This window comes from Janthinobacterium sp. GW821-FHT03C08 (assembly GCF_059420905.1).
This window is the reverse complement of record NZ_JBWKUP010000004.1, coordinates 166,269-221,140: the sequence shown is the minus strand read 5'-3', so window position 1 is coordinate 221,140 and position 54,872 is coordinate 166,269. Positions and strand designations below refer to the sequence as shown.

The 54,872-nt window shown below is 64.5% G+C and carries 56 protein-coding genes and 1 riboswitch (2 of these 57 cut by a window edge); of the genes, 20 read left to right on the top strand and 36 right to left on the bottom strand.

From position 1 onward, the window contains the following. From AC07VL_RS07340 to AC07VL_RS07285, 12 genes are all read right to left on the bottom strand, one after another. Positions 1-1,228 carry the 5' portion of a DegQ family serine endoprotease gene (locus AC07VL_RS07340; protein WP_494805249.1) on the bottom strand. It extends 269 nt beyond the left edge of the window, so 1,228 of the gene's 1,497 nt are visible here — the first part of the coding sequence; its start codon is at positions 1,226-1,228; its stop codon lies beyond the left edge, outside the window. A 251-nt stretch (positions 1,229-1,479) separates the two neighbouring features. After that, positions 1,480-1,806 carry an RseA family anti-sigma factor gene (locus tag AC07VL_RS07335; RefSeq protein WP_494805248.1) on the bottom strand — a complete coding sequence of 109 codons (327 nt, stop codon included), beginning with the start codon at positions 1,804-1,806 and terminating at the stop codon, positions 1,480-1,482. 72 nt (positions 1,807-1,878) lie between these two features. Next, positions 1,879-2,502 (bottom strand): RNA polymerase sigma factor RpoE, encoded by a 624-nt coding sequence (gene rpoE, locus AC07VL_RS07330; RefSeq protein ID WP_494805247.1) that lies wholly within the window; start codon positions 2,500-2,502, stop codon positions 1,879-1,881. A 66-nt stretch (positions 2,503-2,568) separates the two neighbouring features. Beyond that, entirely contained in the window at positions 2,569-3,063 is a 495-nt protein-coding gene (locus tag AC07VL_RS07325) for a hypothetical protein (protein WP_494805246.1), read from the bottom strand. A 120-nt stretch (positions 3,064-3,183) separates the two neighbouring features. Then, positions 3,184-4,434: a beta-ketoacyl-ACP synthase II gene (gene fabF / locus AC07VL_RS07320; protein WP_494805245.1), complete on the bottom strand. Its 1,251-nt coding sequence runs from the start codon at positions 4,432-4,434 to the stop codon at positions 3,184-3,186. Between the two features lie 29 nt (positions 4,435-4,463). Further along, entirely contained in the window at positions 4,464-4,703 is a 240-nt protein-coding gene (gene acpP, locus AC07VL_RS07315) for an acyl carrier protein (protein WP_008449912.1), read from the bottom strand. 178 nt (positions 4,704-4,881) lie between these two features. Further along, positions 4,882-5,625, bottom strand: a complete 744-nt coding sequence (gene fabG, locus AC07VL_RS07310) for a 3-oxoacyl-ACP reductase FabG (RefSeq protein WP_494805244.1) — start codon at positions 5,623-5,625, stop codon at positions 4,882-4,884. Positions 5,626-5,678: 53 nt separating this feature from the next. After that, the gene (fabD, locus tag AC07VL_RS07305; RefSeq protein WP_070223879.1) at positions 5,679-6,620 is read right to left on the bottom strand and encodes an ACP S-malonyltransferase; all 942 of its coding nucleotides are present in this window, start codon (positions 6,618-6,620) and stop codon (positions 5,679-5,681) included. A 31-nt stretch (positions 6,621-6,651) separates the two neighbouring features. Further along, positions 6,652-7,650: a beta-ketoacyl-ACP synthase III gene (locus tag AC07VL_RS07300; protein ID WP_494805243.1), complete on the bottom strand. Its 999-nt coding sequence runs from the start codon at positions 7,648-7,650 to the stop codon at positions 6,652-6,654. A 15-nt stretch (positions 7,651-7,665) separates the two neighbouring features. Next, complete coding sequence (gene plsX / locus AC07VL_RS07295) at positions 7,666-8,733, bottom strand: phosphate acyltransferase PlsX (protein WP_290604232.1); 1,068 nt, start codon at positions 8,731-8,733, stop codon at positions 7,666-7,668. A gap of 207 nt (positions 8,734-8,940) precedes the next feature. Continuing rightward, entirely contained in the window at positions 8,941-9,123 is a 183-nt protein-coding gene (gene rpmF, locus AC07VL_RS07290; RefSeq protein ID WP_034749653.1) for a 50S ribosomal protein L32, read from the bottom strand. Between the two features lie 321 nt (positions 9,124-9,444). Then, entirely contained in the window at positions 9,445-9,942 is a 498-nt protein-coding gene (locus AC07VL_RS07285) for a YceD family protein (protein ID WP_290604235.1), read from the bottom strand. Positions 9,943-10,175: 233 nt separating this feature from the next. On the opposite strand from AC07VL_RS07285, the gene AC07VL_RS07280 reads away from it, so the two are divergent. Both AC07VL_RS07280 and AC07VL_RS07275 read left to right on the top strand, forming a co-directional pair. Further along, a complete protein-coding gene (locus AC07VL_RS07280; protein ID WP_494805242.1) occupies positions 10,176-10,784 on the top strand; it encodes a Maf-like protein in 609 nt (202 codons plus the stop codon). A gap of 20 nt (positions 10,785-10,804) precedes the next feature. Then, positions 10,805-11,554 carry an SAM-dependent methyltransferase gene (locus tag AC07VL_RS07275; protein ID WP_494805241.1) on the top strand — a complete coding sequence of 250 codons (750 nt, stop codon included), beginning with the start codon at positions 10,805-10,807 and terminating at the stop codon, positions 11,552-11,554. A gap of 78 nt (positions 11,555-11,632) precedes the next feature. Here the strand turns inward: AC07VL_RS07275 and AC07VL_RS07270 are convergent, their stop codons facing one another. Beyond that, positions 11,633-12,550 (bottom strand): 23S rRNA (adenine(2030)-N(6))-methyltransferase RlmJ, encoded by a 918-nt coding sequence (locus AC07VL_RS07270; protein ID WP_086147479.1) that lies wholly within the window; start codon positions 12,548-12,550, stop codon positions 11,633-11,635. A gap of 275 nt (positions 12,551-12,825) precedes the next feature. Between AC07VL_RS07270 and AC07VL_RS07265 the strand changes: the two genes are divergently transcribed. Continuing rightward, positions 12,826-13,254 (top strand): thioredoxin family protein, encoded by a 429-nt coding sequence (locus AC07VL_RS07265; RefSeq protein ID WP_494805240.1) that lies wholly within the window; start codon positions 12,826-12,828, stop codon positions 13,252-13,254. 6 nt (positions 13,255-13,260) lie between these two features. Here the strand turns inward: AC07VL_RS07265 and AC07VL_RS07260 are convergent, their stop codons facing one another. Next, complete coding sequence (locus AC07VL_RS07260) at positions 13,261-15,534, bottom strand: xanthine dehydrogenase family protein molybdopterin-binding subunit (RefSeq protein WP_494805239.1); 2,274 nt, start codon at positions 15,532-15,534, stop codon at positions 13,261-13,263. A gap of 18 nt (positions 15,535-15,552) precedes the next feature. Continuing rightward, positions 15,553-18,669 (bottom strand): EAL domain-containing protein, encoded by a 3,117-nt coding sequence (locus AC07VL_RS07255; protein ID WP_494805238.1) that lies wholly within the window; start codon positions 18,667-18,669, stop codon positions 15,553-15,555. A 264-nt stretch (positions 18,670-18,933) separates the two neighbouring features. Between AC07VL_RS07255 and AC07VL_RS07250 the strand changes: the two genes are divergently transcribed. After that, positions 18,934-19,440: a DUF1993 domain-containing protein gene (locus AC07VL_RS07250; RefSeq protein WP_034779265.1), complete on the top strand. Its 507-nt coding sequence runs from the start codon at positions 18,934-18,936 to the stop codon at positions 19,438-19,440. 156 nt (positions 19,441-19,596) lie between these two features. On the opposite strand, the gene AC07VL_RS07245 is transcribed toward AC07VL_RS07250, so the two are convergent. Together AC07VL_RS07245 and AC07VL_RS07240 are read right to left on the bottom strand one after the other, a co-directional pair. Next, entirely contained in the window at positions 19,597-19,791 is a 195-nt protein-coding gene (locus AC07VL_RS07245) for a DUF1289 domain-containing protein (RefSeq protein WP_494805237.1), read from the bottom strand. Further along, the gene (locus AC07VL_RS07240; protein WP_494805236.1) at positions 19,791-20,363 is read right to left on the bottom strand and encodes a DUF1415 domain-containing protein; all 573 of its coding nucleotides are present in this window, start codon (positions 20,361-20,363) and stop codon (positions 19,791-19,793) included. The genes AC07VL_RS07245 and AC07VL_RS07240 overlap by 1 nt, the downstream gene beginning before the upstream one ends. Positions 20,364-20,690: 327 nt before the next feature. Between AC07VL_RS07240 and AC07VL_RS07235 the strand changes: the two genes are divergently transcribed. The 5 genes from AC07VL_RS07235 to AC07VL_RS07215 all read left to right on the top strand — a co-directional run bounded on the left by AC07VL_RS07235 (position 20,691) and on the right by AC07VL_RS07215 (position 25,741). After that, the gene (locus AC07VL_RS07235) at positions 20,691-22,103 is read left to right on the top strand and encodes a transglycosylase SLT domain-containing protein (RefSeq protein ID WP_494805235.1); all 1,413 of its coding nucleotides are present in this window, start codon (positions 20,691-20,693) and stop codon (positions 22,101-22,103) included. Between the two features lie 160 nt (positions 22,104-22,263). Further along, a complete protein-coding gene (gene fabI / locus AC07VL_RS07230; protein ID WP_494805234.1) occupies positions 22,264-23,052 on the top strand; it encodes an enoyl-ACP reductase FabI in 789 nt (262 codons plus the stop codon). A 72-nt stretch (positions 23,053-23,124) separates the two neighbouring features. Beyond that, the gene (locus tag AC07VL_RS07225) at positions 23,125-23,403 is read left to right on the top strand and encodes a hypothetical protein (RefSeq protein WP_494805233.1); all 279 of its coding nucleotides are present in this window, start codon (positions 23,125-23,127) and stop codon (positions 23,401-23,403) included. 2 nt (positions 23,404-23,405) lie between these two features. Beyond that, entirely contained in the window at positions 23,406-23,927 is a 522-nt protein-coding gene (locus AC07VL_RS07220) for a helix-turn-helix transcriptional regulator (protein WP_494805232.1), read from the top strand. 407 nt (positions 23,928-24,334) lie between these two features. Further along, positions 24,335-25,741, top strand: a complete 1,407-nt coding sequence (locus AC07VL_RS07215) for a DEAD/DEAH box helicase (RefSeq protein ID WP_071322891.1) — start codon at positions 24,335-24,337, stop codon at positions 25,739-25,741. A gap of 88 nt (positions 25,742-25,829) precedes the next feature. On the opposite strand, the gene AC07VL_RS07210 is transcribed toward AC07VL_RS07215, so the two are convergent. From AC07VL_RS07210 to AC07VL_RS07195, 4 genes are all read right to left on the bottom strand, one after another. Then, on the bottom strand, positions 25,830-26,288 hold the full coding sequence (locus AC07VL_RS07210; protein WP_076567113.1) for an acyl-CoA thioesterase: 459 nt from the start codon (positions 26,286-26,288) through the stop codon (positions 25,830-25,832). Positions 26,289-26,375: 87 nt separating this feature from the next. Further along, positions 26,376-26,744: a hypothetical protein gene (locus tag AC07VL_RS07205; protein WP_494805231.1), complete on the bottom strand. Its 369-nt coding sequence runs from the start codon at positions 26,742-26,744 to the stop codon at positions 26,376-26,378. Between the two features lie 129 nt (positions 26,745-26,873). Beyond that, on the bottom strand, positions 26,874-27,011 hold the full coding sequence (locus tag AC07VL_RS07200) for a hypothetical protein (RefSeq protein WP_290604265.1): 138 nt from the start codon (positions 27,009-27,011) through the stop codon (positions 26,874-26,876). Positions 27,012-27,225: 214 nt separating this feature from the next. Continuing rightward, positions 27,226-27,399, bottom strand: coding sequence for a hypothetical protein (locus AC07VL_RS07195; protein WP_494805230.1), 174 nt, complete (start codon positions 27,397-27,399; stop codon positions 27,226-27,228). Between the two features lie 329 nt (positions 27,400-27,728). Between AC07VL_RS07195 and pepA the strand changes: the two genes are divergently transcribed. Further along, on the top strand, positions 27,729-28,562 hold the full coding sequence (gene pepA, locus AC07VL_RS07190; RefSeq protein WP_494805229.1) for a flocculation-associated PEP-CTERM protein PepA: 834 nt from the start codon (positions 27,729-27,731) through the stop codon (positions 28,560-28,562). 79 nt (positions 28,563-28,641) lie between these two features. Here the strand turns inward: pepA and AC07VL_RS07185 are convergent, their stop codons facing one another. From AC07VL_RS07185 to AC07VL_RS07165, 5 genes are all read right to left on the bottom strand, one after another. Continuing rightward, positions 28,642-29,751, bottom strand: coding sequence for a nitroreductase family protein (locus AC07VL_RS07185; protein ID WP_494805228.1), 1,110 nt, complete (start codon positions 29,749-29,751; stop codon positions 28,642-28,644). Next, positions 29,752-30,621 (bottom strand): ThiF family adenylyltransferase, encoded by an 870-nt coding sequence (locus tag AC07VL_RS07180; protein ID WP_494805227.1) that lies wholly within the window; start codon positions 30,619-30,621, stop codon positions 29,752-29,754. It lies immediately after the preceding gene. Positions 30,622-30,710: 89 nt separating this feature from the next. Continuing rightward, the gene (locus AC07VL_RS07175) at positions 30,711-32,276 is read right to left on the bottom strand and encodes a methyl-accepting chemotaxis protein (RefSeq protein WP_494805226.1); all 1,566 of its coding nucleotides are present in this window, start codon (positions 32,274-32,276) and stop codon (positions 30,711-30,713) included. A gap of 130 nt (positions 32,277-32,406) precedes the next feature. Further along, positions 32,407-32,604, bottom strand: coding sequence for a hypothetical protein (locus AC07VL_RS07170; RefSeq protein WP_152259580.1), 198 nt, complete (start codon positions 32,602-32,604; stop codon positions 32,407-32,409). Positions 32,605-32,699: 95 nt separating this feature from the next. Beyond that, complete coding sequence (locus tag AC07VL_RS07165) at positions 32,700-35,543, bottom strand: M16 family metallopeptidase (RefSeq protein WP_494805225.1); 2,844 nt, start codon at positions 35,541-35,543, stop codon at positions 32,700-32,702. A gap of 182 nt (positions 35,544-35,725) precedes the next feature. Continuing rightward, positions 35,726-35,876, top strand: a riboswitch (FMN riboswitch). A gap of 94 nt (positions 35,877-35,970) precedes the next feature. Between AC07VL_RS07165 and ribB the strand changes: the two genes are divergently transcribed. Then, entirely contained in the window at positions 35,971-36,618 is a 648-nt protein-coding gene (gene ribB, locus AC07VL_RS07160) for a 3,4-dihydroxy-2-butanone-4-phosphate synthase (RefSeq protein ID WP_494805224.1), read from the top strand. Between the two features lie 4 nt (positions 36,619-36,622). Here the strand turns inward: ribB and AC07VL_RS07155 are convergent, their stop codons facing one another. After that, positions 36,623-37,993 carry an MFS transporter gene (locus AC07VL_RS07155; protein WP_494805223.1) on the bottom strand — a complete coding sequence of 457 codons (1,371 nt, stop codon included), beginning with the start codon at positions 37,991-37,993 and terminating at the stop codon, positions 36,623-36,625. A 119-nt stretch (positions 37,994-38,112) separates the two neighbouring features. Between AC07VL_RS07155 and AC07VL_RS07150 the strand changes: the two genes are divergently transcribed. From AC07VL_RS07150 to AC07VL_RS07125, 6 genes are all read left to right on the top strand, one after another. Beyond that, positions 38,113-38,988, top strand: a complete 876-nt coding sequence (locus AC07VL_RS07150) for a LysR family transcriptional regulator (RefSeq protein ID WP_494805222.1) — start codon at positions 38,113-38,115, stop codon at positions 38,986-38,988. 124 nt (positions 38,989-39,112) lie between these two features. Next, a complete protein-coding gene (locus tag AC07VL_RS07145; protein ID WP_230540550.1) occupies positions 39,113-39,436 on the top strand; it encodes a hypothetical protein in 324 nt (107 codons plus the stop codon). 64 nt (positions 39,437-39,500) lie between these two features. Continuing rightward, positions 39,501-40,316 (top strand): MlaE family ABC transporter permease, encoded by an 816-nt coding sequence (locus tag AC07VL_RS07140; RefSeq protein WP_494805353.1) that lies wholly within the window; start codon positions 39,501-39,503, stop codon positions 40,314-40,316. 58 nt (positions 40,317-40,374) lie between these two features. Next, the gene (locus AC07VL_RS07135; protein WP_494805221.1) at positions 40,375-41,406 is read left to right on the top strand and encodes an MlaD family protein; all 1,032 of its coding nucleotides are present in this window, start codon (positions 40,375-40,377) and stop codon (positions 41,404-41,406) included. Beyond that, on the top strand, positions 41,403-42,083 hold the full coding sequence (locus tag AC07VL_RS07130; RefSeq protein ID WP_494805220.1) for a hypothetical protein: 681 nt from the start codon (positions 41,403-41,405) through the stop codon (positions 42,081-42,083). The genes AC07VL_RS07135 and AC07VL_RS07130 overlap by 4 nt, the downstream gene beginning before the upstream one ends. A gap of 87 nt (positions 42,084-42,170) precedes the next feature. After that, the gene (locus AC07VL_RS07125; RefSeq protein ID WP_494805219.1) at positions 42,171-43,484 is read left to right on the top strand and encodes an ATP-binding protein; all 1,314 of its coding nucleotides are present in this window, start codon (positions 42,171-42,173) and stop codon (positions 43,482-43,484) included. Here the strand turns inward: AC07VL_RS07125 and nosR are convergent. From nosR to AC07VL_RS07085, 8 genes are all read right to left on the bottom strand, one after another. Continuing rightward, a complete protein-coding gene (gene nosR, locus AC07VL_RS07120; protein ID WP_494805218.1) occupies positions 43,481-44,794 on the bottom strand; it encodes a response regulator c-di-GMP phosphodiesterase, NosR family in 1,314 nt (437 codons plus the stop codon). The two genes, AC07VL_RS07125 and nosR, sit on opposite strands and share 4 nt — an antisense overlap. Positions 44,795-44,808: 14 nt before the next feature. After that, complete coding sequence (locus AC07VL_RS07115) at positions 44,809-46,275, bottom strand: ATP-binding protein (protein ID WP_494805217.1); 1,467 nt, start codon at positions 46,273-46,275, stop codon at positions 44,809-44,811. Continuing rightward, positions 46,272-47,111, bottom strand: coding sequence for an HDOD domain-containing protein (locus AC07VL_RS07110; RefSeq protein ID WP_494805216.1), 840 nt, complete (start codon positions 47,109-47,111; stop codon positions 46,272-46,274). Before AC07VL_RS07110 ends, AC07VL_RS07115 begins: the two co-directional genes overlap by 4 nt. Beyond that, positions 47,108-47,452 carry a hypothetical protein gene (locus AC07VL_RS07105; protein ID WP_494805215.1) on the bottom strand — a complete coding sequence of 115 codons (345 nt, stop codon included), beginning with the start codon at positions 47,450-47,452 and terminating at the stop codon, positions 47,108-47,110. Before AC07VL_RS07105 ends, AC07VL_RS07110 begins: the two co-directional genes overlap by 4 nt. Next, positions 47,449-48,315, bottom strand: coding sequence for a response regulator (locus AC07VL_RS07100; RefSeq protein ID WP_494805214.1), 867 nt, complete (start codon positions 48,313-48,315; stop codon positions 47,449-47,451). Before AC07VL_RS07100 ends, AC07VL_RS07105 begins: the two co-directional genes overlap by 4 nt. Positions 48,316-48,481: 166 nt before the next feature. Further along, positions 48,482-48,955: a hypothetical protein gene (locus AC07VL_RS07095; RefSeq protein WP_494805213.1), complete on the bottom strand. Its 474-nt coding sequence runs from the start codon at positions 48,953-48,955 to the stop codon at positions 48,482-48,484. A gap of 80 nt (positions 48,956-49,035) precedes the next feature. After that, positions 49,036-50,307 (bottom strand): DEAD/DEAH box helicase, encoded by a 1,272-nt coding sequence (locus AC07VL_RS07090; protein ID WP_494805212.1) that lies wholly within the window; start codon positions 50,305-50,307, stop codon positions 49,036-49,038. An 82-nt stretch (positions 50,308-50,389) separates the two neighbouring features. Beyond that, a complete protein-coding gene (locus AC07VL_RS07085; RefSeq protein WP_494805211.1) occupies positions 50,390-51,448 on the bottom strand; it encodes an Lnb N-terminal periplasmic domain-containing protein in 1,059 nt (352 codons plus the stop codon). Positions 51,449-51,697: 249 nt separating this feature from the next. Here AC07VL_RS07085 and AC07VL_RS07080 point away from each other — a divergent pair, with 249 nt between their 5' ends. Beyond that, a complete protein-coding gene (locus AC07VL_RS07080; RefSeq protein WP_494805210.1) occupies positions 51,698-52,336 on the top strand; it encodes a hypothetical protein in 639 nt (212 codons plus the stop codon). 41 nt (positions 52,337-52,377) lie between these two features. Further along, positions 52,378-52,740 carry a glyoxalase superfamily protein gene (locus AC07VL_RS07075; protein ID WP_494805209.1) on the top strand — a complete coding sequence of 121 codons (363 nt, stop codon included), beginning with the start codon at positions 52,378-52,380 and terminating at the stop codon, positions 52,738-52,740. Positions 52,741-52,743: 3 nt separating this feature from the next. Here AC07VL_RS07075 and AC07VL_RS07070 read toward each other — a convergent pair whose 3' ends face one another. Beyond that, positions 52,744-53,913 (bottom strand): mandelate racemase/muconate lactonizing enzyme family protein, encoded by a 1,170-nt coding sequence (locus AC07VL_RS07070; protein WP_494805208.1) that lies wholly within the window; start codon positions 53,911-53,913, stop codon positions 52,744-52,746. A 99-nt stretch (positions 53,914-54,012) separates the two neighbouring features. On the opposite strand from AC07VL_RS07070, the gene AC07VL_RS07065 reads away from it, so the two are divergent. Next, positions 54,013-54,872, top strand: partial view of a LysR family transcriptional regulator gene (locus tag AC07VL_RS07065; protein ID WP_494805207.1) — the 5' portion only. The gene runs 61 nt beyond the window's last position; the window shows 860 of its 921 coding nt (coding positions 1-860); the start codon lies at positions 54,013-54,015; the stop codon falls past the right edge of the window.

Sequence of the window (54,872 nt, the reverse complement as noted above, 5' to 3'; positions counted from 1 at the left end):
GCGCATTGACGGCTTGCGCTTCCGGCTCCCTGGCGCCCTTCTTCGCCGTCTTGTCGCCTTCCAGCTCGACCACGGTGACGGGAATGTCCTGCTGCGCGCCCTTGCGCCAGACGGTGACGGTGGACTTGCCGTTGACGGGGGCGCCGCCGACGAGGCGCGGCAGGTCGGACGAGCGTTCGATGGCCGTGCCGTTGAATTTCAGGATGATGTCGCCCGGCTTGATGCCCGCCTTGTCGGCAGGACCGCCCTCCTCCACCATCGACACTTGCGCACCCTTGGCGTTGGGCAAGCCCAGCGACTGGGCCACGTCCTTGCTCACTTCGCCGATCTGCACGCCGATGCGTCCGCGCACCACCTTGCCCGTCTTCTTCAGCTGCTCGCCCACGCGCATGGCTTCGTCGATGGGGACGGCAAACGAGATGCCGTTGTAGGCGCCGGACAGGGTAGCGATCTGCGAGTTGATGCCGATCACTTCACCGCGCATATTGATCAGCGGGCCGCCCGAGTTGCCGGGATTGACGGCCACGTCGCTCTGGATCAGGGGCAGGTAGTCGCCCGTATCGCGGGACTTGGCGGAAATAATGCCGGCCGTCACCGTGTTTTCCAGGTTGAAGGGCGAACCGATGGCGATCACCCACTCGCCCACGCGGATCTTGTTCGAGTCGCCGATGGTCAGGCGCGGCAGGTTGCCGCCTTCGATTTTCAGCAGGGCCACGTCGGTGCGCGCATCGGCGCCGATCACCTTGGCCTTGAATTCGCGCTTGTCCGTCAGGGTCACGTAGACTTCGTCGGCGCCATCGACCACGTGCGCATTGCTCAGCACGTAACCGTCGGCCGAAATGATGAAGCCGGAACCGACGCCGCGCTGCACTTCCTGTTCTTGCGGCACGGCACGACGGCCGCCGCGCGGCGCCTGCTGGCGTGGCGTCGGCATGGCGCCGCCAAAGAAGCGGCGCAGGAATTCCTGCATTTCCTGCTCGTCCTGGCCGCCGGCACCGGTGCCGCCCATTTTCAGGCGCTCGGTGGTGCGGATATTCACGACGGCGGGGCCGACGGCGTCGACCAGGTCGGAAAAATCAGGCAACTTGACGGCAGGCACGGCCGCCTGCGCTTGCGGCGCCAGGCCCAGCATGGTCGGGGCAAGGAAGACACCAGCCGTACCGAACAATAAGGCGGAAAGCGTCTTCGCTGAAAACGTCTTGCTGGCGGCACACATGTTTTTTTTCATGGAAAGGATCTTTTCGAATATTAAAACGGATCAGGCGATTGCCCACGTGCATGACTCACCCGCATCGCGGAATCTCGGGGACGACACACCCGGCAGCACGCATGGCAAACCATACAACAATATATCGCAAAAGCAAGATATTGCCTGTTCATAGTGTCAATCGTGTAGAAGGCCCCTGTCAAGAGCGGCAGACGGCCGTTAAGCCTCGCGTAAGGTGCCGGCGGCACGCAGGCGCGCGCGGCGTGGCTGGCCTAGCGCTGCACCAGCGGCCCCGCCTCCAGCGGTTCCGGCAGGCCGGGCGGCACGATGGCAGCGGACACGGGCGCCAGCGGCGCATCGCCGCGGGCTGGCGCGGGCTCGGCCGCCAGGCGGCTGGCCAGGCGCGCGTCGAAGCGGGCGCTCAACGCATGGCCGCACTGGTCCGAGCGCAAGGCATCGCCGATGCGGCGATACGCATCCCAGGCTTGCCGGCCCTCTTCCGTGTCGAGGGCGGCAAAGGCCAGTTCAAGCTCACTGGCCGCCAGCTCGCCATCGGCCAGGGCGGAAATCGTCTCGAGCAATCGTGTGTGCGTGTCCATGATAGGCCCTGCCATTTCAAGAGGATCGGTGCGGAAACCGGGCGCAGCCATGCCAACCTCATACTCATCACATTACCAGCGCTTGTCAATCGGCATGTCCAACAAAGGCTTCAATTTCTCCGCGATCACTTCGCGCGCGCGGAAAATGCGGCTGCGCACGGTGCCGATGGGGCATGCCATGATCTCCGATATTTCTTCGTAGCTCAGTCCCTCTATTTCGCGCAACACGATAGCCGTACGCAACTCGATGGGCAGCACATCCATGGCGGCATTGACGGTCGCCGCAATCTGCTTGCTGGCCAGCACCGATTCGGGGGTATTGTTATCGCGCAACTTATTGCCGTCATCGAAGGATTCCGCCTGCTCGGCGTCGGCGTCGCTGGACGTGGCGGCGCGCCGCCCCTGGGTGACGAGGTAATTCTTCGCCGTATTGATGCCGATGCGATACAACCACGTATAGAAGGCGGCGTCGCCGCGGAAATGCCGCAGCGCCCGATACGCCTTGATAAAGGTTTCCTGCACCACATCTTCGGCCTCCGCCGGGTCATGCACCAGGCGCGACACCAGGCGCATCAGGCGGCGCTGGTACTTCGATACCAGCACGTCAAATGCCCGCTTGTCGCCAGCCCGCACCCGCTCGACCAGTAACTGATCATACTCGCGCTCTGTCCTCACGCCCCATGTCCCCGTTGGCATGCAGCGTGGGCGCCCGTATGGATATAGAGTTGGCCCGCTGCAAGAAGTTCAGTGTTCGCCCCACTTTTATTCTTCCTTTCCCCGCGCCGCGAGCGCCCGGCAAGCCACGGCCAGCGGGCGAAACGCGGCACAGCCGCGGCCCCGCTGCGCCAGCACGGCCGTCCGCCGTCCGACATCGTCCGCCAGGCACAGCACCAGCAGCGAAGGCCACAGGGTGGAGCCGGGCAGCAGGCGCACTGCCGGTGCTGCCGGCGGCAGCGGCGCCGCGCCGCCATGCTCCAGATATACCGCCAGCCGCAGCTGGCCAACCGGCGAAATATCAAGCGCCTGCGGCTTTCTGCGCGAACGCAGCAAAAGCAGTAAAAACGCGCCGCCAGCCGCACTCAGCACGGCGCCGGCCCCGCCCAGCGCGTAGCCGCCGACGAGTTCGCCAGATACGGGCGCACGGCTCCACAGACCGCTCAAGGGCCAGGCGGCCAGCACGGCACACAGGCCCAGCGTCGCCTGCAGCCAGCGCAAACAGACAGGCGTACGGATGACCGCCGAAACAGCGATAGACATACAACATGGGAAAAAAAGGCGCGCCGGCAACATGCCGGGCAAATTCAGGCGTCAACGAACGTTGGCACCGAATCAGCGCTCACTACGGTTTGACCGCAGCGAGCGCTTGAAAGTTCCTGCTTATTTCGCTTTGCCGAAAATCAGTGTGCCATTCGTGCCGCCGAAGCCGAACGAGTTCTTCACTGCATAATCGATCTTCATTTCACGCGCCGTGTTGGCACAGAAATCGAGATCGCAAGCGGGATCCTGGTTGAAGATGTTGATGGTCGGTGGCGACACCTGATGGTGCACTGCCAGGACCGTAAACACCGCTTCCAGACCGCCCGCGCCGCCCAGCAAATGGCCCGTCATCGACTTCGTCGAGTTGACGACCAGATTCTTGGCATGCTCGCCGAAGGTGCGCTTGATGCCCATCACTTCCGCCACGTCGCCTTGCGGGGTCGACGTGCCGTGCGCGTTCAGGTACTGAATCTGATCCGCGTTCAAGCCTGCGTTGTTGAGGGCCGCGATCACCGATTTGCTGCCGCCGCTACCATCTTCCAGCGGCGAGGTCATGTGATAAGCATCTGCGCTCATCCCGAAACCATGCACTTCGGCATAGATCTTGGCACCACGGGCCACCGCGTGCTCGTACTCTTCCAGCACCATGACACCGGCGCCCTCGCCCAGCACGAAGCCGTCGCGGTCGGTATCCCACGGACGCGACGCCGTTGCCGGATCGTCGTTGCGGGTCGACAAGGCGCGTGCCGAGGCGAAACCGCCCAGGCCCAGCGGCGACACGGTCGATTCGGCGCCGCCGGCGATCATGACGTCGGCATCGCCGTACTCGATCATGCGCGCGGCGGCACCGATGCTGTGCAGACCGGTGGTGCAGGCCGTGACGATCGCCAGGTTCGGGCCCTTCAGACCATATTTGATCGAAAGGTTGCCAGAGATCATGTTAATGATCGAGGCAGGCACGAAAAATGGCGAAATACGGCGCGGACCGCGCTTTTCGTACTCGGACTTGGTTTCCTCGATCAGCGGCAAGCCGCCGATACCGGAACCGATGATGACGCCGATGCGCTCGGCGTTCTCTTCGGTCACTTCCAGACCGGAGTCCTGGATCGCCTGGATACCCGCAGCCATGCCGTAATGGATAAAGGTATCCATATGGCGGGCTTCCTTACCGGAGATATAATCTTCGATATTGAAGCCTTTGACTTCACCGGCAAAATGCGTGGTGAATGGCTGTGCATCAAACTTGGTAATCGTGGCAATGCCGGATTTACCTTCAATGATTGCGCCCCACGCCTCGGCAATAGTATTGCCGACAGGTGAAACGCAGCCCAGGCCGGTGACAACAACACGACGGTTTTTAGAACGGCTCAAGCGATTCTCCTGAAGTCGGTCAGACAGGCTTAGGCCTTGACGTGTGCGGTGGCGTAGTCGATCGCCTGTTGCACGGTGGTGATTTTTTCAGCTTGTTCGTCAGGGATTTCCATTTCGAATTCGTCTTCCAGGGCCATCACCAGTTCCACGGTGTCCAGGGAATCGGCGCCCAGGTCGTCGACGAAGGAGGATTCGATTTTGATGTCTGCTTCTGCAACGCCCAGTTGCTCAGCGACGATTTTCTTAACGCGTTGTTCGATATCCGACATGTTATGGCTCCAAAGTGTGTGTTACGGAAAGTGCGCGCATTTTATCAGGTTTGCGCGTCCGAATACTAATTTCGGTGTCTGCTGCTAATTCGACCGAAGCTGCTGCTAAAAGATGCGATTATAGACAAAAACGGCCCGTGAATCATGCCACAAATGGCCACCCCGTCTAGCGCTCACATCAATTCATGTACATACCGCCATTCACGTGCAGGGTCGTGCCCGTGATATACGCCGCTTGCGGCGAGGCCAAAAAGGCCACGGCGGCCGCCACATCTTCCGGCTTGCCCAAGCGGGACAAGGGAATTTGCGTCAACAGCGCCGCGTGCTGCTCTGCGCTCAGGGCCTTGGTCATGTCGGTATCGATGAAGCCCGGCGCGATGCAGTTCACGGTAATGTTGCGGCTGCCGATTTCGCGCGCCAGCGCGCGGCTCATGCCTTCCACCCCGGCCTTGGCTGCCGCGTAGTTCATTTGCCCCGGATTGCCCGACGAGGCAACCACCGACGTGATATTAATGATACGCCCAGTTTTGGCTTTCATCATGCCGCGCAGTACGGCGCGCGACAAACGGCCGACGGCCGACAGGTTGGTGGAAATCACGCTGTCCCACTCTTCATCCTTCATGCGCATGGCCAGCTGGTCTTGCGTGATGCCCGCATTGTTGACCAGGATGGACAGGCTGCCGTAGGTCTTCTGCACTTCGTCGACGACTTGCGCGCAGCGTGCCGCATCGGTCACGTTCAGGACCAGGCCCTTGCCCGTCACGCCTTCGGCGGCCAGGTAATCGGTGATGGCTTGCGCGCCGCTTTCCGAGGTGGCGGTGCCGACGACGGTGGCGCCCTGCTTGCCCAGTTCGGTGGCGATGGCACGGCCGATGCCGCGCGAGGCGCCCGTGACCAGCACGACTTGATTTGCTAAATTCATGAGTATCCTTAAAGATGGCTGGCGGCAGGCATCGCTGCACTGCCGCGTGCTGTTTACTTGAGCTGCGTCAAAATGCGTTCCAGCGAGGCCTGGTCGACGATGGCGTCGCCCACCAGCACGGGATCGATGCGCTTGGCCAGGCCCATCAGGACCTTGCCCGGACCGCATTCGATCACTTGCGTGATGCCGTCCGCGGCCACTTTTTGCATGGTTTCCACCCAGCGCACGGGGCTGGCAGCCTGGCGCACGAGCGCATCCTTGATTCCAGCCACGTCGTTGACGATGGCCACGTCGACGTTGTTGATCAGGGCGATCTGCGGCGCGGCGAACGTCAGGCCGGCCATGTACTCGCGCAGACGGTCCGATGCGGGTTTCAGCAGCGACGAGTGGAATGGCGCGGAGACGGGCAGCTTCATGGCGCGCTTGGCGCCCTTGGCCTTGGCCAGTTCGCAGGCGCGCTCGACGGCAGCCGTGTGGCCGGCGATGACCACTTGCGCTGGCGCATTGAAATTGACGGGCTCGACCACCAGGGCCGGGTTTTCCGCCGCCGCTTCGGCACAGGCGGCGCGCACGTCGTCGTCCGACAGGCCCAGCACGACCGCCATCGTGCCCTGCCCGACGGGCACGGCTTCCTGCATGGCTTGCGCGCGGAAACGTACGAGCGGCACGGCATCCTTGAACGAGATCACGCCGGCGGCGACCAGCGCCGAATATTCACCGAGGCTGTGGCCGGCAACGACCGTCGGCACGGGACCGCCGGCCGCCAGCCAGGCGCGGTAGAAGGCCACGGCAGCCGTCAGCATCACCGGTTGCGTGTTGGTGGTCAGGTCCAGCTCTTCCTTCGGACCTTCGGCGATCAGCTTGCCCAGGTCGCATTGCAGGGCGTCCGACGCTTCGGCCACGGTCTGGGCCACGACGGGGTTGCCGGCGAAGCCGTCGAGCATCGCAATCGCTTGCGAACCTTGGCCTGGGAAAACAAATGCAAATTGTGTCATGGTGACTCCGTTTTTTAATAGTATTGCGGGATTACATGCGCGCCAGCACGGCGCCCCAGGTAAAGCCGCCGCCCACGCCTTCCATCATGACGTTGTCGCCCTTCTTGACGCGGCCATCGCGCACGGCGATGTCCAGTGCCAGCGGGATGGAGGCGGCCGAGGTATTGCCATGCTGGTCCACCGTGACGACCATCTTGTCCAGCGGCAAGCCGAGTTTCTTGGCCGTGCTGTTCATGATGCGGATATTCGCCTGGTGCGGAATCAGCCAGTCGATCTGGTCCGAGGTCATGTTGGCGTGCTCCAGCGCTTCGTGGGCGACTTTTTCCAGCACCGACACGGCCAGCTTGAACACGGCCGGGCCATCCATGTACAGGAAGGCGCTGCCGTCCAGCGCGCCGCCGGCCAGGCTGCCCGGGACGCTGAGGATGTTCGAGTGGCGGCCATCGGCGTGCAGCTTGGTGGCCAGGATGCCCGGCTCGGTGGACGCCGTCAGGACGATGGCGCCGGCGCCGTCGCCGAACAGCACGCAGGTGCCGCGGTCGTCGAAATTGAGGATGCGCGAAAACACTTCGGCGCCGATCACCAGCACGTTCTTGTGCATGCCCGACTGGATAAAGCTGTCGGCCGTGGCCACCGCATAGACAAAACCGCTGCAGACGGCTTGCACGTCGACGGCGGCGCAGTTATTCGTGATGCCCAGCTTGTTTTGCACGATGCAAGCCGTGCTGGGGAAGCTGCCGAAGAAATCGGGGGTCGAGCTGGCGACGATGATCAGGTCCAGGTCGTTGCCGCTCAGGCCAGCCATTTCCAGGGCCTTCCTGGCCGCTTCCACGCCCAGGTCCGAGGAATTTTGCGACGGCGCCGCGTAATGGCGCGCCGAGATACCGCTGCGCGAGACGATCCATTCATCCGACGTCTCGATGCCCTTGGCGGCGAGCTGTTCTGTCAAATCCTGGTTGGTGACGCGCTTCTCCGGCAAGTAGCTGCCGGTACCGATAATTTTGCTGTAGATTTTGCTAAAAACAGTCATGCAAGTACCCGTCCACTAAATGGTAGAGCTTGTTGATGTAGGTTCGTCCGGAACTGGCGTGCGCGGCATCAGCTCGGCGATCAGGCTGGCCAGGTGCGCTTGCACGTCATTTTTTGCCGCATCAAAGGCGCGGCGCAAGGCCCATTCGAAGGAATAGGCATCGGCGCTGCCATGGCTCTTGAAGACGAGTCCACGCAAGCCCAGCAGGCTGGCGCCGTTATAACGCGACGGATTCAGGCGGTTGCCGATGGCTTTCAGGGCCCCGCGGGCGATCAGCGCGCCCAGCATGGTAATCGGATTGCGCTTGAATTCGGAAGTGAGCACGTCTTTCATGAAGCGCGCCAGGCCTTCGATGGCTTTCAGGGTAACGTTGCCGACGAAACCGTCGCAGACGACGATATCGGTCGTGCCCTTGAAGATGTCGTTGCCTTCCACGTTGCCGTAGAAGTTCAGCGCGCCGCGCTCGTGGTCGGCCTGCAGCAGCTTCGAGGTGAGTTTCACCACTTCATTGCCCTTGATATCTTCCGTGCCCACGTTCAGCAAGCCGATCGTGGGACGGGCGATGCCTTCCATGGCGGACACGAGCACGGAACCCATGATGGCGAACTGGTGCAGGTGATGCGGTTCGCAATCGACGTTGGCGCCCAGGTCCAGCATGTAGGTGGGGCCGTTCTTTTGGTTCGGCAAGATGCTGCAGATGGCCGGGCGGTCGACGCCGGACATGGTTTTCAATACATAGCGCGACACGGCCATCAGGGCTGCCGTGTTACCGGCGGAGACGGAGGCTTGCGCCACGCCGCTCTTGACCTGTTCGATGGCCACGCGCATGGACGAATCCTTCTTGCGGCGCAGGGCCACTTCCAGGGGGTCGTCCATGGTAACTTGTTCGGAGGCATGTAGTACCGACAGGCGCGGGTGCGCGTCGGCTTTGTGTTTTTTCAATTCGGCACGGATCACGTCTTCCAATCCAACAAGGATCAGTTCGGCTTCAGGCTCATGTTTTACGAAGGAAATTGCTGCGGGGATAGTGACTGAGGGACCATGATCTCCGCCCATGCAGTCGATAGAAATTTTGATTGTCATTTGTTTTGATTCAGTACCGCTGCGGGCTTGCGGCAAGATGTGAATCGGACTGGAGCATACCAAGGCGGCGCATGCGACCACGGCTCTGGCAAGCTTGATTCAAAATGACGGTGTGCAAGATGAATTGCAGCCGATAAAAAAGAAGAAGCGGCGCCACGCCGAATAACCACGTAACACCGCTTTCATCTTACCCAACAAAAACGTCGATTACTCGTCGTTTTTGGTCTTCAGCACTTTACGGCCACGATAGAAGCCGTTAGGGCTGATATGGTGACGCATGTGGGTTTCGCCGGTAACTGGCTCGACGCTCAATTGCGGCGCGACCAGGAAGTCGTGCGAACGGTGCATGCCGCGCTTGGAAGGGGTTTTCTTGTTCTGTTGAACTGCCATGATGACTCCTAATACATAAGTTCTAAAATTTTAGCACAATCGATTAGCAAATACATGCGAATCGAGTATCCCAGCGGCAAAGACTACCCGAAAATAGCCCGGACCGACATCGTTTATTACAATTACATTTCACTACACTTGCCATACTCGATTACTACACGCGTTTGACACGTTCTCTAAAAGGGACCTCACAAACCTACTGCGCGTCCCACTATCGCCTCGGCGTTGCTCAGCGTACCTTCGTACGCTTGCGCTACTCAAGACGATATTGGGCCGCTCGCTACGGCTGTTGAGACCCCCTACAAACCACTACTACTTAACTTATTCTGGCTTCAAGTCTTTCAGTGCCGCGAACGGCGACTTCTTTTCAGTCTTGAGAGCATCGAGCTGCGCCGTATCGGGGCAGACGTCATGTTTGGGTACCTGCGGCAGGGCCAGCAAGGCTTCATCTTCGATCAGGGCCGAGGCATCCATGCTGCGGCTGCCGACGATCACGTCGATCGTTTCATCGTTGATGATTTCTTCGATCTCGTCTGCATGCTCGTCATCCTTGCCCAGCATCAGAACAGTCGAAGAATCAATCGCGTAAGCATACGGAGTCAGGCAGCGCTGGCAAACCAGCTGAACGGTGCCGTTGACCGACAAGGTCAGTTGCGGGTAGCCCAGCTTGCTGGTGCCGCCGACGACCTTCCAGGCGATGTCGCCGGAAGCATCTGCACAATCCTTGGTCAACCGGGTCATTTCAGCGACAGGAGTTACACCCTCGCGGCTCCCGCTGATACGACAAAAATCAAAGGCGTCGATCACAAAAGCATTCATTGGTAGAAAATTTCCCCGGAAAACCTGCGATAATAACAGGGTTTTGAGCGCCGAGTCAAAGGCTAAGCATCTTTTTTGATGCCTTGATTACAAGCCGATTGCCATTTCGTGACATCTTCATCAACATCGTCATGCCGCATGGGGCCTCAGTTATGAGGCTCCGCGCCCTGGAACCACGTGAAATTCCGCTGACATCGACCAGCGCGGCCATGCCGGCCGCCATCCATTACCGAATGATACCAACTTCCGCCCCATTGCGCTTGATTCTTGCATCGAGTTCGACCTACCGCAAGGAACTGCTGGAACGCCTGCGCCTGCCGTTCGAGGTGGCCGTGCCCGACCTCGACGAAAGCCCCCTGCCCGGTGAAAGCCCCAGCGCCACGGCCCTGCGCCTGGCGCAAGCGAAGGCACAGGCCGTGCTCGACCGCCATCCCGGCAGCCTCGTCATCGGCTCCGACCAGGTCGCCACCCTGGACGGCGCGCAGATCGGCAAGCCGGGCAACCATGCCAGCGCCCTGCTGCAGCTGCAAACCATGCGCGGGCGCCAGACCGTGTTCCACACGGCCCTGTGCCTGCTCGACGGGCGCCAGACGCCCGCCATGGCGCAGGTGGAAGACGTGCAAACCCGCGTCACCGTGCGCGACCTGCCCGATGCCGAGCTGGACGCCTACCTGCGCATCGAGCAGCCCTACGACTGCGCCGGCAGCGCCAAGAACGAGGGCCTGGGCATCGCCCTGCTCGAACGCATCGACAGCACGGACCCGACCGCCCTCACCGGCCTGCCGCTGATCGCCCTCACCGGCATGCTGCGCAAGGCGGGCGTGGCGTTTTTCACCCTTTAATTGATACATAGACAAGAACCATGACCGGCACCCTGTACCTGATCCCCAACCACCTCGGCCTGTCCGACGGCGCCATCGACCCGCTGGCCCGCATCATTCCAGAGCAGGTGCGGCACCTCACCTCGCAGCTCGATTATTTCGTTGCGGAAAATGCCAAGACGGCGCGCGCCTTCCTGAAACTGATCGGCAGCCAGCATCCGCTGGCCAGGCCCTTGCAGGAAATCACCATTTCCGAACTCAACGTCAATACCCCGGCGCAAGCACTGGCCGGCTTGCTGGCGCCGCTGCTGGCGGGACGCGACGCGGGCCTCGTGTCGGAAGCGGGCGTGCCCGCCGTGGCCGACCCCGGCGCCGACCTGGTGCGCCTGGCGCACCAGCACGGCATCAAGGTCCGCCCGCTGGTGGGACCGTCGTCGATCCTGCTGGCCGTGATGGCCAGCGGCTTGAACGGCCAGAGCTTCGCCTTCAACGGCTACCTGCCCACGGATGCGGCCCAGCGCGCCAAGCGCATCAAGGACCTGGAAAACCGCTCGCGCAATGAAAAGCAGACCCAGCTCTTCATCGAGACGCCCTACCGCAACGCCGCCATGCTCGAAGCGCTGGTGGCGCAATGCGCGCCGTCGACCCTGATCTGCGTGGCCACCGACCTGAGCCTGGACTCGGAAAGCGTGCAGACGTGGAATGGCGGACAGTGGAAGAAACAATTGGCCGCCGGCAAGGCACCGGACTTCCACAAGAAACCGACCGTGTTCCTGTTGCTGGGACAGTAACTCCTCAGCCATAAAAAAAACGCCACGGGCACATTACCCGTGGCGTTTTTTATTGCCGCACGACCAAGCAGAGCATGACTACACCCTTCTGGTGCCCGTATTTTTCTGTCCGCCCTTGCCCGTTTCCAGTACAAACTTCGCGCCATCGTCGCGGCCCAATACCTTCACCAGGTACGGCATGACTTCGCGCAACATCGGCTCCAGCGTGTATGGCGGGTTCAGGATGAACATACCGCTGCTGTGCAAGCCAAAACCGTCCGGCGACGGGGTGTTCACCGTCAGGGTCACGTGCAGCCAGTCCGAGCTGGGCAGCTGCTTGAGCTTGTCGGCAAACTGGCGCGATTCCATGCGCTGCAGCACCGGATACCAGACGGCGTACATGCCCGACGGGAAGCGCACGAGGGCGTCGGCCAGGGTGTCCTTGACCTTGCGGTAATCCATCTTGTCTTCGTACGGCGGGTCGATCAGCACCAGCGCGCGGCGCGATGGGGGCGGCAGCAGGGCTTTCAGGCTCTGGAAGCCGTCCGCCTTGGTGATGATGACGCGCTTGCCGCGCACGGTGGGACGCTCGCCCTGGGCCAGCGCATGCGCCTCGACCTTGCGGAAGTTGTCAGCCAGAATCTTTGCATCGGCGGGATGCAGCTCGAACAGGCGCAGACGGTCTTGCTCGCGGCTGACCTTGTCGGCGCAGTACGGTGAACCCGGGTAGTAGCGCATCTTGCCGCTCGGATTCATTTCCTTGATCAGCTTCATGTACTCTGCCAGCGAGGCGGGCCAGTCCGTGCGGTCCCACAGGGGCGCGATGCCCGTTTCATACTCGGCATTCTTCGAGGCATAACCGCCGTCGAGCGCATATACGCCTGCGCCGGAGTGGGTATCGATATAACTATAGGCGGTATCTTTTTGATTCAGGTACTGCAACAACTGAATCTGCACATAATGCTTCAACACATCGGCGTGATTACCCGCGTGAAAGGCGTGGCGGTAACTCAACATAAGCTGGCTAATTCCATAATAAAAATAAACAAAGGCGGGAGCGCTGACACCGGGCAGGGCATGAAACAGACTGGAGGAGTCAGGCTGCGGGGCCAGGAAACAGCATGGACCAGCGTAATCAGCGCGCAATTACCAGCATTATCCACCAGAAAGGCGGCTTGCATCAAAAAACACGGATAAACAAGCCCATGCATTCTCGGGACTGCGCTGGCCGGGCGCGGTAGAATACGCGCATCGGGCGCCCCGCGTCCACTGCCCTACTCATATAGATGACCATGCACAGCCTGACCCTCACGACCGATAACCGCAGCGACGTCGCGGCAGCCCTGGCCGGCCCGCGCTGGACGGTGGCCTGCCTGTGCGCGCTGTGGTGCGGCACGTGCGGCAGCTACCGCACCACGTTCGAGGAACTGGCCGCGCGCCACCCGGACACGCTCTTCGTCTGGATCGACATCGAAGACCAGGCCGACGTGGTGGGCGACCTCGACATCGACAACTTCCCCACCCTGCTGATCCAGCGCGAAGACCAGGTCGCCTTCTTCGGCACCGTGCTGCCCGACGGCGGCCTGGCGCACCGCATGGTGCAGGCGCAGCAGGCGCTCAGCGCAGCCGAACTGGCGGCGCTGGCCACCAGCACGCCGGAGCGGCGCGACTGGCAGCGCGACTGCAACCTGCGTCAATTACTGGCCGCCACCCTGGCCTGAGCCATCTCAGGCCAGGCGCAGCGGCAGGCTGCGCAGCCGTTTCCCCGTCAAGTTGAAGACGGCGTTGGCCACGGCCGGCGCAATCGGCGGCGTGCCCGGCTCGCCCACGCCCTCGGGGTGCTCGGCGCTGGCGATGATGATGGTCTCCACCTCGGGCGTCTGGCCCATGCGCAGCACGGGATAGTCGTGGAAGTTGCTTTGCTCGACTTTGCCATCCTTGAAGGTGATCTCGCCGCCCAGCGCCGCCGACAGGCCGAACAGCACGGCCGACTCCATCTGCTGGGCGATGATGTTCGGATTGACGGCGATGCCGCAATCGATGGCGCACACGACGCGCTGCACGCGGATCTCGCCGTTTTCCACCGACACCTGCGCCACCTGCGCGACGATGCTGCCGAAGGACTGGTGCAGGGCCACGCCGTGCGCATGGCCGGGTGGCGGACTGCCCGCCCGGGCGACCGCCGCATCGAGCACGGCCAGGTGGCGCGGGTGCTGCGCCAGCATGGCGCGGCGGAAGGCGACGCCGTCCTGCCCCGCCGCGTGCGCCAGTTCATCGATAAAACTTTCCTTGAAGAATGCGTTATGCGAGTGCCCCACGGAGCGCCAGTAGCCGATCGGCACGGGGCTGTCGGCGATCACGTGGGCGATGCGCTGGTTGGCGATCTCGTACGGCATGTCGAATTCGCCTTCGGCCGTGGTCTTGTCCGGCCCCGCGCCGGGCAAGCCGAAATTGCGCTGCAAAAACTGGTGCGTGATGGAGCCGCTGACGGACTTGTTGTCCCAGGACGCGATGCGGCCGTGCTCGTCGAGGCGGGCGGCAAAGCGGGCCAGCGCGGCGGGACGGTACATATCGTGCTGCGTATCCTGCTCGCGCGTCCACAGCAGCTGCACGGGCGCGCCATCGCACTGCAGGGCGATGGCGACGGCTTGCGCCACCATGTCCACTTCCAGGCGGCGGCCAAAACCGCCGCCGAGCAGCAGCACTTCGATCGTCACGTCCTGCGCACCGACGCCGGCAACTTTCGCCGCCACGTCGACGGCGATGCCGGGCGCCTGCGTCGACACCCACAACCTCACCTTGCCATTTTTCACCTGGGCGGTGCAGTTGACGGGTTCCATGGCGGCATGCGCGAGGAAAGGCGCGCGGTACTCGGCCTTGACGCTGCGCAAGGCCTGCACGGCCTTGCCCTCCACGTCGCCGCTGGCGTAATACGCATGGCCCGCCTCGGCATCAAGCAGGCGGGAAAACTCGGCAAGGATGCTCGCGCTGGACAGGCCCGCCTGCGGCCCGGCCGTCCACTGCACGGCCAGGGCGGCGGCCGCCGTCTTCGCGCGCCAGTACGTGTCGGCCACCACGGCCACGCAGGACACACCCCGCTGGCCAAGGGCCGGCGTCAGGTCCGCCACCTTTTTGACGCCGGGCAGCGCCAGCACGGGCACCGCATCGAATGCGGCGACGGCATCGCCCAGGCGCGGCGGCAGCTGCAGGGCCGCGTACAGCATGCCGGGCGGGCGCGCATCGATGCCGAAGCGCGCGCTGCCGTTGACTTTCGACGGCGTGTCGCGGCGCGGCGCCGGCTGGCCGATCAGCTTGAACTGCCCGGGGGATTTGAGCGCGGGCGTGCCCGGGTCCATGCCGGCGGCGCGCTGCGCCAGGCTGGCGTAGCTGGCGCGCCGGCCATCCGCATGCAGCACTTCGCCCTGTTCCGTGCGGCATTGCGCGGCCGGCACCTGCCACTGCGCGGCGGCCGCTTGCAGCAGCATGGCGCGCGCGCAGGCGCCTGCCTCGCGCATGGGGCCCCAGCCATCCTTCACGCTCGACGAGCCGCCCGTGACGATCACGCCCAGTTCGCGCGCCGCCTTGGCCACCGTCCACTGCGCCAGCGCCTTCAGCCGGCCCCGGTCGTCCGGGTGGAAGGGCAGGCTGTCCTTGAGCATGGCGACATTGCCAAAGATCTTGTCCATGGGCGCCTGGATCAGCTTGACGCTGCTCAAGGCCACGTCGAGTTCCTCGGCCACCAGCATGGGCAAGGCCGTATGCACGCCCTGCCCCATCTCGCTGCGCGGCATGGCCAGCAGCACCGTGCCGTCGGCCTGGATGGCCAGCCAGCCGTTCAGGGCCACGGCCCCGTCGGTGACGGGCAGCGGCGCGCTGCCATGCAGGCGCTGGCGCGGCGGCAGCACGCCCCAGCCCAGCACCAGGGCGCCCACGCCGGCCACGCCGAGACCGAGGCCGCCGAGCAGGAAACGGCGGCGCGACGTATTTTTTTCTCCGGCCATGGGATACCCTCTCTTTAATTAATGATCGAGCCAGCGCTCCAGCATATCCTGTGCCAGCACCGGGCGGCTATATAAATAGCCTTGCGCCAGCTTGCAGCCGTGGCGCAGCAGGAACGCCGCCTGCTCTTCCGTCTCCACGCCCTCGGCGATCACGGACAGGTGCATGCTCTTGCCCAGCTGGATGATGGCAATGGCGATGGCCTCGTCGTTGACGTCCGTCGAGATATCCTTGATGAAGGAGCGGTCGATCTTCAGCGTCTGCACGGGCAGCTGCTTCAGGTAGGCCAGCGAGGAATAGCCGGTGCCGAAATCGTCGATGGCCAGGCCCACGCCGATGGCGTGCAGGTCATTGATGAAGCCCAGCGCGTCGCCCGTGTTCATGATCACCGATTCCGTCACTTCCAGCTGCAGCCGCTGCGGCTCCAGCCCCGTTTCCTGCAAGATGTCGGCCACCATGCCGGCGATGCTGCCCCGCTCGAACTGTTTCACGGACAGGTTGACGGCCATCTTCGGCACGCGCAAGCCCTGCGCCTGCCAGTGCATCATCTGGCGGCACGCCGCGTCGAGCACCCATTTGCCCAGCTGGTTGATGAAGCCGCTGTCCTCGGCAAGCGGGATGAAGCGCGCCGGCGGCACCAGGCCCAGTTCCGGGTGGTTCCAGCGCACGAGCGCCTCGACGCCCACCAGGCGGCCCGTGTCGATTTCCACCTGCGGCTGGTAAGTGAGGAAGATTTCGTTCTTTTCGATCGAGCGTCGCAAAAAGGTTTCCAGGCGCAGGCGCTCGACGCCCTCGCCCGTCATCGACGGCGCATAGAAACGGTAGCCATTGCGCCCGCGCGCCTTGGCCTGGTACATGGCCACGTCGGCATTGCGGATCAGCATGTTCAAGTCCAGCGCATCGTCCGGATACAGGCTGATGCCCACGCTGCAGGTGACGAACAGTTCATGGTCGGCCACCGTGAACGGCTGCTCGAACATGGTCATCAGCTTTTCCGCCACTTGCGTGGCGCCATACTCGCCATCGATGCGCTCGAGCAGGACGATGAATTCGTCGCCGCCCAGGCGCGCCAGGGTGTCGCCTTCGCGCAGGCGGGCCGACAGCTGGCCCGCCACCTTTTGCAGCAATTCGTCGCCCACGTGGTGGCCCAGGGTATCGTTGACGTTCTTGAAGCGGTCCAGGTCGATGAACAGGATGGCCAGCTGCTCCTGGTCGCGCCCGGCGCGCTGCAGGGCGTGCTGCAGGCGGTCGTGGAACAGCAGCCGGTTCGGCAGCGCCGTCAGGGGGTCGTGGTGCGCCATGTGGTCGAGCTTTTCCTGCGATTCCTTGATCAGGGTGATGTCGCTGAACACGCCCACGTAATGGGTGGTGCCGGCGCGCGTGTCGCGCACGGCGCTGATGGTCAGCCATTCCAGATAGATTTCGCCGTTCTTGCGCCGGTTCCAGATCTCGCCGCGCCAGAAGCCGGAGACGGCCAGTTCCTCCCACAAGGCCTGGTAAAAGGCCGCGTCGTGGCGTTCCGAGCGCGTCAGCGACGCATGCTGCCCCAGCGCCTCGGCTTCGCTGTAGCCCGTGATCTGCGTGAAGGCGGGGTTGATGGTGACGATGATGCCGTCCGCGTCGACCACCATCACGCCGTCGGCGATGTGTTCGAGCACGGTGGCCGACAGGCGCAGCTTTTCCTCGGCCTCCTTGCGCGCCGTGATGTCGGCATACACCCAGATGCTGCCTTCGTTGGGCCGCAGCGGATCGAGCGCGCAGCCGCTCACCAGCGCCCAGAACAGGCTGCCGTCGCGGCGCTGGTACTGGCGTTCCTCGCTGAAGTCGCCCCCCAGGGCCAGGGCCGGGTACTGGCGCTCGCCCGCCTCTTCGAAATCATACGAGGAAGTGAAGACGATGGCCGTCGAATTGCCCATCATTTGACCGGGATCATAGCCGAACAGGTCTTCGCAGCGGCGGTTCACGGAAATGATGCGGCGGTGGCGCACGAACATCACGCCGAACATCACGTTGTCGAGGATGGCGCTCTGCTCCGTGAGCAGCGCCTCGATGCGCATTTCATGGTGCTTGCGCTGGCTGATGTCGGCGATGATGCCGTCGACCCAGGTCACGCCGTGCTCGCCCGCCTGCGGCTGGCCGTTCTCGGCCACCCAGCGCTCGGTGCCGAAGGCGTCGACGATGCGGTATTCCAGCGCGTACGGCTGCACCTCGAGCACGGCCTGCTTGACGGCGCGGCGGTGCTCGCGGCGGTCTTCCGGACAGATCAGGTCGGCCCAGGCATGCGTGCTGCCGCGCATGAACTGGCGCGCGGAATAGCCGGCGATTTCCTCGATGGCGTCGCTGACGAAATCGATGGGCCCGTCGGGCCGGTAGCGGAAGACGGCGCCCGGCACCTGCGTGACGATGGTGCGGAAGCGCTCCTCGCGCTGGCCCACGTCCTCGAACAGCTGGCCGATGGCGGCGCGCATCTGTTCCAGCTGGGCCGCCAGCCGGCCCAGCTCGTCATTGCTGCCCGAGTCCAGGCGCGTGTCGAAATCGCCGTGCGACAGGCGGTCGGAAAAGCGCATCAGGCGGCGCAGCGGCTTGAGCAGGCGGCGGTTCAGGAACAGCACGATCAGCGCCATCGACACGGCCAGCTGCGCGCCCAGCACGAAAATATACGCCACCTGCTTTTCGCGCAGCTCCTGCTGGCTGCGCGCATCGTCCATCTCGACCACCACGTGGCCGATGCGTTCGCCGCGCACGAGGATGTCGCGCTCGGCCCGGTACACATTGCCCACGGGCCGCTGCGGCGCCTGCAGGCGGATGAATTCCGTGTCGCCCTGCCCCACCACCTGCACCAGCAGCACGGCGCGGTCGCGCATCACCGATTCGACCAGCGAATGGGCCGACTCCGCATTCATGTTCCACAGCGATTCCTGCATGCCCAGCGCGAGGATGTCGGCATTGCGCTGCAGCGATTCATTCAGGCTGGTGCGCGCCGACTGGCGCTCGTGCACGCCCACCAGCAGGTAGCTGCCGATGATGGCGGGAATGACCAGGCCGCCAAACACGACCAGCAGCAGGGCGCCATAGATCGACGAGCCATACAGGGCGCTCAGGCGGGCACGCAGGCGTTGGTAGGGTGAATTAGACATGCAGGAACGGGGCAACAGGGATCTGGCGAGCGATCATCGAACGTTTTACGGGGGAATCCGGGTGGATGGGGCGGGAAGAAACTTTTTCAGCAGCAATTATGCATGGAAAAAGCGGGAAAAGTCACCAATAAACACGCGCCGGCGGCCGCTGCATGCCATATGGACAGGGCCGAAAAACCACAGGTGCGCCCGCAGCGTCCATGGCCGCCAGCAGAAAACCGCGCCGCTTGCTATCATCGCGCCACTTCACCTAGAGGAACCACCATGACCTTCTCCATCTATTCCGCATCGATCCCCGTCTTCAAACAGATCCTGGGCAGCCTGGCCGCCATCCTGGACAAGGCGGAAACGCACGCGCAAGACAAGAAAATCGACCCGAACGCCCTGCTGCAGTTCCGCCTGTTCCCAGACATGCTACCCTTCGTGCGCCAGATCCAGATCGCCACCGACTTCGCCAAGGGCTGCGGCGCGCGCCTGGCCGGCGTGGCCGTGCCGCCGTATGAAGACAGCGAACAGAGCTTTGCTGAACTGAAGGCGCGCATCGTGAAAACCATCGCCTTCCTGGAAAGCCTGCCGCAGGCGGACATCGACGGCAGCGAAACGCGCGCCATCACCACCGGCAGCGGCGAAAAGACCAAGCACTTCACGGGCCAGACCTATCTGTTCCACTACGCGCTGCCGCACTTCTTCTTCCACGCGACGACGGCGTACGACATCCTGCGCCACAATGGCATCGAAGTGGGCAAGAAAGACTTTATCGGCAGTTACTGAGACGCATAAGCAAATCTACTGCGCGGCGCGCCTTGCGGCCTGCGATGCTCGCCGTACTTGAGTACGGCTGCGCTTCTTAGCCACAAAGCATCGCCGCTCGCTACGATTTGCTTCAGCGTCGACGCAATAGGGGGACACTGCTCTATTGCGTCGCTATTAAGTATTCCGGCGCGGATACCCTTGAGAAAGAATCCGCACCCACACCACTTCCTTCTCCTCGTCCGTCATCGACACCCAGTGGGCCACTTCCACCACGGTGCGGCCGCAGCCGCGGCAGATTTCGTCGAAAGTGGTCGAGCACACGGCCACGCAGGGCGTGTCCGGGCGCAGCGGCAGGTCCTTGTCCGCCATCAGGACACCTTCGGCACGCCGAGCTTTTCCCAGCCTTCGACACCCAGCGCTTCCAAAGTAGCAATATTCTTGTCGAAAATCTCGGACGCTTCCGGGAACGCTTCGACGGCGCGCTCGATGCTGTCTTCGCGCAGCAGGTGCAGGGTGGGGTATGGCGAACGGTTGGTGTAGTTGCTGATGTCGTCCTCGAACGTCTCGGCAAACTGGTAGTGCGGGTGGAAGCTGGCCACCTGCAGTTCGCCGGCCAGGTGCATGTCTTCCACGGCCGCGTCGGCCACGTCGAGGAATTCGTTGTAGTCGAGGAAGTCGTTCAGGGTGTACGGGTGGATCAGCAGGGTCGTGTCGATCTGCTCGGGGTCCGCATCGGCCAGGACTTGCAGCTCGTCCATCAGCAGCGCCAGCAGATCTTCCGGATTGCTGGAATCGCAGACCACGTAGCGAATCTGCTTCTTGACGTGCACGGCCTTGGCGAACGGGCACAGGTTCAGGCCGATCACGGCTTTTTCCATCCAGGCAACGGTATTGGCGATGATGACGGCGTGGTCGTCGTCGTGGCGCGGCGGGGTGTTCATATGCGTACTCTCTATCGGTGACGTAGCCGGCGCGCAATTGGCCAGCCAAAGCCAAATTGTACGCACTCTTTGCGCAGTCTCATACCCGGCGCTTGCCAGGCTTGCGCCGGCATCATCGCCATGTATGCTATAACAGCGGCCGAATCACGCAAACGGCAAATTAAATTTGCAATAATTGCACTATTAGCGAATGGAAACTTAGCTATTTCCGCCTATGTGCTGTCATCATGCTGACATAATTCTTGACTCCGGCATGTGGATATACGTACACTCGCTGCTTAATCATGGGTCTGTCCGATGTTTCTCCGACGACAACAATGGAACACTATGCACGAAAACTCCTTTAAATCGACCGTCCTGGCGGCGTTGGCCCTGGCGCTGGCGCCCGCCCTCAGCCAGGCGTACGAAGCCGGTGTTGAGAGCGATAACGCGCCAGTCGCCGCCGCCGCACCTGCCCTGATCCCGATGACGCCCCAAGTCACGGCGAAACTCCCCACCCTCGACAACCGCCTGCAAAAGACCGACCGCCTGCTGAAAAACCTCAGCGACAGCTCCGATCCGCTGCGCGAAGCCGACGTCTGGGGCCGCATCCGCAGCGGCTATGCGATTCCCGACATTAACAACCAACTGGTGGCCAACCACGTCAACTGGTACGCCACCCGCCCCGACTACATCGCCCGCACGACGGCGCGCGCCTCGCGCTACATCTTCCACGTGGTGCAGGAACTGGAAAAGCGCGGCATGCCGACGGAACTGGCCTTGCTGCCATTCATCGAGTCCGCCTTCAACCCGCAGGCGTTCTCCAGCGCGAATGCGGCCGGCATGTGGCAATTCGTGCCCGCCACGGGGCGCGACTTCAACCTCAAGCAGAACATGTTCAAGGACGAGCGGCGCGGCGTGCTGGCCTCGACCGATGCGGCCCTGACGTACCTGCAGCGCCTGTATGACATGTTTGGCGACTGGCAACTGGCCCTGGCCGCCTACAACTGGGGCGAAGGCTCCGTGCAGCGCGCCATCAAGAAAAACCAGGCGCTGGGCAAGCCCACCGATTTCGAGAGCCTGGCCGACCTGATGCCGGCCGAGACGCGCAACTACGTGCCCAAGCTGCAGGCGGTGAAGAACATCATCGCCAATCCGGCCCAGTACGGCCTGACCCTGCCCGTCGTCGACAACCAGCCCTACTTCACGGCCATCGACAAGACGAGCGACATCGACATCACCGTCGCCGCCCAGCTGGCCGAACTGTCGATGGACGAATTCAAGGCCCTGAATCCGCAATTTAACCGCCCCGTCATCATCGGCGGCGAAAAGACGAAGATTCTGTTGCCGCAGGAAAACGCCGCCAAGTTCACCACCAACCTGGCGCAATGGGGCCATGCCTTGTCGAGCTGGACCACGCACAAGATCACCAACGCGCGCGAACGCCTGGAAACCCTGGCGTCGAAATTCGGCACCACGGCCGACGTGCTGCGCCAGGCCAACAACATCCCCCAGCGCACCCGCCTGCGTGCCGGTTCCACCATCCTCGTGCCGAAGACGTCGGCCACGATGAACAAGGACATCACCCAGGAAATCGCCGACAGCGCCACCATGCTGCTGGAAGCGGACCGTCCCGAACGGGTTGCCAAGGCCGCGCACCGCGCCGCCAAGAGCGGCAAGGTGCAAGCCGCGCCCATCTCCCTGGTGAAACCGCGCATCCAGCGCGGCAGCGGCAACAACCGTGCCAAGGCCCGCCATTGAGTACGCCCGGCATAAGCTAGTGCGCGTCGCGACGCTACTGTCAGGCGTTGCCAGGCTTCGCCACCCGCCCAGCACCTGATGCCCACCGGCCGCCACAGCCTAGCTGTCGCGGCCGGTTGTACATCCGCTCCACCCGCCCACCACCCAGACAGGAGTCGTCATGGCTTTCTTGCAAGGCAAAAAAATCCTCATCACGGGCCTGCTGTCGAACCGCTCCATCGCCTACGGCATCGCCAAGGCTTGCCACCGCGAAGGCGCGACCCTCGCCTTCACCTATGTGGGCGAGCGCTTCAAGGAGCGCATCACGGAATTTGCGGCCGAATTCGGCAGCGAACTGGTCTTCGACTGCGACGTGTCCAGCGATGAGCAGATCAGCGCCGTCTTCCGCGACCTGGCGCAGCACTGGGAACACCTCGACGGCCTCGTGCACGCCATCGGCTTCGCCCCGCGCGAAGCCATCGCCGGCGACTTCCTCGACGGCCTGTCGCGCGACAGTTTCCGCATCGCGCACGACATTTCCGCCTACAGCTTTCCCGCCATGGCCAAGGCCGCCCTGCCCCTGCTGCACCCGGGCGCCTGCGTGCTGACCCTGACCTACCTGGGCGCCGTGCGCGCCGTACCCTACTACAACACCATGGGCCTGGCCAAGGCGTCGCTGGAAGCGTCCGTGCGCTACCTGGCCGAATCGCTGGGTCCGCGCGGCATCCGTGCCAACGGCATCTCCGCCGGCCCCATCAAGACCTTGGCCGCCTCCGGCATCAAGGACTTCAGCAAACTCCTGGGCTTCGTGGCCGAGCACGCCCCGCTGCGGCGCAACGTCACCATCGAGGAAGTGGGCAACACGGCCGCCTTCTTGCTGTCCGACCTGGCCTCGGGCATCACGGGCGAAATTACCTACGTCGATGGCGGCTTTTCGCAAGTGATGGCCGTCAATCCGGAAGTAGAGTAATGCGGTGATGGCCCTTATTTTTCGGTTGTCACTTGACAACCGAAAAATAAGGACCTACCTTGGAGGCATCGCATGGCGCGCTCCCCGCACCCCAAAAAAGAAATCGAAGCGGCGCTGCGCCACGCGGAAAGCCAGGGCTGGCACGTGGAAACGGGCGGCAGCCATGCCTGGGGCAAGATCTACTGCCCCTACAACAACGACGGTTGCCGCTGCGACGAATTCTGCATTGCCTGCATCTGGAGCACGCCGAAAAATCCCGGCAACCACGCGCGGGCGATCTTGCGGGTGGTCGATCATTGCAGCGTGCACAAGCTGCTGCATGCATTCGTGCAGCGCCAGACCAGGGAATAGCCATGGACTACATCTTCACCCTCAAATACCGCCTGCCCGATGACGAAACCGACCTCGACGCGCTGGCCGGGCGCCTGGGCAGCGGCGGCTGCGACGATGCGCTCGTCGGCATCGGGCAAGCGGGCCGCCTGGCGCTGGAATTCACGCGCGAGGCCGGCAGCGCCAGCGCGGCGCTGCAAAGCGCCATGGCCGACGTGAAAGCCGTCGTGCCCGGCGCCCGCCTCGTCGAAGCCGCACCCGACTTCGTGGGACTGACGGACGTGGCCCAGGTGCTGGGCCTGTCCCGGCAAAACCTGCACAAGCTGATGAACAAACACCGCCACAGCTTTCCCGCCCCCGTGCACGAAGGCAGCGCCACCATCTGGCACCTGGCCGACGTGCTGGCCTGGCTGCATGCCAAGGGCAGTTACCAGCTGGAGCGCAGCCTGATCGACGTGGCCCAGGCGGCCCGGCAAATCAACCTGGCCCGGGAGGCGGCGCAGACGCCGCCGCTGCCCGCCGACATGAGCGCCCGGCTCGCCTGAGGAGCCGGCCTGAGGAGCCGGGAACTGCGCGAAAACTACGTATTCATACTGATTTCACATAGGAAACACGGACAAAACGTGGTAGGCCTCGCGTTTATTCCCATTTAGACAGTGCAAAATGCCGGCAAATACGGTATAGTGTCGTTGTGCGCTGCAATATGTTTCCTTGAAGCGATGGCAACACCGCAGTTACATGCACTACAAACTTAGCAGCTTCGCAAGCCTTAGCGCATCCACAGGATGCCGCTTAATAAAGCCCTCCCGCCTTGTGTGTCGCACCTGACACCGTCCCGGCGCAAAGCTTTTGTGCCGAAATTTCTTTCTAGTTGAGTCATTTCGTTTTGGTTGGCGTTGCTATTTTGCGTTCTGCTTTTTGCAAGAACGCTGATTTTCACGAAAGAAAAAGAATGACATTTGAATCCTTAGGCCTGCATCCGTCCATCCTCGCCGCTCTGACCGAATCGGGCTACACCGCGCCAACCGCGGTACAGTCGCAAGCGATTCCCGCCGCGATCGAAGGCCGTGACCTGCTGGTCTCGTCGCAGACCGGTTCGGGCAAGACCGCAGCATTCATGCTGCCGTCGCTGCACAAACTGGCCAGCGCCGAACAAAGCGCCGCCGGCAAGACGCCGAACCAGGAAATGCAAGCATCGCGCGCCCGTGGCGAGCGTCCACGCTTCAAGGCTGCCCAGCCAAAAATGCTGGTGCTGACGCCGACGCGCGAACTGGCCCTGCAAGTGACCACCAACACCGACAAGTACAGCACCGGCATCCGCCGCATCAAGGCTGTGTCGATCCTGGGCGGCATGCCTTACCCGAAACAGATGCAATTGCTGGCCAAGAATCCTGAGATCCTGGTCGCTACCCCTGGCCGTCTGATCGACCACATGGACTCGGGCAAGATCGACTTCTCGCAACTGGAAATCCTGGTACTGGACGAAGCCGACCGCATGCTGGACATGGGTTTCATCGACGACATCGAAAAAATCGTCGAAGCGACGCCGGAAGGCCGCCAAACCATGCTGTTCTCGGCAACCCTGGACGGCGTGGTCGGCAACATGGCCCGCCGCATCACGAAAAACCCGCTGGTCATCCAGGTGGCAAGCTCGAGCAACAAGCATGAAAACATCACCCAGCGCGTGCACTTCGTCGACGACCTGTCGCACAAGAATCGCCTGCTGGACCACCTGCTGCGCGACGAAACCTTGGACCAGGCTGTCGTGTTCACCGCCACCAAGCGTGACGCCGACACCATCGCCGACCGCCTGAACATCGCCGGTTTCTCGGCTGCCGCCCTGCACGGCGACATGCACCAGGGCGCGCGCAACCGCACCCTGGACGGCATGCGCCGCGGCCAGGTCAAGGTGCTGGTTGCCACCGACGTTGCCGCCCGCGGCATCGACGTGCCAACGATCACCCACGTGTTCAACTACGACCTGCCGAAGTTCCCGGAAGACTACGTCCACCGCATCGGCCGTACCGGCCGCGCTGGCCGCAATGGCCTGGCCATCTCGCTGGTGAACCACGCTGAAGGCATGAACGTCAAGCGCATCGAACGCTTCACCAAGCAATTGATCCCGGTCAATGTCATCGAAGGTTTCGAGCCGAAGAAAACGGCATCGGCACCCCGTTCGAGCGCCCGTCCAGGCGGCTGGAAACCAGGCGACAACCGTGGCGGCGCGAAGCCAGGCCAACGCACGTTCAGCAAGCCGGGCGCTCCACGCAAGGACGGCGCACCGAGCACCGGCGGCGGCTACAAGGGTTCCAACCCGCGCAGCACCGACGGCGCACGCCGCAGCTACGGCGACCGTTAATCACGGCGCCCTGCCGCCGGCAGGCGGCAGATAATAAAAAAACGGCCACCAGAGCGATCTGGCGGCCGTTTTTTCATGTCCGACACATTTACTTCTTCGACACCTTCTGGCGCGACAGCTTGCGCAGCTTGGCCTGCTCGAAGCGCTGCTGCTGTTCCGGCGTCTCGAGCACCAGCGGCGGCACGGCCACCGGCTTGCGGTTGGCATCCACCGCCACCATCGTGAAGTAGCAGCTGTTGGCGTGGCGCACCAGGCGCTGCTGGATGTTTTCCGTCACCACGCGGATACCCACTTCCATCGACGTCGTGCCCGTGTAATTGATCGAGGCGAGGAAGGTCACCAGTTCGCCCACGTGGATGGGCTGCAAAAACATCACCTGGTCCACGGACAGGGTCACCACATAGCTGCCCGAATAGCGGCTGGCGCAGGCATAGGCGACGCTGTCGAGGTATTTCAGGATGGTGCCGCCGTGCACGTTGCCGGAAAAGTTGGCCATATCGGGCGTCATCAGGACCGTCATCGTCAGTTCGTGGGCCGACCAGTTCATCGCACTGTCCAAAGTGTTCTCCAAAGGGGATGGTTTATAAATGCATGGGGGATATGAAAACCGGCCCCAGGGGCCGGTTGGCGAGCCTTACAGGCCCAGCGTGTCGATGTCGGCCAGCGAGTCGCGGCCCTTGTCGGAAATGTCGTGGCCCTCGCCCTCGGCGCGCGCCACGATATGGGCTTTCTTGCCCAGGAAGTAGGCCACGTCCGTATCCAGCTTGGTCAGCGGATCGGCAGCCACGGCGCGCAAGCCCATGATGCAGCGGCGCAGGAACAGCATCTGCTGGGCTTTCTCGGTGATGGACAGGCGACCATCGCGTGCATAGCTGAGCAGCTTCAGGCCGGACAGGCGCTTGGCATTGCGGGCAACGCAAGCGCTGGGGCGCTCGGTCTTGATGCCGCATGCAACTTGCTCCAGCGCGTCATATTCATCGGTTGTTAATTTCTCGTTCTTCATTACTTTTCCATAAAAGGCCAGGTGTTCGGCCCCCATGGTACGCGCCCCGCTGCGCATCGGCAACAGGCAACGTGATTCAGCCGCCGCCCGCCCCGCAGACGGCGCACTGAAAAGACGCCAGGATAGCGCTTATTTGTAGCTGCGCAGCAGCAGCCAGGCCAAGCCGCAACCGGCCACGGCGCCTGCCAGCGCCAGTGCCACCATGTTCTTGCTGGTGATCACAGGGCGACGGCCCAGGTAAATTTTGTTATGCAAGGAATTGCCCATGATGGTCTCCTGTACAAGAATTTTTAGGATGTCTCATTATAAGAACAGAATCGTGACGGCCGCATGACACACAGCAGTTCAGCCTTGATTTGTATCCACTCGGCAACGTTTATTGGCATTTTTGTTGTTTAAATGGCGTGGCCATCCGGCCGCCCGCGCAATCCATTTCCGGCTAGAAATAAACAGCGCGTGGCGGCGGCACGGTGCCTCGCGTTCAGCCCATCTTGACGGGTGGCGGCGGTGGCGTCGGTTCCTCGACAGGCACGGGTTCCGTGCGGGGCGGCTTTTCCGCTGGCGGCACCAGCGGATCGCCTTCGGGCGGCGGCGGGATATCCGGTTCGGGCGTGCTGTGCGCACGCAGCGGGGCGTGACGGGATGATGGCTGCATGGTGTGACCTCCTTTGCCTGCAACTGTAGCCCAGGGCGGGAAAGGCTGGCGCCCGCAAGCGGCGCCCTGCCGGCAAGCCGTCCCGTGCCAAACGCGCGCCGCAGCGGCCCTGGCCTGCCCGGCCGCAGTGGACAGGCTTCGCTGAAGGCGGCGCGAAACGTCGGCTTTCTTTACACGCGCGCGCAAAACGGCTGCCCCGTTTTTGTAAGTCCTTGAATATCAATAGAAAGATGAGATGGTACGCATTCTGCTTGAAGGGCGTATGAGGTTATCTGAGGCAGACGCCACAGTGACCTGGTCCGATCAACCCTCACGCTGAAGGAAATGCCATGAAACCGCTGTCCTCATTCCTGCGTCTCGCCCTCTCCGCGGCCGTCATCGGCGCCGCGCTGATCAGCGCGCCCGCATCCGCCGGCCCTTTGTTTACCGTCAATGAAGGTTCCGTTCCCGGCGCCGCCCCCAACCTGGTGGTGGCCGACCGCATCAGCTTTGAATATCACGCGCGCATCGAACAGACCATCGTGGGCGGCCTCGGCGGCGGCAACGATCCCTTCACGGAAACGGGCTTTGTGAGCAAGGCCGCGTTCGGCACCCCCGCCAACGGCAGCATTCCATCGCAGCTGAACGCCCTCAATGGCTACGGCATGTATGGCCTGTTCACCATCACCGGCCAGGCGGACGCCTTGGCTGCCGGCATCCACGCCACCTTCCAGACCCTGACCATGACCTTGTACATCGATCCCAACCAGGACACGACGCTGTCGCTCAGCAATGTCGCAGGCTCGCCCGTGAACGTGGGCGGCATCTCCGCGGACGACTATGCGATCGTGACCTACACCCTCGATGTGGGCGAGGCGCACATTTTCGACGGCCTGGCCCAGGGCGACTTCAAGGCCTTGCTTAACGCGACGCTGACGCCGCAAGGACAATTATTCTTCGTCAACCCCAATCCGTTTTTCCCCCTGGAATCTCTCAGCGGGAATACGAACAGCTTCGTCGGCGGCAGCCTGACCGACAGTTTCGTCGCCATGGCCGATGGGGGCGGCCTGGAATTATTCCAGGGGACAGTACCCGAGCCAGGCACGATCGCCCTGCTGGGTATCGGCCTGTTTGGCCTGGGCATGACGGCGCGCCGCCAGCAAGAGGGACAGCGCAAGTCCTGACATGCGCATCATCCCGCTGAAAAGCCGCCGGCATCCCCGGCGGCTTTTTGCGCTGCGGCAGCGCCCCGGCGCACGCCGTTCACGCCGGCGGCTTTGCCTCGGCCGGCGCCACCAGCAAGTCCTGCAGCGGACGGCGCAGCGAGCGCGCACTGGCCGCCGGCCCGGCGCCGATGCGTCCGAGGAACACGGCCCGCCCGGCCGCCGCCGTCCCCAGCACGGCCTGGCATTGCGCGGCCAGGTCCTGCGCCAGTTCCTGCATGCCATCCGTGCGGGAAAAGGCCCGCCGTTCGCGCACGTAGCGGGAAAAGATCAGCGGCGTCAGTTCCGGCTGCAGTTGCAGACCCAGCTGCGTGGCCGTCAGCCAGAAGCGCTGCATGGCCCTGCCGGCCGCCACGTAGTCGTCCGTGTGGCGGGGCGGCGCCTCGGCCAGCAGCAGGAAATGCGCGCCGCAGTAAATACCTGGCAGCAAATCCATCTGCAGGCGCGGCGCGACGGTGCCGGCCAGCCAGGTATTGAAGAAGTCCACGCGGCGCCAGCTTTGCATGACCCAGCGCATCAGCCGCGCCGTCATGGGGTCCACGCCCAGTGCCTGGTCCGGGATGCGGTCGGCGCTGTAGCGCGCGCCCCACTCGATGACGTCGCGGTGCACCTTGTGCGCCTCGGGCATGGTCAGGCGCAGGCGGGCATTGTCGAACATCAGGCGCGCGCAGGCCAGGCGCGCGCGCCAGCCCTCGAACCATTGCACCTGGTAGCCCGGCGGCAGGCTGGCCGCCAGCGCCGCCTTTTCGCTGGCGCGCAGCTGGCGCGTGCTGAGCCGGCGTCGCTGCACGCTGCGCCGGGGCAGGAAGGCCGCCAGCGGGTCGGGCGCCAGGCCGGGGCTGTCGACAAAATGCACGTCGAAGGTGGGCAAGGTCTCGGGCATGCCCGCGCGCCGGCGCGCCTGCATGCGCAAACCGTGACAGCTGGCCGCCAGCGCCATGCTTTCCAGCAAGGCGCCCAGCGACAGCTGGCTGGGATGGCCGTCCAGGTCGTACACGCAATGGCTGCGCGTATCGAAGCCATGCACGACGACGTGACGCCCGTCGACGACTTCGAAACGCCACGGCTGCGTGTTGTCGCCGCTGGGCGCCCAGCGCGCCTGGTCGAGGATGTTTTCCAGGACGGGATCGATCTGCAGTGCTGGCGCCATTTATGCCCCCTGCGCCGCGCGGCGCCGCTTGATGATGGCCATCGCCAGGCGCTGCAGCGGGTGGCGGTTGCCGCCGGGACGCCAGGTATGCACGAGCTTGTTGCGGTAGGCATCGAAATGCTGGCCGTGCGGCGCCGCCAGCACCTTGCCGCGTTTCAACAAGATCTTCAACGCTTCCGTGGCGGCAGCGCCCGCGCACAGCTGGCAGCCCATGATGGTCGACGGCCCGCGCCGCTCCTTCAGGTTGATGGCGGACGGGTCCACCAGGTAGGGGCCGTGCAGGCCGGCCGGCGCCAGCCCGACGAGGAAGCGCAGGGCTTTTTCTTCCTCCGGCAAGTCGCCCCAGCCGAAGTACTCCTCGAACGTCATGCCGCCCGGCAGGAAGTTGAGCACGGCAGTGCCCATGCCCAGCGGCGCGGCCGTGATGGCGGGGATGCCCAGGCGCGCGCAGCGGGCGAACGTGGCCTGGCGCGCGGGGAAGGCGAAGAAATCGAGGCCATCCACGTACAGGTCCACGCCGTCGAAGAATTCGGCCAGGTTGCTGTCATGTATGCCATCGGGAAATTGTTTAATCTCCAGTTCCGGATTGATGTCCATCGCCATCTGCGCCAGCACGGCCACCTTGGGCTGGCCCAGGGTGGATACCATGGCGCCCGCCTGGCGGTTGAAGTTGGCGATATCGAAGGTGTCGAAGTCGGCGATGTGGAAGGCGCCGATGCCCAGCCGCGCCAGGGTCAGCAAATGCACGCCGCCCACGCCCCCCATGCCGGCGATGGCCACGCGCTTGCCGCGCAAGCTCTCCTGCTCCGCCTGCGTGACCCAGCCCAGGTTGCGGGCGAACGCCGCGTGATAGGAAAAACCGTCTGTCATGCTCACCTCTTCTCTACGTCCGCGAAGGACCAAGAAGGGTTTGACAGACGCTCAAGCGCCAAGTTCCCTTGCGCTCAAGAAAAAAGTGCCTAGCGGCCCAGCCGGCGCGGTACCGGGGCCACGCGCTGCAGCGCCGCGCCCACCTTGAACACGCTGACGATCTGCGCCAGGCCCGCCGCCTGCTCGTTCATGGCCTGCGCCGCCGCCGATGCCTGCTCGACGAGGGCCGAGTTTTGCTGCGTCATGTTGTCCATCTCGACGATGGCCTGGTTGATCTGCTCGATGCCGGCGCTCTGCTCGGCGCTGGCAGAGGAAATCTCGGCCACGATATCGGTCACGTGCTGCACGCTGGAAACGACTTTTTCCATCGTCTCGCCCGCCAGCGCGACGAGTTTTTCGCCCGCGCCCACCTGTTCGGCGGAACTGTCGATCAATTGCTTGATCTCTTTCGCGGCGGCGGCCGAGCGTTGCGCCAGGTTGCGCACTTCCGTCGCCACGACGGCGAAGCCACGGCCCTGCTCGCCCGCGCGCGCCGCTTCCACGGCCGCGTTCAGGGCCAAAATATTCGTCTGGAAGGCGATGCCGTCGATGACGGCGATGATGTCGCCGATCTTTTGCGACGAGGCATTGATGGCGCCCATGGTCTCGACCACCTGGCCCACCACGCCGCCCGCCTGACTCGCCACTTGCGAAGCGGAAATGGCCAGCTGGTTGGCCTGGCGCGCATTGTCCGCATTCTGGCGCACGGTCGAGGTCATTTCTTCCATCGTCGAGGCCGTCTCTTCCAGCGAGCCCGCCTGCTGTTCCGTGCGTGCCGACAGGTCGTGGTTGCCGGAGGCGATCTCGCCCGATGCCGTGGAGATGGCTTCCGCATCGGTGCGCACCTGGCTCACCAGGTGCGCCAGGTTGTCGCGCATGGCCTTGATTGCCATCAGCAGGCTGGACGTGTCGCCGGGGCGCGTGTCGATGTGCGTGGTCAGGTCGCCCTGGGCGATCTGCGCGACGATGGCGGCCGCATAATCGGGTTCGCCGCCCAGCTGGCCCAGGATGCGGCGCAGCATCAGGGCCGCCAGGCCGCCCACCACCAGCATCAGCGCCGCGCCGATGGCCAGCAGCACGCCCGCCTGGGCCCAGAACTTGTGGTTGATGTCATCGATGTAGGTGCCCGTGCCGATGAGCCAGTCCCACGGCGCAAATTTCACCACCGCATACATCTTTGCCACGGGCTCGGCCACGCCGGGCCGCGTGCCGTCCGCCTGCACGAGGCCGATGCGGCTGTTGGCCAGGGCCGCGCGGTAGCGGTCGCCCGACTGCTTCATGTTCTTTTGCGGCACGCCGATGCGCGACGCGTTCGGGTGCACATACAGCAGGTCCGTGCTGAAATCGCGCACGAAATAATACATCTCGTCCTTGACGAAGCTGCCGATGGCCAGCCTGGCTTGCTGCTGGGCCTGCTCACGCGTGAGCTTGCCCGACTGTTCCAGCGCATACGCCTTTTCCACCGAAGCGTTGGCCAGCTCGACGAGCACCGTCAATTGCTCGACGCGCTCGGCCATCATGGTCTGGCGCAGGGAATACAGGGAAAAGGAAGCGATGAGGACGATGCCCAGCAAGGTGCTGAAACACAATAAGAGTATGCGCGAACGGAGAGTCATGGATGCCTGGAGTCTAGGGAGAATAAGTTGCCCGATAGAAATCTTTTCAGAAAAGCAAAACGGGCGGCGCTACCGGGCTGATGCCCGGCAGGCACCGCCCGCGTTGTTGTTGATAAATCTCTGTGGCCGGTCAGGCCAAGGCTTCCTTGGCCGCCTCTTCCGGCGTCAAGCCGTCATAGAACTGGTCGGTAAACCACTCGACCTGCTCTTCGATATGCTCCTGCGCCTGCGCCACGGTGGCGCCGCCGGCCACGAGGAAGCCTTCGACCTCGATGCACCAGTTGATCAATTCCAGGGTTTCCGGATCCAGTTCTTCTTTCTTGGCCATCGTGCATTCCTTGCTTGTTAATTGGCGATATCACCTCAATAGGCGGCAGTTTAACAGCTTCGCCGCGCTGCCGCCCCGCGTGCCCACGACAAGGATTACTTTACCGCAACATTTTTACGTTCCGGATACAGCACCACCTGCACATAATTGTCCATGTTCAGGTAGCGCTGCGCCGCCTGCCGGACGGCTTGCGGCGTGATGGCCCGCACGCGCTGCTCGAAGCGCAGGATTTGCGCGGGGTCGCGTCCCTGTGTCACGGAACCCATCAGCTGGCTCATCCAGTAATTGTTTTCCCGCAAGGATTTCTGCTGGCGCGTGATCCAGTTCAGCTTGACCTTTTCCAGGTCGGCCGCCGACGGCCCGTCCGTCTTCATCTTGTTGATTTCGGCAAACGCGGCGGCGATCACCTTGTCCACGTTTTCCGGGCCCGTCGGCAGGGTCAGGGCCACGGAGTAATGGCCGTACGGGTGCTGGCCCATGGCCGTCTCGAAGCCGCCGCCGTAGATCATGCTCATCTTCTCGCGCAGCACTTCGATGACTTTCAGGTTCAGCACCTCGCCCAGCGCCTGCAGGGTCAGCTTCTGCTCGTCCGAGTACGCCGCGTCGCCATTGAAGGTGATGGAAATCGTGCTTTTCGGCTCGCTGCCCATGTAGATGTCCTTCTTGACGACCCCGCTCACGGGGCGCATGCCCACGTCGCGGTAGGCGTGCGCCACGTCGGCCACCGGCAAGGTGCCCAGGTAGCTGGCGATCAGGGGCTTGATCTTGTCGAGATCGAAACTGCCCGTGAAGATGAAGGTCATGTCGCGCGCGCTGGAAAAGCGCTGGCGGAAGATGTCCAGCGAGCGGTCCAGGCCCACCTTGTCGAAGTCGGCCACGCGGGGCACGCCGTCGACGCGGGGATTGTCGCCAAACGTGGCGTGCTGGATAGCGTCGTAGAACACGGCTTCCGGCTGGGCCATGCTGTTTTTCGCCAGGTCCTGCTGCTTGCCGATGAAGGACTGGTACAGGCCCGCATCCTTGCGCACGTCGTGGAAATACAGATACACCAGCTGCAGCATGGCTTCCACGTCGGCGCTGCTCGAGGAGCCGCCGAAGCCTTCGCTCAGTTCGCCCAGCGAGGCGCCCACGTTGACCGTCTTGCCGGCCATGACTTTTTGCAAGTCCAGCGGCGCCAGGTCTTTCAGGCCCATGCTGCCGACGATGGCGCTGGCATAACGGGCGTTATAGATGTCCGCGTCGCCAAACAGCGACTGGCCGCCAAAGCGGGTCGATCCCATCAGCACCTGGTCATTCTTGAAATCCGTCGGTTTGAGCAGCACGCGCACGCCATTGCCCAGGGTCAGCTCCGTCACGCCGATGGCGCTGTTGCGCTTTTCCGCGACGATGCTGCCACCGGCCGGCGGGCCGTCCATCAGCTTGCTGGCGAGCACTTTTTCCGTGCGCGGCTCGACCTTCTGCCGCTCCGCTTGCGCCACGGCATCGAGCAATTGCTGCTGCGTCGGCACCGTCGAGGCGGCATCGTCCGCCTTCGCTTCGGCGCCCATGAAGACGACGAGTTTCTTTTGCTGGTCGGGAATGACCTTGGCCACCGTCTCGTTGATTTCCTGCAAAGTTACCTGTGGCAAGAGTTCCTGCGCATACAGCAGCTCGTTGGCGATGCCGGGGATGGCTTCCTGCTCGAGGAAGTTGCGCGAATATTCGGCGACGAAACCGGCCGAATCGGACTTGTCGCGCTCGCTGTACGCGCGCTCGTAGTTGCGCAGCATGTTCTTGCGCGCGCGGTCCAGCTCATCCTGGCTGAAACCGAAGCGACGCGCCCGCTCGTCTTCCTGCACCAGCGCATCGACGGCCGGCTGCACGCCGCCCTTGCCCAGCAAGGCATACGCGCTGAACGATTCATAGCCGCGCACCAGCTTGCCCATGCTGCTGCCGCCCTGGATGAACGGCGGGTTGGCCTGCTGCGACAATTCCTGCATGCGCGCGCTGAGCATCTGGCCGTACAGGTTTTCGATCATCTGGCGGCGGTAGTCGGCAATGGTGACGGGCTCCTGCGCCGGACGGATGGGGTAACGGATGAAGACGGTATCGTCCGGCGCTTCCTTGTCCGTGATTACCAGCGCTTCCGTCTGCGAACGCTGCGGCACTTCCGCATACAGGCGGGGACGCGGTTTGGCGGGGTTTTTCAGCTTGCCGAAATGCTGCTGGATCAGCTTTTCGGCCTGCTTCGGCTCCACGTCGCCCACCACCATCACGGCCATCAGGTCGGGACGGTACCAATCCTTGTAGAAACGCTTGATGGCTTCCGGCTGGAAGGTCTTCAGGATGGATTCCTTGCCGATCGGCATGCGCTGCGCGTAGCGCGAACCGTTCAACAGCTTCGGATACAGCACCTTGTTCATGCGGTCGCTGGCGCCCTTGCCCAGGCGCGCCTCTTCCAGCACGATGCCGCGCTCGCTGTTGATGTCGGCCGGATTGAATTTCAAGCCGTGCGCCCAGTCTTCCAGCACGAGGAAACCCTTTTCCAGGTTGCCCTTCCTGTTCGTCGGAATCGGCAAGACATACACGGTTTCATCGAAGCTCGTGTAGGCGTTCAGGTCGGCGCCGAACTTCACGCCGATCGATTGCAGATAGGAAATGAGTTCATTGCGCTTGAAATGCGTGGAACCATTGAACGCCATGTGTTCCGTGAAATGCGCCAGGCCTTGCTGGTCGTCATCTTCGAGGATGGAGCCAGCCTTCACCACCAGGCGCAGCTCCACTTTCTGCGCGGGACGGGCATTTTTCTTGATGTAATAGGTCAAGCCATTCGGCAGTTTTCCAACAGTCACTTCCGGTGCCACAGGCAGGGGATCGCTCAAACGGATTTCCGCCTGGGCCATGCAGGCGCAGGCCAGCAGGACGGCGCCCGAGATCAGGCGTAATTTACTCAGCTTCATGTATTCTCAACGGTAAGATTCAGTAAGCATACCTTACACTGAAATCCTGTTTCCGCCATTAAAAATAGCTTAGGGAAAACTGCCTTTCCCAGGCAACTTTGCCGAATAACAAACGCATCCCTGCCCTGCCCGTTTTTTTCATCTGTGCTACAGTATTGCCGCCGGTCATGTGACCGGCACAACAACGTCTTCGGGGCGGGGTGCGATTCCCCACCGGCGGTAAGACCGGCAACGGTCAAGCCCGCGAGCGCTTTCCGGGCACCGCCTGGCGAGGTCAGCAGATCCGGTGTAATTCCGGGGCCGACGGTATAGTCCGGATGAAAGAAGATGTGCAGTAGTGTGATGTCCCATCGCCATGGCGATGCGGCCAGTTGCGTCTATTCGCTTGCCCTGCAGCGTTTTTCGCCTATGCGAGGAGCGTTTCACCATGTTAGTCAACAGCTATACCCTGCTTTCCAGCGACCTGGAAGGTCGCATCCAGTCCGCCCTGGCCGCCATGCGCGCCGGCGTGCCCGTCATCCTGCTCGACGATTTCGACCGTGAAAACGAAGCCGACCTGATCCTGTCGGCGGAAAAACTCACCAACGAAACCATGGCCCTCCTGATCCGCGAATGCAGCGGCATCGTCTGCCTGTGCCTGCCGACGGACGTCGTCAGCAAGCTGGAATTGCCGCCCATGTCGTCCGACAACGGCAGCCGCTATGGCACGCCGTTTACCGTCTCCATCGAGGCGCGCGAGGGCGTCACGACGGGCGTGTCGGCCGCCGACAGGGTCACCACCATCCGCGCCGCCATCGCGCCGAATGCCAAGCCCGCGGACCTGGTGCGTCCCGGCCACGTCTTCCCCCTGCGCGCCGCGCCCGGCGGCGTGCTCGAGCGCCGTGGCCACACGGAAGGCTCCGTCGACCTGTCGCGCCTGGCGGGCCTGAATCCGGCCGCCGTGCTGTGCGAGCTGATGAATCCGGACGGCACCATGATGCGCGGCGACGATATCGAGCGCTTCGCCGAACTGCACGGCATGCCCATTTTGACCATCGAGGAACTGGTCGAATGGCGCAGCAAGCACCAGCAATAATCCGTCAGGCCGCCGCCGCCGTCGGCATACGCACGTGGCGGTAGACGAGGCTGGCAGCCAGGGCATACGCGGCGGCGATCGTCGCGTATGCCAGCGGCAGGCGCAGCGACCAGTCTTGCACCATGTGCAGGATGCTGCCCATCAGGGCCACGCCCACCAGCGCGCCGATTTGCCGGTTCGCATTCAGGGCCGCCGCCGCGCTGTTCGCATGCTGCTTGCCGGCCACCCGCATCACGGTGGCCGTCATGGCGGGAATGGCGATGCCGATGGCCACGTTCATGACGGCCGTGCCCAGCGCCAGCAAGAGGTAGGGCGTGGCGGGACGCAAGGCCATCAGCAGCAAGGCCATGCCGGCGCCCACCAGCAAGCCGGCCAGCATGGGCCGGCGCGTGCCATGACGCGCCGCAATACTTCCCGCCATAAAATTCCCCACCGTATAGGCCGCCATCATGGGCAGCAGGCGCAAGCCCGACTGCAGGGCATCGGCGCCGCCCGACTGCTGCAAAAACAGGCTGAGTAAAAACAGCTGGCCGAAGACGCAGAAATTGATCAAAAAACCCACGCCATTGGCCGCGCCGAAGCTGCTGCTGTGAAACAGCGCGCGCGGCAGCAGCGGATGGCTGCCGCGGCGCTCGCGCCGCAGCAACAGCAAGGCCGACGCCACCGCCAGCGTCCCCGCCGCCAGCACGCCCGGCGACAGCCAGCCCAGCACGGGCCCTTCGATGAGCACGAAACTGAGGCCCGCCAGCGCCGCCACGCCGAGCGCATGGCTGAACAGCGACAGATCGCGCGGCTGGCGCGCCGGCGCCGCCAGCAGCAGCTGCGCCATGACGATGGCCAGCAGGCCCAGCGGCACATTCACCCAGAAGACGCTGCGCCATCCGAACTGGTGCACGAGGATGCCGCCAATCAAAGGACCGGACGCGCCCGCCACGCCCACCAGCGCCGACCAGGCACCGAGCATGCGCGTGCGCTCGCGCTCGTCGTCAAAGCTGTGCGTGAGCAGACTGAGCGAACTGGGCATGAACAGCGCCGCTCCCGCCCCTTGCAGCAGGCGCGCGGCCGTGAGGAAATGCCCATCGGGCGCGGCGCCGCACAACACCGAGCCGAGCAGGAAAACGCCCAGGCCGCCCTGGTACACGGTTTTCGGCCCGTAGCGGTCGGCCAGCGCGCCGCCGGCCAGCAGCAACGCGGCAAACGTCAGGGTATAGCCATCGACCACCCACACGAGTCCGGTGAGGGGGATGGCCAGGTCCAGCGCGATATCGGACAGCGCCACGTTGACGGCCGTGACGTCGAGCATGGCCATGACGAAGCCGAACGCCAGGGTCAGCAGGATCAGGCCGTTGGTGCGGCGCGCGGGAGTGACAGACATGATGGTTTCCTTGCAAAGGCAGCGGGGGCAGCCATTGTAGGAAGCTTGAGGAATGCAGTAAACAGGCATAAAATCGGCACACCGATGCAAAAATGCATCAACAAAAAGAGGACAGGAGCATGGACTGGGATAACGCGCGCATCTTTCTCGCCATCGGCCGCGCCGGCACCCTGCGCGGCGCGGCCGCCCTGCTGTGCATCGACCAGGCCACGTGCGGGCGCCGCCTGGCCGCGCTGGAAAGCACGCTGGGCGCCACCCTGTTCCTGCGCACGCCGTCCGGCTACGTGCCCACGCCGGCCGGCGAACTGGCCTTGAGCGCCGCCGAAGCCATGGAGCGGGCGGCCGACAAGCTGCAGCGCGAGATGCAGGGCGTCGACAACCGTTTAAGCGGCCTGGTGCGCGTGGCCACCACGGACACCATGGCCAGCCATTTCGTCATCCGCGCCATGCAGCGGCTGCATGCGGCCCATCCGGACATCCGCATCGTGCTCAACGTGGCGCCCGCGCTGGCCAGCCTGACGCGGCGCGAAGCGGACCTGGCCGTGCGCGGCGTGCGCCCCACCGACCCGGACCTCATCTCGCGCCACCTCGTCAAGCGCAGCCTGGGCCTGTATGCCTCAAAAAGCTACCTGGCCGAGCGGGGCGAACCCGTGCGCGGCACGGCCCTGGCCGGGCACGACATCGTCATCTACCACCAGTCCGTGACGCCGCGCCATGGGGAGAAAATCGCCGGCGAACCCGTCGCCAACGCCAGGGTGGCCATGGAAGTGAACTCGGCCATGATGCTGCAGGAAGCCACGCGGGCGGGCCTGGGCGTGGCCGAGCTGGCCACCCACCTGGGCGACATCGACCCGCAGCTCGTGCGCATCTGGCCCGAGCGGGCGGAAAGCTACGACGTGTGGCTGGTCATGCATGCCGACCTGAACCGCTCGGCCAGGGTGCGCGCGGCGGCCGACGCCATCATCGCCAGCGTGGGCACCGCCAGCGCCGCCTGACAGGCCGCGCACAATAGTGCCGAAAAGAAACTTTCTTTTTGATAAGTCTGATAAAATCCGCAACCCCGCCGCGCGCAGCCGCCGCCACCCGCCGCGGGATCCCTCAATCCCCTGGAGAATTCTTATGCTTATCTGGCAAGGCTTCGGCATACTCGCCCCCCTCATCTGTTTGATCGTTGTCATGGCCGCACAGGCGCTGTTTGGCGCCACCCTGGGCGAGGCATATACGAAAAGCCACGCCTGGCCCCTGGCGCTGGCTTTCCTGCTGGCAGCAGCGGCCAGCTGGTATGCGGGCGTGCGCCTGAACAGCGCGCCAGGACGCGAACTGATCGACCCGGCCACGCAGGAAAGAGTGATCCTGCGCAAGCGCCACACCCTGTTCTGGATCCCGATGCAATACATCGCCGTGCTGATGGTCGTCATGGCCGGCTTCGCCCTGTTCGAATAAGTAGGCCGGCTCAGGCGCGCACGCCTGACGTGCCCGGCGGGCGGGCTGATGTTAAGATGCCATGATGACCCTTTCCGTCTCCCTCATCATCAGCCTGCGCCGCCTGCACCGGGCCACCATGGCCTGGCTGGGCAGCTGGTGGCGGCTGCTGCATTTCGCCATCCTGGTGTTTTCGCTGGCCCTGTCGCCGTCGAGCTATAACCGCGCCAACCGCCCCATCCTGGCGCACCGGCTGGTGACGAACACGGCGCCCAACCTCGTCTGGTTCAGCGTCGCCTGCGCCCTCGTCAGCCTGGTGCTCATCCGCATCGTCGTCGTCAGCGCGCAAAGCTACGGCCTGTCGCGCTATGCACTGGAAATGGTGGTGCGCGTGCTGGTGCTGGAACTCATACCGCTGACGGCTGCCCTCTTCGTCGCCCTGCGCCTGACCTTGCCCGACGGCATTGCGTTTGCGCAAATGCGCTCTTCCGGCGTGCTCGACACCATGCAGCGCCAGGGCGTCGACCTGCTGCGCCGCGAATACTTTCCGCGCGTCATGTCCGGCATCTTCGCCGTGTGGATGCTGGCCATCGTCAGCTGCGTCACCTCGCTGGTGCTCGCCTACCTCACCATCTACGGTTTTACCCCGTGGGCGCTGCAGGGCTACACGCGCGTGGTGGGACAGATCTTCAATCCCGCCGTGGCCCTGATCCTGATGCTCAAGGTCATCTTCTTCAGCTTTGCCGTGGCCCTGATCCCGCTGGCCTCCTCGTACTACCCGGAAGACCCGCACAGCCGGCGCAACCGCCTGTGGGCCGCGCACGGCCTGTCCGAGATGCTGCGCCTGTTTTCCGTCATCCTGCTGATCGAAGTGGCCTCGCTGATGGGCAATTACTACTGATGCCCCGCGCCCGCCACCGCCAGCGATCCACGATCCACCCATACGAGAGCCCGAAGCCATGAGCCAGCCCCAGCCACCCACTCCCGACCAGGTCGACGTCACGGCGCCCGCCGGTCTCACGCAAGAAACTGTCCTGCCCGCGCCGCCGCCCGTGCGCCACGCCGAACTGAAGGCGGCCATCCTGCTCGTCTTCATGTTCGTGCTGGTGGTCGGCTCCGTCGTCTACCTGATGTACGCGCGCGGCGCCTTCGAAGCCACGCAGACGCTGGTGCTGACGACGGACGATTCGGACGGCGTGGGCGTGGGCGCCGACCTGACCTTCTCCGGCTTTCCCATCGGCCGCGTGCAGCGCATCGAGCTGGCGCCAGACGGCAAGGCCCGCGTCATCGTCGACGTGCCGCGCAAGGATGCGCACTGGCTGCGCACCAGCTCCATCTTCACCCTGGAACGGGGCATCGTGGGCGGCGCCAAGCTGCGCGCCTACAGCGGCATCCTGACGGACCCGCCCCTGCCCGACGACGCCACGCGCGACCTGCTGGTAGGCGACATGGCGGCGGAAATCCCGCGCCTGCTGTCGGCCGCGAAGGACTTGCTGAACAACCTGGGCAGCCTGACGGGCACCGATTCCGCGCTCGACACCACCATGCGCAACGTGCAGGCCGTCACTGGCAAGCTCAGCGGCCCGGGCGGCGCCATGGGCTTGCTGACGGGCGACGACAAGCAGTCGCGCCTGCTCGTCGAGCGGGCCAACGCCCTGCTGGCCACGGCCGACCAGCTGGCGCGCCGCACGGATGCCCTGGTGGGCAACGCGGACCGGCGCGTGTTCGGCGAGCAAGGCGTCATGACGGATGCGCAAGCCACCATCGTGCAGCTGAACGCCCTGCTGGCCGACACGCGCGCCAGCCTGAAAAAGGTCGATGCCGTGCTGGTCGAGGCACAGGCCGTGGGCGCCAACGCCAAAGCGGCGACGGCGGACCTGGGTCCGCTGCGCGCCGACGTGGAAAGCAACCTGCGCAAGGTCGAGCAGCTGGTCAATGACATCAACCGCAAGTGGCCATTCAAGCGCAACCCGGAGATCAAGCTGCCATGAGAAAAATCAATCTCGCCCTGTCCGCCCTGGCCTTGGCGGCCCTCGCCGCCTGCGCCAGTGGCCCGCCCGTGCCGGACTGGAAGATGAATGCGCAAGGCTCGATCGAGCGCTTCCAGGCCGCCTACCTGGGCGGCAACACCCTGGTGGAACAGACGGAATTCCAGCGCGCGCGCGAGCAGGTGGGCGCCACCGGCAAGCTCGCCCTGATCGCCAGGGTCGAGCTGCTGCGCTGCGCCGCACGCGTGGCCAGCCTGGCCTTCGACGACTGCCCGGGCTTTGAAGCGCTGCGCGCCGACGCCGATGCGCCCGACCGCGCGTATGCGGCCTACCTGGCCGGCAAGGCGCAGGCGGCCGACATCGCCCTGCTGCCCGAGGCGCAGCGGGCAGCGGCGGCGGCGACGCAGGACACGGCGGCAGCGGGCGCCGTGGCCGCCATCACCGACCCGCTGTCGCAACTGGTGGCGGCCGGCGTGCTGCTGCGCTCGGGCCGCGCCACTCCCGCCCTGCTGGAAACGGCCGTGGCGACGGCCTCGGACCAGGGCTGGCGCCGTCCCCTGCTGGCCTGGCTGGGCGTGCAGCGCCTGCGCGCGGAACAGGCGGGCGATGCGCAGGAAGCCGAACGCCTGCGGCGGCGCATGGATATCGTGGACAGGAGCGGCAAGCCGCTCACCTCCTGAGCCGGCGCGCGGCGTGCCAGCCGCCCCCGCTTCAGGCATAATCGCGACAGGCCTACAGCAAGGCCGCGCAGGCAGCGAGGTGTGACGATGCAATTCGAGGACTTCGACTTCTTTTCTTCCGATGCCAGGGTGGCGGACGGCGGCACGCCGGCGGCCTCGGCCGGGCGCCTGCAGTACCTGCTCGACAACACCCCTTCCATCATCTATTGCACCGTGCCCAGCGGCGACTTCAAGATGACGTTCGTCAGCAACAATGCCTTGAACGTGCTGGGCTACCATCCCGACGAGATGGTGGCCGACCCCAACTTCTGGTTCGACCACATCCACCCCGACGACGCGCCCGGCATCTTTTCCAGCCTGGCGCAGATCTTCGTCGAAGGCGCGCGCGCCTATGAATACCGCTTCCGCGTGCGCGACGGCAGCTACCTGTGGATGCACGACAGCCTGCGCCTCGTGCGCGACGAGCACGGCGTGCCGTTCGAAGTGATCGGCTCGCTGACGGACATCACGGAGCGCAAGCGCATGGAAGCGATGCTGCAGGCGCGCGGCGAAGAGCAGCAACTACTGATCAGCAAGCTGCAGGAAGCGCACGACCAGCTGCTGCAATCGGAAAAGATGGCGTCCATCGGCCAGCTGGCGGCCGGCATCGCGCATGAAATCAATAACCCGATCGGCTTCGTCAACTCCAACATGAGTTCGCTGCAAGCCTACGTGGCCACCCTGTTCGACGTGATCGGCCAGTACGAGGCGGCGATGCGCCAGCCAGCCGACGCGGCCGCCCTGGCCGCGCGCGTGGCCAGCGTGCGCGAACGGGCCGACCTGGCCTACCTGCAGGCCGACATGGTCGACCTCGTCAACGAATCGATGGATGGCCTCAAGCGCGTGCGCGACATCGTCCAGGCGCTGAAGGATTTCTCGCACGTGGGCGAGACGGACTGGCAGATCGCCAGCCTGCACGCGGGCCTGGACAGCACCCTGAACATCGTCGCCAACGAATTAAAATACAAGGCGCGCATCGAGAAGCAGTATGGCGAACTGCCGCCGATACTGTGCCTGGCCTCGCAGCTGAACCAGGTGTTCATGAACCTGCTCGTCAACGCGGGCCAGGCCATCAGCGGCGACGGCGTGATCAGCATCCGCACGGGCCACGCGGACGGCTGGGTGTGGGTGGAAATCGGCGACACGGGCGCCGGCATCGCGCCCGAGCACCTGCACCGCATCTTCGAGCCCTTCTTCACCACCAAGGCCGTGGGCAGCGGCACGGGCCTGGGCCTGTCGCTGTCGTACGGCATCATCAGCAAGCATGGCGGGCGCATCGAGGTGGCCTCGGAAGTGGGACGCGGCACGCGCTTTACCGTGCACCTGCCCGTGGCGCCGCCGGCGGCCCAGGCAGCGCCCTAGGCTTCCTTCACGGGCGCATACACGCGGATGCCGAGGCGCCCGCCATTCTTGCCCTCGAAGTCGAGCAGCTGGGCAATCACGCGGGCCGTCAGCACGTGCTCGGCCGCCAGCAGCATGAGGCCGTCGCGGCTGATCAGGTCGCGCGACAGCACCATGCCCGGCTCCAGCTGGCCCGACAGCACGGTCAGGTCGCGCGGCGGCGGCTCCGTCTCGTCCATGATGCTGCGGAAGGCGGTCACCACGGCCGGGTCGTAGCGCTTGCCGACGCTGTCGTAGATCAAGGTGCGGGCTTCCTCGGCGCGCAGGCTGCGCTGCACCATGGCGCCGATCTGCAAGCCGTCGTAGTCGGACGCCAGCGCCAGGATGCGCGCCCCCAGCGGAATGGCCAGGCCCACGAGGCCGTCGGGAAAGCCGCCGCCGTCGAAGCGCTCCAGCTGCGAGCGCAGGATCACGGAGACGGCGCGCAGCTCGTCGAGCGCCATCAGCAACTGCTCGGCGCGCAGCGGATGCTTGCGGAAGGCGGCCAGCTGTTCGCCCGTCCAGGCGCTGGCGGGCAGTTCCAGCAGCTCGTCGCTCAGGCTGAGCTTGCCGATATCCTTGAGCAGGGCCGCGATGAACACGTCGCGCGCCTCCTGCGCTTCCAGGCCCAGCGCCTGCGCCAGCTTGCGCGCCAGCTCCGCCACCCGCCGCGCATGGCCGGCCAGCTTGCCGCCACGCATTTCGATCAGGTTGGAAAATACTTTGATCGTCGTCACGAACGTGGCCTTCAGGCGCTCGTTGGCCGCCTGCACCTCGTCGTGCGACTGTTTCAGCTGCTGCGTGCGCGTGGCCACCTTCGCTTCCAGGCTGGCGTTGAGCGCCTGCAGCTGCACGTTCTGGCTGGCCGTCAGCGCTTCCAGGCGCCGCTTTTCCTGCTCCAGCGCGCGCCGTTCCAGCGCATGGCGCACCACCAGCACGATATCGTTCTCGTCCCACGGCTTGGTCACGTAGCGGTAGATCTCGCCCTCGTTGATGGCGTCGAGGATGGACTGGATGTCCGCGTAGCCTGTCAGCAGCAAACGCATGGTGGCGGGCCAGCGCTGGCGCACCTGGGCCAGGAACTGCGCGCCATCCATGTGCGGCATGCGCATGTCGGAAATGACCAGGTCCACCGCCTCGGCTTCCAGCAGGGCCAGGCCGGCCGCGCCGCTCTCGGCCGTCAGCACGCGGTAGCCGTGCGGGCGGAACAGGCGCCGCAGCGCCGACAGGATATTCGGTTCATCATCCACGCACAGGATGGTGGGCGGCGCGGCCGCGGTGCTGGTGCTCATGTTGTCCTGTTCAGTCATGGGGCGACGGCCTGCGCCTGGCGCACGGGCAAGGTGATGCGGAAGGTGGTACCGCAGCCGGGCGTGCTGCGCACGTCGATGCGGCCATGGTGCTTCTGCACCGTGCTGTAGGCCAGCGACAGGCCCAGGCCCGTGCCCTTGCCGACGGCCTTGGTGGTAAAGAAGGGGTCGAAGATGCGCGACAGGTGCTCGGGCGCGATGCCGCCGCCGTTGTCCTCCACCTCGATCCACACCTCCGCCGCGCTGTCGCTGCCCGTGCGCAGGGTGATGCGGCCCCGCTGCTCGCCCATGGCGTGGGCCGCATTGACGACCAGGTTCATGATCACCTGGTTCAGCTCGGAGGGCTGGCATTCGATGTCGGGGATGTCGCCATACTGCCGCACCACGTCCGCCTTGTACTTGACCTCGTTATTCACGATGTTGAGCGTCGTATCCATGCCTTGGCGCAAGTCGGCCCACACCCATTCCTGGTGCGCGTCCGTACGGGAAAAGTCCTTCAAGTCCTGCACGATGCGGCGCACGCGCACGATGCCCTCCTTCGACTCGTCCATCAGCAGGGGAATGTCGGTGCGCAGGAATGCCAGGTCGATCTGTTCGCGCAGGGCGCGCAGGCGCTGCGCCACCTCGGGCACGGCAATGCCGGGCTCGGCCTCCTGGTAGGCGTCGAGCATGGAAAACAGGTCGGCCAGGTAGCCTTCCAGGGTGCCGAAATTGGAAAACACGTAGCCGATGGGGTTGTTGATCTCGTGCGCCACGCCAGCCGCCAGCTGGCCGATGGAGGCGAGCTTTTCCGACTGCAGCAGCTTTTGCTGGGCCAGCGACAGCTTGTTGTTCAGTTCCGTCAGGGCCAGGTTGCGTTCGCGCAATTCCGTGTCGGCCAGTTCGCGCTGGCGGATGTCGTCGGCCAGGCGCTCGTTCATCTCGGCCAGCTGGGCCGTGCGCCTGGCCACCAGGTGTTCCAGGTTGGCGTGCGCCTTGCGCAGGGCGCTTTCCGCATGGTGCCGTTCCGTCACGTCGCGCAGGGTTTCGATGGCGCCCACCAGGCGACCCTGCCGGTCGCGCAGGGGCGCGGCCGTGAAGTGCAGCCAGTGGCCCTCGAGGCCGATATTCGCGAAGAAATCCTCGGCCTCGTAGGCGCCGGGAATGACGGCGGAGCGTTTCAGCTTGCCCTGGTACAACTCGTTTTCGCCCAGCGCGATGTCGTCGGCCACCAGCAGGTCGGCCAGGCAGGCGCGGGGCTGGCGATAAAACGCCTTCCAGTGGTTGCGCGTGCCCACCATGTCGGCGGCGGAATAGCCCAGCAGCTGCTCGCAGGCGCTGTTCCAGTGGGTTACCACGTGGTCCGTGTCGATGGCGAAGGTGGCCACGGGATGGCCGTCGAAAAACGCCGACAGCGCGATCGCGTCGGGCGGCGGCGCGGCGGCGCCGGGCGGGCTTGCGGGCAGGTGCGGAGCGTCGCTCATGCCAGCATGATCCGCGACATTTCATCGAAGGTGCGCTCGATGCGGGCGAACAGCGCGAACCAGGCCGCATCGTCCGACGCGAAGCGCTCCCAGCCCGTGGGCGACAGGGGCGGCACGAGGGCATCGTCCTGGCCGGACAGGTCCAGCCCGTGGGCAATGGCATTGGCCACGTGCACCACCAGCGCCAGGCCGCCGCCGTCCAGCCGGTCGATGGCGTGGTGGTCGGCCACGGCCTGCTGTATGGTCAGCGGAAATTTCCAGTAGGCGGCCAGGGCGCTGCCCACCTGCGCATGGTCCATGCCGATGACGGCCTGCTCTGCCGCGGCCATCTGGCAGTCGTGCGCCGCGCGGTAGCTGCGGATCTGCGCGTGTTCGGCGGGAAAGCGCGTGGCCAGCACGAGGGTGCCCAGGTCGTGCAGCAGGCCGGCCGTAAATGCCGTTTCCGGATTGACCTGCAGCTGCGGCGCCAGCACGCGTGCCGCCACGGCCGTGGCCAGCGAATGGCGCCAGAAGGCGGCAAAATCGAAGCCGCCGCCGACCGGCGCGAAGCTGCCCGTCAGGGCGCAGGCCGTGACGAGGGTGCGGATGGTGTGAAAGCCCAGCACGGAAACGGCTTGCGGAATGCTGGTGACCTTGGACTGCATGCCGTAGAACGAGGAATTGGCGATGCGCAAGGTTTTTGCCGCTAGCGCCTGGTCCAGCTCGATCTTTTGCGCCAGCACATGCACGTCCGTGTCTTCCTGGTCTATGCTCGACAGCAGTTCCAGCACCACGGCCGGCAGCGCGGGCAATTCCTGGATCTGGCGCACCAGTTGTTCAAAGCTGGGCTGCGTCATGCCTGGCCTCCCTGCCGGTAGCGTTGCAGCAAGGCCAGCAGCTGCGCGCCCGGCCCGTCCGGCGGCGTGGCGCGGAACAGCACGGCCAGCCGTTCGACGCGGCGCGCCCGCTCCTGTTCGGCATGCGCCTGCGCGGCCGGGTCCGGCTCTTCCCCGGCGACAATCCAGCAGCGCTCCACGCCGCGCCGCCGCAGCGCGGCCAGGTTGGCCGCCGTCAGGGTGGCGCCCTGCGCCAGCAGCACCGCGCCGCCGGCATCGCTGAGCGCCTGCGCCAGCAGCATGCCTTCCTGCGCCTGCTCCAGCACGATCTCGCGGCTGCCGGGCTGGTTTTCGCTGCTCATGCCGAGCCTCCATGACGCGTCAGCGTGACCAGGCTGCCGCGCGACCGGGAGTTGGCGCCCATGGGATGAATCGCCACCGCGTACGGCTGGCCGTCGATGGCGGCCAGGCCGGGCGCGCCCTGGCCATCGAACAGCTGCGGCAGGACCAGGGCCGCCTCGTTGCCCAGCAGGGCCGCGCCCCGCTCGAACAGGCCGGCGGCGGCCGCATTGATGAAGGCGATCATGCCATCCTCGTCGAGGCCGATCACGGCCAGCGGCAGGAATTGCAGCAGTTCGCGGGCAATGCCCAGGCTCACCTCGTCGCGGCTGATCTGGTGCTGCTGCTGGCGCACGAGCACCTGCATCGCGGCATTTGCCGCCGCCAGGGCCTGGTTGGCATCGCGCAACTGGGCATTCAAGCGCGCGTTGTCGTCATCGATGCCCTTCAGGCGGAACGCTTCGGCGATATGCTCGCGCAACTGGTGGTCTTCCCACGGCTTGGTGAGGAACTTGAAGATGGCGCCCTCGTTGACGGCGTCCGTGACGGCCTGCAGCTCCGTGTAGCCCGACAGCATGATGCGTATCGTCTGCGGGTACAGCAGCTTGGCCTTGCGCAGGAAATCGGCGCCCAGCATGCCGGGCATGCGCTGGTCCGAGACGATCACGTCGACGGCATGGCTGGCCAGCACGTCCAGCCCTTCCTGCCCGCTGCCGGCCGTGAGGATATGGTACTGGTCGCGCCGCAGCAGGCGCCGGAGCGAGGCGAGGATATTCTGCTCGTCGTCGACCAGCAGCAAGGTGCGCGGGCGCGCCTCGGGCGGCGCGGCGGCGCCGGCAGCCACCGCGCCGGCCTCCGCCATCCTGTGCTCGTCGTGCAAATCCATCGGACCATCCTGTCGCCGCCGCAGCGGCATCGGAGCTTGCCTGGTAGGGAACAACGCCGCGCGCCACAGCCGCGCGCGGCAGCTTATTTGCCTGAAACTGCTTTGCCTAAAATTATACGACTAATTATTCCCGTGCGGCACCAATCTCGGGCCGCGCCGCCATTCTTCATGCGCGGGCCGGACACGGCATGTCGCGATAGAACAGGAAGCCGCCCAGGCCGATGGCATCCGTGTCCGCTTTCACGCCGTACACCAGGGTGTTTTTCTTGCCGTCGATGCGCAGCAGATTCTTGTGCAGGACAATCTGCGCATGCGACAACTCCAGCGAGGGCGTGGGCGCCAGTTGCAGGCTCAGCTCGGCCGTGGCGGGATCATAGCTCCAGCGGCCCGGATTGAAGAAGGCGAAGCCGCCGTCGAAGCGCAGGCTGCCATCCTTGAACTGGGTCAGGCAAATGCCGGGAAATTCGCTGGGCGGGTTGTACCAGGTGGCGGCCACGGCGGCATTCGCCGGCGTCTTGCCCGGCATCTGCATGCCGGCGTTCTCGCCCGGCTTGTCAGCTTTGCCGCCCAGGCCGGCGCAAGCGGCCAGCGCCAGCGCGCAAGCCATGGCGCCCGCGCGCGTGATGATCTTCATGTGCATACCGTCCCCTTGCTTTATAGAAACACAATCTTACGGCGGGACGGCTGGCCGTTCAAGCGGCCAGCGCACATAAGGGCAATTTAGTTGTCGCCGCTGCCCTCGGCAGACTGGGCCGCCCTGGCCGCCGCTTCGCGCAATTTGTCCTTCTTGCTCTTGCGCGCGCCCTTCACGCCGCCGTTCACTGCATCCGTGGCGGGGTTGGCGGGGGTGGGCAGTTCCGTCGGCTCGAAGCCGGCCACCACTTCGCGCACGATGCGCAAGTCGTTGCGGTTTTCGATCAGGCGGAAATGCGCTTCCGTGTCGGCCGTCACGAAGCTGACCGCCATGCCGCTCTCGCCGGCGCGGCCCGTGCGGCCGATGCGGTGCGTGTAATCGACGGCGGAACGGGGCAAGTCGTAGTTGACGACGGCCGGCAGGCCGGCGATGTCGATGCCGCGCGCGGCCACGTCGGTGGCCACCAGCACCTGCAGGCGGCCCGCCTTGAAGTCGGCCAGCAGCTGGCTGCGCGTGCCCTGGCTGAATTCGCCATGGAAGGCGCCCACGTGCAGGCCCGCGCGCTGCAGCTTGTCGGCCACGTGCTCGGCCGCGTACTTGGTGGCGACAAAGACCAGCACGCGCTCCCACTGCTGCTGCAGGATCAGATAGCGCAGCAGCTGCGTGCGGCGCGGCACGTCCACCGTGATGGCGCGCTGGGCGATGTCGGGCTTGTCCTGCGGCTCGGACGCCACCTCGATGCGCACGGGGTCCGCCAGCAGGCTGTCGGCCAGCGCCTGCACGCTGTCGGGGAAGGTGGCGGAAAAGAACAGGTTTTGCCGCCGCTTGGGCAGCAGGGCCAGGATGGCGTTGATTTCTTCGCTGAAGCCCATGTCCAGCAGGCGGTCGGCTTCATCCAGGACGAAGAGCGACACGCCGCCCAGTTTCACGGCGTTCTGGCGCACCAGGTCCAGCAAACGGCCCGGCGTGGCGACGACGATGTCGGCGCCGCCGCGCAAGTCCATCATCTGCGGATTGATCGACACGCCGCCGAACAGCACGGAAATCTTCAGTTTGACGGGCAGCGGCTTGGCCAGCGCGTGCACCGTCTGCCCCACCTGCGCCGCCAGCTCGCGCGTGGGCACGAGGATCAGCGCGCGCACCTGGCGCGGGCCGGCGGCGGGCGCCATCAGCGCCTGCAGCAGCGGCAGCGCGTAGGCGGCCGTCTTGCCGGAACCCGTCTGCGCGGCGCCCAGCACGTCGCTGCCGCGCAGGATAGCGGGAATGGCGGCCGCCTGGATGGCCGTCGGCGCGGCATAGCCGGCCTTGTCGACGGCACGGACCAGGGCGGGAATCAGACCCAGGGAGGAAAATGGCATAGCGGGCCTTTATTCATGCGTAAAGTGAGACCGGCCGCGAAAGGCGGCCGGTCGGAATATGGCGACAGTATAAAGCAGACGGCTACTGCCGGGGCATTTGCAGCTTCGGGTAGCCGGCTTCATCGTAGCCCGGCATGCCGCGGCGGATCGCGTGCGAAAAGTCGGGGTCCTCGTTGGCCGCCCGCGCGCGCGCCGTGATGTGGCCGCCGTCGCGCAGCTGCTGGAAGGCCAGGCCGGGCACCAGTCCCTTCACGTCGTACAGGTAGCGGTCCAGGTAGCCGGAAACGAGCAGGCGGTAATCGACGGGCAGGCCCGGCACGATGCGGCGCACCATCTCGAAGACGATGGTGGTGCAGTTGGCCGTCAGGGTGTTGTAGAACTGCGGCTGGGCCTTCAGCGATTCCGCCTCGTCCAGGTAGGCGAGGAACAGCGAACGCATGGCCGCCTTGGGCATCATGACGCGGTACAGGTGCATGTCCTCGCCGCGCGCATTCGTGCGCACGCGCAGGATGTCGCGCTCGTCGGCGGCCACCAGGCTCATCTCGAAATGCTTGAAGAAGCCGCCGATGGCGGAAAAGCTCTCGCCCTTTTCCTTGCGGATCTCGATGGAAAACGTCAAAAATCGCCCGTCCGCAAAGCCGAACGAGATCAGCGTGTGCGCGATCAATGGCCCCGTCCAGTACGACAGGGCCGCATCCACCGTGCGCAGCTCGTCGAGGTTGTAGCTGCGCTGTTCCCACTTGACCGCGTAGTCGTCGTCGCTGCGCCAGTCGAAGTTGCGCACATTGTCCAGGGTGACGATGCTGCCCTTGACGCTGCCCGTGACAGTGCGCGCCACATCGTCGGCCCACACGCGCTGCTGTTTCGGCGTGATGAAACTCCACCACACGAGCAGCAGGAGAAAACCGGCCGCATATGGCAGCAGCACGCGCGCATCGCCGCGCGTCCACCACAATGCGATGCTGGCCACGCCCAGCGCGGCCCACAGCAGGGCGCCGATGCCTTGCGCGGCCGTGCCGCCGGACAGCTGGTACCACAGCGCCAGCGCGCCCCACAGTGCGGTCAACAGGAGAATCAGGGAAACGGCCATTTTGCCGACGGTGGCCAGCACGGAGCGGGCACGCAGTGATAAGAAAGTCATGCCCCGATTATAAGGGCAAGCGCAGGAAGAGGTGCGTCCGGGCAAGTGCAGCTGCAACAGGTCCGGCCGTGAAATCATTGCTTGCCTGACAACTTACTTCATGAGAGCATGTTGCAAAAATAAAATGTATAGACAAGGCGGACTGTCACGGCAGCGATGCTTTGGCCATTCCAGGAGCTACCTTGCCGCCCCCTTCCCTCTACGCCCTCGCCGGCAGCCTCAACTCCCTGCTCATCGTCGTCAGCCTGTATGGTTTATGGTCGCAGCTGCAAAAAATCTGGCGGCGCCAAGCGCGATGCCGGCATCGGCGCCGGCCAGACGACAGACATTTTGTCGATCAACCAGTTCACCGTCAGCTTTCTCGCCTACTGCGCCTTCTTCGTGTACGGCTATGCGATCACGCCGTTCAACCATTACATCGTCTGGCCCCGTTTGCTCGCCTCCTTGATTGCGCTGGCCATCCTGTATGAAATCGACCGCGACCGCCGCAGCCTGGCCTCGCGCCATGCGCTGCTGGCCTGCGCGCTGCTGCTGGGCGCGGGCGTGGCGGGGCTGGCCTTCGGCCCCACGTTCAGCGATGAAAAGCGCGTGATCTCGCAAAGCCTGATCGTCGCCGTCACCGTGCTGCTGGCGCAGCGCTATGCGCACCAGATCCGCCTGATCTGGCGCTCGGGCAGGACGGGCGCCGTGTCCCTGAAAATGAGCCAGTTCATCCTCGCCATGGATGCCAGCACCACCTTCTTTGCCTGCGTCATGGGATTACCGACAGGCTGGCCCCTGCTGCTGCTCGCCTGCGTCAGCGCGACGACCAAGCTGGTCATCATGTGGCTGTTCCGCTGGGAGCAGACCAGCCCCGCCGCGCGCGTGAAGCGGCAGGCGCCGGCCTGACGCTAGAATGGCGCTATCGCCACCTTCCTGAAAGGCCCGCCATGCAACTGTCCCCTGCCATCCCCATCCTGCGCAGCTTTTCCGAAGAAAAAGCGCGCGAGTTCTACCTCGGTTTCCTCGGTTTTACCCTCGACTGGGAACATCGCTTCGCGCCCACGGCGCCGCTGTACCTGCAAGTGACGCGGGGCGATCTCGTGCTGCACCTCAGTGAGCACTACGGCGACGCCACGCCCGGCGCGGCGCTGCTGCTCCCTGTCGACGACATCGCCGCCCTGCACGCGGAACTGCAGGCGAAGGATTACCCGTTTGCGCGGCCCGGCATCCGCGACGAGGACTGGGGCCGCATCATGGAAGTGGCGGACCCGTTCGGCAACCGGCTACGCTTCTGGCAGCGCAACGCCTAGCCCTTACTGCCCGCTCAGCGCGCGCATTTCTGCATACAGATTCGCCTTGCCCTCGAAGCCGATGCCGACCAGTTCCGGCATGGTGATGTGGCCGTTTTCCACCCGCACGCCGTCGGGGAAGCCGCCGAAGGGCTGGAATAAATCCGGGTACGACTCATTGCCGCCCAGGCCCAGGCCCGCCGCGATGTTCAAGGACATCTGGTGGCCGCCGTGCGGGATGCAGCGGCTGCGCGACCAGCCATGCTGGTGCAGCATGTCCAGCGTGCGCAAATATTCCACCAGGCCGTAGCTGAGGGCGCAGTCGAACTGCAGCCAGTCGCGGTCGGCGCGCATGCCGCCGTAGCGGATCAGGTTGCGCGCATCCTGCATGGAAAACAGGTTTTCGCCCGTCGCCATGGGCTTGTCGTAATAGCTGCGCAGGGTGGCTTGCAGCTCGAAGTCGAGCGGGTCGCCTGCCTCTTCATACCAGAACAGGTCGTACTGGCGCAGCGCCTTGGCGTAGGCGATCGAGGTGTCCAGGTCGAAGCGCCCGTTGGCGTCCACGCACAGCTTCTGGCCATCCTGCAGCACCTCCATGATGGCGTCGATGCGGCGCAAGTCCTCGTCCAGCGAAGCGCCGCCGATCTTCTTCTTGACCACCGTGTAGCCGCGATCGACATAGCTGCGCATCTCGTCCTGCAGGGCGGACAGGCTCTGGCCCGGGTAGTAATAGCCGCCGGCGGCGTACACAAAGACTTTTTTGTCGGCCACGCCCGTGCCATGGCGCTCGGCCAGCAGCTGGAACAATGGCTTGCGCTCGATCTTCGCCACGGCATCCCAGATGGCCATGTCGATGGTGCCGATGGCCACCGAGCGCTCGCCGTGGCCGCCCGGCTTTTCATTGGTGTACATGCAATCCCACACCTTGTGCGGGTCGAGGTTGCTGCCGTCGTCCGTGACGAGGCTGGCGGGATCGGCATCGAGGATGCGCGGGATGAAACGCTCGCGCATCAGCATGCCCTGGCCGTAGCGGCCGTTCGAATTGAAGCCGTAGCCGACGACGGGCTTGCCGTCGCGCATCACGTCCGTGATGACGGCCACCAGGCTCAGGGTCATCTTCGTGAAATCGATGTAGGCGTTGCGGATGGGAGAGGAAATGGGAATGGTCTTTTCTCGGATTTCAACGATTTTCATGGGGGTCTCCTGGGGATGAAAACAAGGACACCAGCTTACCCGCGAATGGGAGTCGTATAATCAACTGGAATTTAAACCATTCTTCACTTCAGGTTAATAATGAAAAGCGACGCCACCACGGAAATGGCTTTCTTTGTGCTGCTGGCCAAGCTGGGCAGCCTGTCGGCCACGGCGCGCGAACTGGGCATCACGCCGCCCGCCGTCAGCAAGCGATTGCTACTGATGGAGCAGCGCCTGGGCGTGCGCCTGCTGAACCGCAGCACGCGGCGCATCAGCCTGACGGGCGACGGCGAAAGCTATCTGCAGCAGGCGCGGCAGATCCTCGACGATATCCGCGCCATGGAAGAGTCCCTGGCCAGCGGCAGCGCGGAACCGAAGGGTTTGCTGCGCGTGAATGCCACCCTTGGCTTCGGGCGCACGGTGATCGCGCCCCTGCTGTCGCAATTCGCCCTGCGCCACCCGCAGCTGGAAGTGCAGCTGCAGCTGACGGACAGCCCCATCAACCTCGTCGAGCAGGCGTACGACCTGGGCATCCGCTTCGGCGACTTGCCCGACACGCGGCTATCGGCGCGCAAGATCATGTCGAACCGCCGCTTCCTGTGCGCCTCGCCCGCCTACCTGCAGGCGCACGGCACGCCGCAGTCCCCCGACGAGCTGGCCCGCCACCGCTGCATCGTGCACCGGCAGAACGACGACGCCTACGGCATCTGGCGTTTGAGCCGTGGCCGCGCCACGCACACGGTGAAGGTGCGCGGCACGGTGGCCAGCAACGATGGCGACGTGGTGCTGGGCTGGGCCCTGGACGGCCACGGCATCCTGCTGCGCTCGGAATGGGACCTGGCCCGCTACCTCGACAGCGGCCGCCTGCGCGTGGTGCTGGCCGACTACACCCTGGCGCCGGCCGACCTGTACGCCTACTACCCCAGCCGCCATCAATTGCCCGCCAAAGTGCGCGCTTT

What these genes read in the sequence shown, in the direction of transcription:
- AC07VL_RS07335 (WP_494805248.1), bottom strand. Translation starts at nt 1,806, where the DNA reads ATGGACACGCACACACGATTGCTCGAGACGATTTCCGCCCTGGCCGAT.
- rpoE (WP_494805247.1), bottom strand. Translation starts at nt 2,502, where the DNA reads ATGCCAACGGGGACATGGGGCGTGAGGACAGAGCGCGAGTATGATCAG.
- AC07VL_RS07325 (WP_494805246.1), bottom strand. Translation starts at nt 3,063, where the DNA reads ATGTCTATCGCTGTTTCGGCGGTCATCCGTACGCCTGTCTGTTTGCGC.
- acpP (WP_008449912.1), bottom strand. Translation starts at nt 4,703, where the DNA reads ATGTCGGATATCGAACAACGCGTTAAGAAAATCGTCGCTGAGCAACTG.
- fabG (WP_494805244.1), bottom strand. Translation starts at nt 5,625, where the DNA reads ATGAATTTAGCAAATCAAGTCGTGCTGGTCACGGGCGCCTCGCGCGGC.
- fabD (WP_070223879.1), bottom strand. Translation starts at nt 6,620, where the DNA reads ATGACACAATTTGCATTTGTTTTCCCAGGCCAAGGTTCGCAAGCGATT.
- AC07VL_RS07300 (WP_494805243.1), bottom strand. Translation starts at nt 7,650, where the DNA reads ATGACTGTTTTTAGCAAAATCTACAGCAAAATTATCGGTACCGGCAGC.
- plsX (WP_290604232.1), bottom strand. Translation starts at nt 8,733, where the DNA reads ATGACAATCAAAATTTCTATCGACTGCATGGGCGGAGATCATGGTCCC.
- rpmF (WP_034749653.1), bottom strand. Translation starts at nt 9,123, where the DNA reads ATGGCAGTTCAACAGAACAAGAAAACCCCTTCCAAGCGCGGCATGCAC.
- AC07VL_RS07285 (WP_290604235.1), bottom strand. Translation starts at nt 9,942, where the DNA reads ATGAATGCTTTTGTGATCGACGCCTTTGATTTTTGTCGTATCAGCGGG.
- AC07VL_RS07280 (WP_494805242.1), top strand. Translation starts at nt 10,176, where the DNA reads ATGATACCAACTTCCGCCCCATTGCGCTTGATTCTTGCATCGAGTTCG.
- AC07VL_RS07275 (WP_494805241.1), top strand. Translation starts at nt 10,805, where the DNA reads ATGACCGGCACCCTGTACCTGATCCCCAACCACCTCGGCCTGTCCGAC.
- AC07VL_RS07270 (WP_086147479.1), bottom strand. Translation starts at nt 12,550, where the DNA reads ATGTTGAGTTACCGCCACGCCTTTCACGCGGGTAATCACGCCGATGTG.
- AC07VL_RS07265 (WP_494805240.1), top strand. Translation starts at nt 12,826, where the DNA reads ATGCACAGCCTGACCCTCACGACCGATAACCGCAGCGACGTCGCGGCA.
- AC07VL_RS07260 (WP_494805239.1), bottom strand. Translation starts at nt 15,534, where the DNA reads ATGGCCGGAGAAAAAAATACGTCGCGCCGCCGTTTCCTGCTCGGCGGC.
- AC07VL_RS07255 (WP_494805238.1), bottom strand. Translation starts at nt 18,669, where the DNA reads ATGTCTAATTCACCCTACCAACGCCTGCGTGCCCGCCTGAGCGCCCTG.
- AC07VL_RS07250 (WP_034779265.1), top strand. Translation starts at nt 18,934, where the DNA reads ATGACCTTCTCCATCTATTCCGCATCGATCCCCGTCTTCAAACAGATC.
- AC07VL_RS07245 (WP_494805237.1), bottom strand. Translation starts at nt 19,791, where the DNA reads ATGGCGGACAAGGACCTGCCGCTGCGCCCGGACACGCCCTGCGTGGCC.
- AC07VL_RS07240 (WP_494805236.1), bottom strand. Translation starts at nt 20,363, where the DNA reads ATGAACACCCCGCCGCGCCACGACGACGACCACGCCGTCATCATCGCC.
- AC07VL_RS07235 (WP_494805235.1), top strand. Translation starts at nt 20,691, where the DNA reads ATGCACGAAAACTCCTTTAAATCGACCGTCCTGGCGGCGTTGGCCCTG.
- fabI (WP_494805234.1), top strand. Translation starts at nt 22,264, where the DNA reads ATGGCTTTCTTGCAAGGCAAAAAAATCCTCATCACGGGCCTGCTGTCG.
- AC07VL_RS07225 (WP_494805233.1), top strand. Translation starts at nt 23,125, where the DNA reads ATGGCGCGCTCCCCGCACCCCAAAAAAGAAATCGAAGCGGCGCTGCGC.
- AC07VL_RS07220 (WP_494805232.1), top strand. Translation starts at nt 23,406, where the DNA reads ATGGACTACATCTTCACCCTCAAATACCGCCTGCCCGATGACGAAACC.
- AC07VL_RS07215 (WP_071322891.1), top strand. Translation starts at nt 24,335, where the DNA reads ATGACATTTGAATCCTTAGGCCTGCATCCGTCCATCCTCGCCGCTCTG.
- AC07VL_RS07210 (WP_076567113.1), bottom strand. Translation starts at nt 26,288, where the DNA reads ATGAACTGGTCGGCCCACGAACTGACGATGACGGTCCTGATGACGCCC.
- AC07VL_RS07205 (WP_494805231.1), bottom strand. Translation starts at nt 26,744, where the DNA reads ATGAAGAACGAGAAATTAACAACCGATGAATATGACGCGCTGGAGCAA.
- AC07VL_RS07200 (WP_290604265.1), bottom strand. Translation starts at nt 27,011, where the DNA reads ATGGGCAATTCCTTGCATAACAAAATTTACCTGGGCCGTCGCCCTGTG.
- AC07VL_RS07195 (WP_494805230.1), bottom strand. Translation starts at nt 27,399, where the DNA reads ATGCAGCCATCATCCCGTCACGCCCCGCTGCGTGCGCACAGCACGCCC.
- pepA (WP_494805229.1), top strand. Translation starts at nt 27,729, where the DNA reads ATGAAACCGCTGTCCTCATTCCTGCGTCTCGCCCTCTCCGCGGCCGTC.
- AC07VL_RS07185 (WP_494805228.1), bottom strand. Translation starts at nt 29,751, where the DNA reads ATGGCGCCAGCACTGCAGATCGATCCCGTCCTGGAAAACATCCTCGAC.
- AC07VL_RS07180 (WP_494805227.1), bottom strand. Translation starts at nt 30,621, where the DNA reads ATGACAGACGGTTTTTCCTATCACGCGGCGTTCGCCCGCAACCTGGGC.
- AC07VL_RS07175 (WP_494805226.1), bottom strand. Translation starts at nt 32,276, where the DNA reads ATGACTCTCCGTTCGCGCATACTCTTATTGTGTTTCAGCACCTTGCTG.
- AC07VL_RS07170 (WP_152259580.1), bottom strand. Translation starts at nt 32,604, where the DNA reads ATGGCCAAGAAAGAAGAACTGGATCCGGAAACCCTGGAATTGATCAAC.
- AC07VL_RS07165 (WP_494805225.1), bottom strand. Translation starts at nt 35,543, where the DNA reads ATGAAGCTGAGTAAATTACGCCTGATCTCGGGCGCCGTCCTGCTGGCC.
- ribB (WP_494805224.1), top strand. Translation starts at nt 35,971, where the DNA reads ATGTTAGTCAACAGCTATACCCTGCTTTCCAGCGACCTGGAAGGTCGC.
- AC07VL_RS07155 (WP_494805223.1), bottom strand. Translation starts at nt 37,993, where the DNA reads ATGTCTGTCACTCCCGCGCGCCGCACCAACGGCCTGATCCTGCTGACC.
- AC07VL_RS07150 (WP_494805222.1), top strand. Translation starts at nt 38,113, where the DNA reads ATGGACTGGGATAACGCGCGCATCTTTCTCGCCATCGGCCGCGCCGGC.
- AC07VL_RS07145 (WP_230540550.1), top strand. Translation starts at nt 39,113, where the DNA reads ATGCTTATCTGGCAAGGCTTCGGCATACTCGCCCCCCTCATCTGTTTG.
- AC07VL_RS07140 (WP_494805353.1), top strand. Translation starts at nt 39,501, where the DNA reads ATGACCCTTTCCGTCTCCCTCATCATCAGCCTGCGCCGCCTGCACCGG.
- AC07VL_RS07135 (WP_494805221.1), top strand. Translation starts at nt 40,375, where the DNA reads ATGAGCCAGCCCCAGCCACCCACTCCCGACCAGGTCGACGTCACGGCG.
- AC07VL_RS07130 (WP_494805220.1), top strand. Translation starts at nt 41,403, where the DNA reads ATGAGAAAAATCAATCTCGCCCTGTCCGCCCTGGCCTTGGCGGCCCTC.
- AC07VL_RS07125 (WP_494805219.1), top strand. Translation starts at nt 42,171, where the DNA reads ATGCAATTCGAGGACTTCGACTTCTTTTCTTCCGATGCCAGGGTGGCG.
- nosR (WP_494805218.1), bottom strand. Translation starts at nt 44,794, where the DNA reads ATGAGCACCAGCACCGCGGCCGCGCCGCCCACCATCCTGTGCGTGGAT.
- AC07VL_RS07115 (WP_494805217.1), bottom strand. Translation starts at nt 46,275, where the DNA reads ATGAGCGACGCTCCGCACCTGCCCGCAAGCCCGCCCGGCGCCGCCGCG.
- AC07VL_RS07110 (WP_494805216.1), bottom strand. Translation starts at nt 47,111, where the DNA reads ATGACGCAGCCCAGCTTTGAACAACTGGTGCGCCAGATCCAGGAATTG.
- AC07VL_RS07105 (WP_494805215.1), bottom strand. Translation starts at nt 47,452, where the DNA reads ATGAGCAGCGAAAACCAGCCCGGCAGCCGCGAGATCGTGCTGGAGCAG.
- AC07VL_RS07100 (WP_494805214.1), bottom strand. Translation starts at nt 48,315, where the DNA reads ATGGATTTGCACGACGAGCACAGGATGGCGGAGGCCGGCGCGGTGGCT.
- AC07VL_RS07095 (WP_494805213.1), bottom strand. Translation starts at nt 48,955, where the DNA reads ATGCACATGAAGATCATCACGCGCGCGGGCGCCATGGCTTGCGCGCTG.
- AC07VL_RS07090 (WP_494805212.1), bottom strand. Translation starts at nt 50,307, where the DNA reads ATGCCATTTTCCTCCCTGGGTCTGATTCCCGCCCTGGTCCGTGCCGTC.
- AC07VL_RS07085 (WP_494805211.1), bottom strand. Translation starts at nt 51,448, where the DNA reads ATGACTTTCTTATCACTGCGTGCCCGCTCCGTGCTGGCCACCGTCGGC.
- AC07VL_RS07080 (WP_494805210.1), top strand. Translation starts at nt 51,698, where the DNA reads ATGGTTTATGGTCGCAGCTGCAAAAAATCTGGCGGCGCCAAGCGCGAT.
- AC07VL_RS07075 (WP_494805209.1), top strand. Translation starts at nt 52,378, where the DNA reads ATGCAACTGTCCCCTGCCATCCCCATCCTGCGCAGCTTTTCCGAAGAA.
- AC07VL_RS07070 (WP_494805208.1), bottom strand. Translation starts at nt 53,913, where the DNA reads ATGAAAATCGTTGAAATCCGAGAAAAGACCATTCCCATTTCCTCTCCC.